Source organism: Marinobacter sp. E2 (genome assembly GCF_055755345.1).
In genome coordinates this window covers 3,664,251-3,720,900 of the sequence record NZ_CM146911.1, presented here as the reverse complement: position 1 = coordinate 3,720,900, position 56,650 = coordinate 3,664,251, and the positions used below count along the sequence as shown (strand labels likewise).

The following is a 56,650-nucleotide window of genomic DNA, read 5'->3' as shown; positions in this document are numbered from 1 at the left end:
CAGGCCGCCGATAGTCGGCGCCACCGCCGGCGCCAGGGCCATGATGCTGGCCAGGATCGCCAGAATCTTCGCGGCCTCGCGAGGTGTATAAATGTCCCGGATCGCCGCCCGACCCAGAACCGGCCCGGCCGAGCCGCCCAGGGCCTGCAGGAACCGGCACAGGATCAGGGTTTCAATATTGGTGGCCAGGGCACAACCAATGCTGGCCAGGGCAAACAGCACGAACCCGCCAATCATGATCGGCTTGCGACCGAAACGGTCGGCCAGGGGCCCGCAGATCAACTGGGCGATGGCAAACCCGACCATGTACAGGCTGAGCGTCAACTGCACCTGATCAACGCCGGTTCCAAAGTCGGAACCGATCTGTGGCAGTGCCGGTAAATACATGTCCGTCGCCAATGGCCCCAGGGCTACGGCGGCGGCAAGTAATACGGTTGTCCAGACACTGGTCAAAGTCAGCATGGGTTTCCTGGTGCGTTGTTATCTCAAGAGTTCAACAGGTCGGGTCGGGTAGCGCTCTCCAAAACTGTAGAGGGCCATGGATGGCCCGAAACAAGCGCACATGGATGTGCTTGTAGCGTGTTTTGGAGAGCGCTACCCGACCCGGCCGATAGGGGAGTACAGGCAGTCTAGGGCAGGGGTGCGAAGAAGATAACGGCGAGAAAGCTCATACAACCTATGAGCAAAACTAATTGATTAATGCTTCAGGGCATTAAGCCCCGCCGCCACCGCATTCACCTGATTGCGCAGCCACTTGTGGGCCGGATCGTTCTGATTGCGGCGATGCCACAGCATCAGCAGGGTAAAAGGCTTGAAATCAAAGGGCAGGGGCACCCAGGCAAAATCCCGTAGCAGGTGCTGACTCATACCCTCCGGCGCCGTAGCCAGCATATCGGAACCGCGCAGAAACTCCGGCAGCCCCGAGAAGTTCGACACCGTCACCACATTGCGACGCACCATGCCCCGGGCCTCCATGGCGGTTTCCACCGTCGGCTTCTCACCGGTGGCAAACATCAGGGCAATGTGGTCCGCCTTCAGGTATTCCGGCAGGTCTGCCGGCGGCTGCCGCTGCGCCGGATCGTAGAACACCACCATGCGGTCGGCCATCAGGCCGCGCTGCATAATGTCCGTGGCTTCTGGCGCGTGGGGGGAAATCACCAGATCGCAGACATCCTTGCGCAACAGATCCGCCCGCGGAATTCCCGACGGAATCACCTGCACGCGGATACCCGGGGCTTCCCGGCGCAGGGTGCGCACCAGCCCCGGCAGCAACAGATCCCGCTGGTAGTCATTGGCCGCAATGGTAAACGTGAATTCCGCCGTGGCCGGGCTGAACGGCGGGCCTGCGGACAGGGACTGCAGATCGTCCAGGATCTGGCGCACGTGCGGGCCGGCCTGGAGCGCGTAACGGGTGGGCACGATGCCGCGCCCGGATTTCACGAACAGCGGGTCGCCCAGGGCCTGGCGCAGGCGCTCCAGGGTATGGCTGACCGCCGACTGGGTCACGCCCAGCCTGACCGCGGCGCGCGACACGCTGCCCTCATCCAGCACCGCCAGGAAGGTGGTGAGGGCGCGAAAATCCAGGTTCAATGTATCAATCGGGTTCATGAATGGCAGTCTAACCCGCCATCCCGTAAACCGCTACGGCGACGTAGCCCACCCGTTCGCCTTCAGAAAGGCCAGCATGCTACCGGCCAGTTCCGAGAACCAGGGATTGTAGGTCAGCCGGCTGGTGAACACCGGCCGCTCGGTGTCGTGCCATGCGCTGAACCAGAGCTCTTCCTCTGGCAGCTGCCGGCAGTCCTCCAGGGACAGGTTGTTGGGTTCCAGGCAGCGCTGCAGCGGTGCGCCCAGACCGTAAAGCTCGTTGTTTGGCGAAATCAGCAGCGACTGGTGGGAAAACTCAAGAATGTTGGCCTCGGGCAGATAGCTGTTCAGGAACTGGATGCGATCGTCCGCCATCGCTTCCGGCCAGGGATTCCGCGTATCCCGGAAAATCATCATGGTGTTGGCCGGGTGGGTGAAACGCTCCCGGAACCGGCTGACCAGATATTCCAGGTTGATCACCGAATCTGCCTCCGTGGCCGCCAGGAACAGCGGCATCTCCAGCGAATCAGGCTCCGAAATGCGCTTCTGGACCGCCGACATGATGATGTCGAGCTGACTGCCTGCATTGAAGGAAAACGACTCGTACTTGACCGGATTCAGCTCCGGCTCCTTCTCCACAAAGTCGCCGAACGCATCGGCAATGGGCGCCAGCCAGAGGTAATCCCGCAGGCCATTGAGCTGCCAGGCCGGGGCCACGGCGATCAGCCCCGCCGGCCGGGGCCCGTTGTCGGCCAGGGCGTAATCAGTTGCCAGTGCACCGCCCAGGGAAAACCCGCCAATGAAGGCTCGATCCACCGCCTGTGACAGGGCAGTGAAGTGATCCCGCACCTGCGCCCGCCAGACCTCGGCGCTGGCAGTCACCATATCGCCGGGCCGCGTGCCGTGACCCTGCAGCAAGAGCGTGCGGACCTCCACGCAATGCGCGGCCAGATACTCGGCCAGATCCCGGAACACAAACGGTGAATCGCTCAGGCCATGCACCAGCAGCAGCCCGGTGCGCTCGCCGGATGGGCAACCAGCCGCCGGCGCCCTCCGGAACGGCAGGTTCCATTCCACCTGCCGGTCGCGCTCAAAGCCGTTCACCGCCACAAGATTGGTGGCAACGAGAGCCCGCACCGATGCCACGTACCGATCAAAGTCCTCCACCGGCCCGGCAGAGAGCATCGATGGCCCGGGACGGTAAAGGTTTCCACCGGTTGCGCACGCTGTGGTGGCAGCCAGGGCAAGAGTGACAGTGAGGGTTCGGAAAATCGTCATGATTGGCCGGTCCACGGGGCTCCTCTGAATGATCATGCGGTTTTGGTTGCTCCGATTGAGCGATCGTTCAATATCGGCTAGTGTCTCTCAGATACGACAGCATAACCGCGACCGGATGAGGAGCCCGCACAATGACCATGACCCTGGCATTCGACGTATATGGCACCCTGGTGGATCCCATGGGCATGTCCCGCCTGCTGGCGCAGGACGCCGGCGACCGGGCCGAAGCGGTGGCTGCACTCTGGCGGGAAAAACAGCTGGAATTCTCGTTCCGGAAGGGCCTGATGAAAGTCTACGAAGACTTCGGCGCCTGCACCCGCCAGGCCCTGCGCTACGCAATGGCGACCCACAAGCTAGCGCTGTCTGACGACCGAGAGAATGCCCTGATGGGCGCCTACCTGTCGCTGCCCGCGTTCGACGATGCCTCGCCGGCGCTGAAAGGCCTGAAAGGAGACTACCCGCTGTTCGCGTTCTCCAACGGCAGCTATCCGGCCCTGGAGAATGTGCTCGGCCACAACCAGTTGCTGGACCAATTCGATGGTCTGGTCTCGGTAGATGACATCAAAAGCTTCAAACCCGATCCGGCCGTCTACACCCACGCCCGCAGGGCCACCGGGGCCTGGGACAAGCCACTGTGCCTGGTTTCGAGTAATGCCTGGGATGTGATTGGCGCAAGGGCAGCGGGGTTGCTGGCGGTCTGGGTGAAACGGGATCCGGACAAGGTGTTCGAGGACTGGGGAATCCAGCCCTCGGCGGTGATCAACAGTCTGTCAGAACTGAAATCGACCCTGAAAAACCTCTGAAGCCAGCGGAGGCAGGTGTTGGGGTGGGGTTTCCAAAACTGTAGAGGGCCATGGATGGCCCGAAACAAGCGCACAGGGATGTGCTTGTAGCGTGTTTTGGAAACCCCACCCCAACACCTGCCGGCATGCTCAAAGGTAAAACAGGTCAGTCCGACCGCTCGGCCAACCACTCAGCCATTGCCAGCCAGCTCTCCCGAGGCGCCTTGCTCCCCGCCAGAATCCCCATGTGCCCACCCGGCACCACCCGAAACGTCTTGTCGGTGGAACTCACATGATCCATCACCCGCTTGGCCGCGCCTTCGGTCACCAGCGTATCCTCGCGGCCGGCAATAGCCAGTAAGTTGGCACTCACATTGTCGAGCCTGGCAATGTCCTCGCCAATCTGGATCTCGCCCTTCGAGAGCTGATTATCGATCCATACCCGCACCATCGTGTCCTGAATCACCCCGCCGGGGTACGCCACCATACGGTCGAGGAACGCCGAGGTGGTGGCATGGTTGGTAACAAACTCGCGATCACCGAGCCGGATAATCAACTCCCAGTAGCTCATCACACTGGCGATCGGATTGGTGAGCTTGAAGCCAATGGTGTTGGCCCAGCCTGGTGTGTGGAACCAGTGCGGCTTCACATTGTGCAGGCGGAACCCGCTGCGCTTACGGATGAACCCCGCTACATCCGCCAGTCGCTGGTTCAGCAGCCCGAGGATGCCGGAAGCATGACTGTCGATGGGCGAGCCCAGCACAATGGCATTGCGCACGTGCTGATCGTTGCTCAGGGCCGAATAGAACAGGGTGAACATGCCGCCCATGCTCCAGCCATGCAGCGACAGCTCCTGCTCACCACTGTGCTCGCGCACCCGGTTCAGGTAGGCCGGCAGCAACTCCGCCACATAAGTGTGCAGGTTGTAGTGACTGTGCTCCCGGGTGGGAATGCCCCAGTCGATCAGATACACCTCAAAGCCCTTGGCCCGTAAAAAGCGCACCAGACTGCGCTGGGGAAACAGGTCGTAGATCAGCATGTTCACCGCCAGCGGCGGCACAATCACAATCGGCGTCTTGTGGGCCTTGCGCTCCACGGGGATGGTCTCGCCGTCCAGCTCGATAAAATCCTCGGCCAGGGGCGGGTAGTAGCGCAGACTTACCAGACCATCGGTGAACAGGGTTTCAAACGGCGTTTGCCCGGCCTGAACCAGGCTGGCCGCCCGGAACACCCGGTCGAAGGCGTTACCGGCGTAGAGTGTTGCCTGCCGGGACAGTCCTGCGGCGCGTTCAGCAGCAGATTTGACGAGATTGGGCATTGGGGTGTCCATGAAGAATCGAAAACTCAGGGTAGGGATTATCCATAGTCGGGCACCGGGTACCATGGCAAAACTGTCCAGATTGATGGGCAAACCGGTCACTTCCGGCCACTGCCCAATCTGGACTTGGGTTGGTATGATTGCACCCGATTTGGAAACAACAACCAGAAGAACAGGATTGCCATGCTCAGCTTTCTGCCTGCCCCCGTGATCGGTGTCATCAACTCAATCCTGCTGGGAATCAATACCCTGGTCTGGTGCGTCCTGCTGTACATCCCGGCCATCCTGAAGCTGATCATCCCGATCCACGGCTTCCGCGTGCTCTGCACCAAGGTGATTATCGCCATTGCCGAAGCCTGGGTGGCCTGCAACACCGGCTGGATGAAACTGACCCACGGCACCAAGTGGGAGGTGCAGGGGGCCGACAAGCTCAAACGTGAGAGCTGGTACCTGGTGCTGGCCAACCACCAGAGTTGGGTCGATATCTTTGCCATGCAGCGGGTGTTCAACCGACGGGCGCCGTTCCTGAAATTCTTCCTGAAGCAGCAGCTGATCTGGGTGCCGGTGATTGGCCTGGCCTGGTGGGGCCTGGATTTCCCGTTTATGAAGCGTTACACCCGGGAATACCTGATCAAGCACCCGGAAAAGCGCGGAGAAGACCTGCGCTCGACCCGCCGGGCCTGTGAGAAATTCCGCTACACGCCGGTCAGCGTGATGAACTTTGTGGAAGGCACCCGCTTCAGCCAGGCCAAACACGACAAACAGAAATCGCCCTACCGGCACCTGCTGACACCCAAGGCCGGCGGCGCCGCCTTTGTGCTGGATGCCATGGGTGATTCCATCCAGACCCTGGTGGACGTGACGATTGCCTACCCGGATGGCGCACCGACGTTCTGGGAATTTCTCTGTGGACGGGTGGGGGAAGTGAAGATGGAAATTCACACCCACGACATTCCCGACGAACTCAAAGGCCGGGACTATTCAACCGACGCGGAACACCGGCGGAACGTGAAGAACTGGCTGGCGGAGCAGTGGCAGGCCAAGGACGAGCGTCTGGAGCGGATGCTGGCCCGCTGAAACGGATTCAGCGGTCGGCATCGTCCTCCACCTCATCCGGGTGCTCACGCTTGTAGCGCTCCCACTCTTCCCAGTCGTGGGGAGTTCCGGCGTGGGGCCGGCGCAGGTGCCTGGCGTGCTCCATGGCGTTATGGCGCAGGCTGTGGTCCCGCTCTTCCTCGTCCTTGTCGAAGCCGTACTTCCTCAGAAATTCATCAGGACTGATGGGCATGGCGCACCTCCCTCAGCGGACAATGTGCTCAATCACGTCTCAAGGTTTACGATGCGCCTGCCCGGGTGGTTTTTCAACCGTTGTCCGAGCCTTCCGATACGCCGGTTTCCGGGGCTTCCACCAGTTTGAAATTGATCTGTCGACGCTCCTCGTCCACGCCGGTAAAGGTCACGGTTACCGGTTGCTCCAGCTGGAAAATCCGGCCGTTCTTGTTGTGGATAAGGCGCAGGGTGACCGGATCGAAGCTGTACTTGCCTTCCAGATCCTTGCAACTGACGAAGCCTTCCAGGCCGTTGGCGTCCAGGCGCACAAAGAAGCCGGCCGGCACGGTACGGCTGATTACTCCGGCCATGGGCGTCTCGCCCAGGGTTTTCGCGTAGTCGCTCTTGAGCCAGGCCTCCAGACTGTTGGCCGCCTGCCGGGCCCGCAGCTGGGCGTTCTGAAGCAGCTCCAACTGGCCGGCATTCAGTGGCTTCATGGGGGTATCCCACAGGGCGGCCTTGATCAGGCGGTGCACGTAAAAGTCCGTGAACTTGCGCAGCGGTGAGGTAAAGGTGGTGTAGGCACTCAGTCCCATGCCCTGATGGGGTGCGGGCTCAAAGCCCAGCTCCGCCCGGGCCAGCTGCCGGGACAGGATGGCTTTCACCGGCACTTCGGCTTCCAGGGATTCGGTCTCCTTCATCAGGGTCCGGAAACCCTCGGCCTGATGGGCATCCACGCCGGCCAGGTGTGGCGCGTGTGCTTCCAGCAGCGCCCGGATGTTGTCGGCGCGGTCGTCCCGCAGACCCGGGTGCTGGATAAACAGGCCCGAGGCCTGGCCCGTCAGGAAATCGGCGGCACAGCGGTTGGCCGCCACCATGCACTCCTCCACCAGGCGATGAGCCTCGTTCTGAACCGACGGCTCGATCAGGCGAATGCGCTTGTTCTCATCCAGGCGCAGCCGGAATTCCGGCCGGTCGGCGCTGAGCAGGGCGTGTTCGGCCCGCCATTTGCGCAGCGCCGTGGCGGCCTGGTGCAACTGGTCCAGGCTATTGGCCACCGGCTCCGGCAGGGCCTTGATCTCGTCATCTTCACGGCCTTCGATCAAATTGGAAACCAGCTCGTAGCTCAGCTTGCCCTTGGACTGGATCACCGCCTGATGAAAGCGGTAGTCGCCCAGGCTGCCGTCGTTGTTGACCTGGAGGTCACATACCAGTGCCAGGCGCCGTACCTCCGGCATCAGCGAACACAGCCGGGTGCTGAGGCTGTCCGGAAGCATTGGGAGGGGCTCGCCGGGAAAGTAAATGGCGGTGGCGCGGTTAAACGCCTCCTGTTCGGCGGGGCTGTCCGGTTCGATCACCGCGGTCGGATCGGCGATAGCAATGGACAGGGTCCAGCCGGTGGCGTTGGGTTCGGCCAGCAGGGCGTCGTCCATGTCCTGGGTGCCGGGGCTGTCGATGGTGACATAGGGGCGGTCGGTACGGTCTTCGCGGCCGGCTTCGCGGCTGGTCAGATCGCTTTCGGTCAGGGCGTCCGCCTGTTTCCGGACCGGCTCGGGCCAGGTGTCGGCCAGATCGAAGGTGGCCAGGGTAAAGGCGCGCTCGATGCCCGGTTCGCCGGCCTTGCCGATCACCCGCAGCACCCGGGCCTGGCCTTTGCCGTCCTTGATCGGATGCCGGTGAATCTGGCAATAGATGTAGTCGTCCTGCTGGGCATTCATCCGTTCCTTGGGCGGAATGAAGATCCAGCGGTTGATGCCCGGGGTTTCGGGCACCACGAAGTGGCCCTTGCCCTTGACCAGGTAGCGGCCAACGAAGGTGTTCAGCCGGGTCTCCAGCAGCTCATCCACCACGCCCTGGGTTTTGCCTTTCTCCACCTCATGCTCGGTGACATTGACCCGGTCCCCGGGCAACACCTTCTGCATTTCCTCTGGCGGCAGGAACACGTCGCGCCCCTCGTCCAGAGCCACAAATCCGAAGCGCCCGTTGGTGGCTTTGACGGTGCCGGGAAAAACCACCTTGTTTTCCTTGATATCGGATTTCAGCTGGCGCAACTGGCTAAGGGCGTCGGCATTGAGCATGGAGTAAACCTGGCTGGGAAAAATGAATGATGGGGCGGAGTATAACGGTTATGGCGCCATGCGTCAGATACCCGGTGTCAGCCTTCAGATTTCAGCCCAGAAACGCTGCAGGTTGGCCAGGGATTTGGTCAGCAGGTCGAATTCCGCGGTCTTGCCTTCCCGCTCGAACAGCTGCCTGCGGGCGGTATCGATGTCGAACAGCACCTCCCGCTGGGCCGGATCGCGGATGGTGCTCTGGATCCAGCCGATGGCCACGCGGCGCTGGCCTCGAGTGACCGGTTGCACCCGGTGCAGCGTAGAGGAGGGATAAATTACCGCCGCCCCGGCAGGCAACTTGTAGGACTGCTCACCGGCCGTGGTATCAGTCACCAGTTCGCCGCCGTCGTAGCTGTCGGGGTCGTCCAGGAACAGGGTAAAGGAGATGTCGGTGCGCAGCCGGCCGTCGCCACGTCCCATGACCGGATCATCCACATGGTTGCCGTAGGTCATGCCATCTCGATAGCGGCTGAACAGCAGAGGTGTCATTTTCGCCGGTCGCACCGCCATCTGGAACAGCGGGTGGCTCGTGAGTGCTTTTTCCACCTCCGTCCGGAGCGCCCTGGCGGTGTCACTGGCCATGGCCATTTGCTCGTTGTTCTTCACCAGCCGGGCGTGCCAGCCCGCGGTTTTGCGACCGTCCTCAAAGTGGCCGTCGTCCAGCGCTGCCCGGACGCGGGTCAGTTGTTCGTGGTTCAGGATGTCGCTGATGCAGAGAATCATCGGGTCTCCAGTTCTTAATGGGAATAATTTGCAATCACTATATAGTTTAGAGCATCATGCACGACCATGTCAGAACCATCAATAATACCGTCATGGAAAGAGCGTGGCGGGCTTTTTCAGGAGAGAAGGATGAACAACCAGAAGCTGAAACTCTGGACCGGCATCGGCATGGCGACCCTGCTGGCCAGCTCCGGCGCGATGGCAGACCAGCACGGTGGAGAGCACCACGACGAAATGATGACCTCCGGTGCCCACGGCGGCGAGGGCGGTGAAGGTGGTGAGCACCACGGTGGAGAAGGTGGTGAAAAGTCCACTCACGGCGGTGAGGGTGGCGAGAACCACGGCGGCGAAGGTGGTGAAAAGTCGGCCCACGGTGGTGAGGGTGGCGAACACCATGGCGGTGAAGGCGGTGAAAAGTCTGCCCACGGTGGTGAAGGTGGCGAAAACCATGGCGGCGAAGGTGGCGAAAAGTCTGCCCACGGCGGTGAAGGTGGCGAACACCACGGCGGCGAAGGCGGTGAAGCCCATGGTGGTGAAGCCGGTGCCGCGTTCAGCTACTTCGCGGCTGGTGGCGAAGGCGGTGAAGGTGGCGAAGGCGGAGAAGGCGGAGAAGGCGGAGAAGGCGGAGAAGGTGGCGAAGGCGGTGAGGCCGGAAGCGCCATATCTTCCGTCAAGTCCGACGGCGCCTACGTGGCCATGCTGCACATGATGCAGGGCCATCTCATGGCGGCCCGGGAACTGATCAAGGCCGGCAATGTGGCCGAGGGCCGTCCGCATCTGACCCACCCCTGGGCAGAAGTGTATCCGATGGCCGATGCCGGCCTGGAAAGCCGGGGCCAGAACACCCTTGGCAAGCACCTGAAAGCGCTGGCAGAGAACGCCGGCAAGGTGGAGAAATGGGGTGACACCAGCAAAACCTTCCAGGCAGCCTGGGTAGACATCGAAAAAGCCATCAAGTCGGTGGATGGCCAGAGTGCTGGCAGCGTCTCCAAGGTTGTGCTGTCGCTGACCAAGCAAGCGGTTCTGGAATACGACGAAGCGCTGGAAGACGGGCGCTTTGTAGCGGAGCATGAGTACCAGGATGGCCGTGGCTTTGTGCTGACTGCCCAGGATTACCTGAAGAACAACCAGGGGATGCTGAAAAAGCAGAACAAGGAAGCCTGGCGCGATGCTGAAAAGGCCCTGAGTGAGTTGCAGAAGGCCTGGCCGACAGCGCTGCCGCCGAAGCAGCCTGCCATGTCGGTTGCCAACCTGTATTCGGCCCAGGCTCGCCTGGAGCTGGCACTGGCACCGTACCTCTACTGAGGTGGTGAACGGCCGGGGCCTATGGCCCCGGCATTCCTGCCCCTACCCTCAGCTTTCGGCGCCAGCCCTGGCATCCCCGGAAGCATCAATACAGACCTGATTGCGACCGTTGGCCTTGGCCCGGTAAAGTGCGCGGTCGGCGTTTCTCAGAATGTCGTCCATGGTGTCATCGGGTGAGCAGAAATAACCGCCGATGCTCACGGTCACCGCGGTTCCGGTTTTCCGGCTTTCCTGTTCCACAGACGCGTGAATGCGACGGGCAATACGAGTCAGCGTGTCTTGATCACAGGGCGACAGCACCACCACGAACTCATCGCCGCCCCAGCGTCCCGGATGATCGTAGGGCCGCACGCCCGCCTTCAGCCAGAGTGCCACCCGGCAGAGGATCTGGTCACCCGCCTGGTGTCCCAGCTCATCGTTCACGCTCTTGAAGTGGTCAATATCCAGCCAGATGATACCGAAGCCCGTGCCCTGGCGCTGGGCCCTCTGGATTTCCTCATCCAGGATCTCGTCGAGGCCCCGGCGGTTCTTCAGGCCGGTCAGCGGGTCGATGCGGGCGAGGCGATTCAGCTCCTCGGTGCGTTGGGCCACCTTGGCTTCCAGCTCCCGGGTGGACTGGCCCAGTGTTTGTGTCATTTTTTCAAAATGATCCGCCAGCCAGCCGATTTCATTGTCAGGTTTGTCCAGCCGTGGCAGGTCAAAGCTGCCTTCGCGAACCTTTTCCACGGCTCGCTCAAGGCCCATGATCGGCTTGAGAATGCGGGATTGGATAATCAGGTGAAACACCACCAGGGTGACCAGCAGGGCGGCCAGAAAAACCGCCACCAATGGCCATAGATAGCTCTGGGGCAGCAGGGTGTTGAGATCCAGCAGGGTAATCTCGAACCAGCCGATGGCCGGCAGGAAGGCCACCCCGGCCAGGTGCTTGCGCCCGTCCACGGTGACAAACCCGCTTTCTACGTGCCCCGCTTCGGTACTGCGTTTCTTGAGCAGCTGGAGCATGCCCAGGATCTGTTGCTTGTCCTGAGGGTCATCAAACAGCAGGTCGACGGTGTTTTTCTGGCCTTCAGGCTTGATGATGCTGGCAAAATCGATGTAATTGCGGTCGCGGTAGAGCTGGATGGCGCCGTTGTAATCGACAAACAGGGTGGTGATGCCTTCCTGACCAATGTCGACGATGTCCTGCAGGAAGCTGTCGAGGTTCAGGCCGGTGCCCACCATGCCGACAATGGTGCCTTCCTGGTTCCGCATGAGGACGTCGATCCAGAGCTTGGTTACGCCTAGCTCGGTGTCGGGGTTCACGTTCAGGTGGAAATCCCGGCCTTCCTCAATCAGCTGGAAGAACCAGGCGTCGTCGGGTTTTTCCGGATCCAGGACATAGCGGAACTGCTCACCCGCGTATTCATTGGCGGCATTGTTGTAGTAATAATGGCCGTTGGCCACCAGGGCGACGAAGTAGCTGTTGTCCCGGAAACTGGCGCGAAAGCTTTCCATCTGCTGGATGGCGGTGTTCTTCAGGGAGGCGTCGTCGGGATTTTGCGCCCACTCGACCAGCGCCGATGAGCGTGCCATCTGTTTGGCAAGACCGATTTCCCGCTCCAGCGATTGCAGCAGGCGGGCGCTGTCGTAGCGCACCTGGATTTCCGCTACCTGCTGGCCCCAGCGCTCAATGATGTCTTCCGACAATTCGCGGTAGGCCAGCCAGGAAGCCACCGATGCCACGATGATCAGGCTGGCGGCCAGACCGAGAATTCGGGTTTTCAGGCTCAACGAGGGTCCCTCTCCGTTCGTTCCGTATCTGCTGGGTCGGGTTCATGATAGAACACCGATTGGCCAGAGTGTAGAAAAAACGGACAGGGAGACCGGTTGCTCCGCTCAGTTGTGCTCGGAGAAAATCCGGGTTTGCCCGGCGTCGTTGAACAGGATCACCTTGTAGTGGTCCTTGCGGTCACCCATCTCCATGCCCGGGGAGCCGGCAGGCATGCCGGGCACGCTGAGGCCGGTGGCCTGCGGTGCTTCACTGAGCAGTCGCCGGATGTCCTGTGCCGGCACATGGCCTTCAATCACGTAATCACCCACGAAAGCCGTGTGGCAGCTGCCCAGACCGGGCAGCAGGCCGGCATCCACCTTGATTTTGCCCATGTCGTTGGTGTTGGTGGCCTTCACGTCAAAGCCATTGTCTTCCAGATGCTTGACCCAGTCGGTGCAGCAGCCGCAGGTGGGAGACTTGTACACGTGAATGCTCTGGGCGGTACCGGCGGCCAGGGCAGAGGTACTGAATCCGAGAGCTGCCATCAGGCCCAGGGCCAGAGTGTGTTTTTTCATCGCTGTTACCTCAGTGGTGGTGTTGATCGTTGTTGGTGCCAGTTGAGCCGGAGCCGGACAGCCAGAACCACCAGACGATGGCGGCCATCAGAGCCAGTCCTCCGACGTTGACCAGTAGAGATTCCATCAGTTCCGCTCCTCTTTCAGGGTGGCTGTCTGCCCGGGGGCATCCAGGGTTGGCCGTTGGCTGGTCCGGAACAGACGCAGCCGGTTGGCATTCGACACCACCGTCACCGAGGACAGGGACATGGCGGCGCCGGCCAGAATCGGGCTCATCAGTATTCCCCAGATAGGGTAGAGCAGCCCGGCAGCCACCGGAATACCCATAGTGTTGTATATGAACGCACCAAACAGGTTCTGGTGAATGTTCTTTACGGTAGCGCGGGAAATCTCGATGGCGTCCGGCACCCCGTGCAGTGACCCACGCATCAGCGTGATGCCGGCGCTCTCGATGGCCACATCCGTGCCGGTGCCGATGGCAAAACCCACATCGGCGGCGGCCAGGGCCGGGGCGTCGTTGATGCCATCGCCCACCATGGCCACGGTGTAGCCTTTGCCGCGCATTTCGCTCACCACTTCCGCCTTGTCTTCGGGCAGCACTTCGGCCCGGTAATCGTCGATACCCGCCTTCGCGGCAATGGCGCGGGCGGTGGCGTCCACGTCCCCCGTGACCATCATCACCCGGATCCCGGCATCGTGCAGACGGCGAATGGCGTCCTTGGAATCGGGCTTGATGGCATCGGCGACACCGATCACCCCGAGGGCGCGGGTGCCCAGCGCCAGGAACAGCGGCGTACCGGCTTCGGAGGCCACGGTGTCCGCGGAATCGGCCAGCGCCCCAAGATCAATGCCCCGGCTCTCCAGCCACCGGCGGTTGCCCAGTCGCAGGGGCTGGCCGTCAAACTGGCCTTCCACACCCTTGCCGTTGTGGGCCTCAAAGCCGCTGACCCTGTCCGGGCGAACGCCCTGTTCCCGAGCCTTCGCGAGGATGGCTTCGGCCAGCGGGTGCTCGGAATGCTGTTCCAGTCCAGCGGCCAGGGCCAGCAGTCGATGGTCGTCGCCGTCTATGCTGTAGAGGCGGGTGACGGTGGGATGGCCTTCGGTGATGGTGCCGGTCTTGTCCAGAATCACCAGATCCAGCTTGCCCGCCGTTTGCAGGGCGTCTCCCTGACGGATCAGCGCACCGTACTCGGCGGCCTTGCCAACCCCGACCATCACAGACATGGGTGTGGCCAGGCCCAGGGCGCAGGGGCAGGCAATGATCAGTACCGTGGTGGCGGCGACCATCATGTGCACAATTGCAGGCTCCGGCCCCACGTTGTACCAGACCAGTGCCGAGACAATAGCAATCAGCATGACCGTGGGCACAAACACCGCGGAAATCTTGTCGGCCAGCCGGCCGATGGCGGGCTTGGAGCCCTGGGCTTTCTTCACCAGCCGGATGATCTGCGCCAGTGCGGTTTCGCTGCCTACACGCGTAGCCTCGTACACGATGGAACCATGAGTGTTCATGGTGCCGGCAGACACCTCGTCGCCACTTGCCTTGCTAACGGGCATCGGCTCGCCGGTCAGCATGCTCTCGTCGATGCGGGTCGAGCCTTCGGCGATCACACCATCCACCGGCAGTTTCTCTCCGGGACGTACCCGGATGTGATCGCCCTTGCGAACCTCTTCCACCGGAATATCCCGCTCTTCGCCGTCGCGGATAACCCGGGCCGTTTTCGCCCGGAGGTCCAGCAACCGGCGCACCGCCTCAGAGGTCTTGCCCTTGGCCCGCAGTTCCAGGGCCTGACCCAGGTTGATCAGGCCGATGATCATCGCGGACGCCTCGAAATAGACATGCCGGGCCATTTCCGGTAGCGCGCCGGGCACACTGGCAACCACCATGGAATAAAGCCAGGCGGTCCCGGTACCCAGGGCAATCAGGGTGTCCATATTCGCGTTGTGATGCCGGAAGGCCTTCCAGGCCCCGGTGAAGTAGTGCCCACCGGTGGCCGCCATCACCACCAGAGTCAGCAGGCCCAGGCCGAGCCAGGCGCCCTGGTTGGCCCCGGTAACCATCATGGAGCCAAAGCCCATACCCCAGACCATCAGACCCACGCCGAGGGTCAGGCTGACGGCCATCTTGGCCAGCAGGACCCGGTATTGCTTGCGATCCTCGGCCTGTTTCCGGTCGTCGGCCTCGTCTTCGTCCTCAATCACGCGGGCCCCGTAGCCGGCGCTTTCAACCGCCTGAACGAGAGCCGCCGGATCGGCGTCGCCCGAGGCCGTCGCGGTATTGTCCGCCAGGTTCATATGGGCATGGTGCACGCCCTTGACCGACAGCAATGCCTTCTCGATGGTATTCACGCAGGAAGCGCAGGTGGCCCCGCTGACTGACAGATGGACCTGATCGTGTTCCGCAGCCGGCGTTTCCCCGGTGGCGCTATCGGCTTCGGGGGTGTCGTTCGCAGGCGAATGCGCCTTGTCTTTTTGCCCCCCGCCGGCACAGCAACTGGCAGGTTCAGGATTTGTTTCCAGTGGCTGTGCGGGGTAACCGGTCTCGGTCACGATCCGGGCCGCCTCGGTGGCATCAATGCCCTCCGGCAGCGCTACCGTCTGGTTGGCCAGATCCACCTCAACCAGGTCGGCATCGCCGGTCAGTGATTCCAGGGCGTTGCGAATCTTCTTCGCGCACCCCTGGCAAGAGGCCCCGGAAATACTGAGAGCGGTTTGTATAACAGGTGCATCATTCATTCGAGGTCACCTCCTCGTAGTCTTCTGACGGGCAGCAAGACTCTGCATCGTCCCAGTGTTCAATCAAGCGACAAATGGTGTGGCCGTCCGGCGTGCCATCCGGCATGTCCTGCCAGGCAGCCAGCGCTGAAGTCATCCGTTTACGCAGTTGCTGCAATTCCCGGATTTCCCGCTCAACCTCCGCCAGACGCTGCTGAAAGACGTCCCGCACCATCGGGCAGGGCGAATTGTGATCATCAGCCTGATCCAGAATCTCCCGGATCTCGGGCAGCGAAAAGCCCAGCTGCCGGGCCTTGCGAGCAAAACGTAGCCGGCGCAGATCCTCGGTGTCGTACTGCTGGTAGTTGTTGTCCGGATTCCGGGTCGGGCTGAGCAGCTTCTCCCGGGTGTAGAACCGAACGGTATCCGGATTCACGCCTGCGGCTTCTGCAATCTCTTTTACTTTCATCGTCTTTTCACCCAGCCATCCTCGATGGCTTCAGGAATCAAAGAATGGAAGTCGGCCCCGGCACGGCAAACTCCAGAACCATAGAGTAAGACTAAAACCTGTGAGCTACTCACAGGTCAAAGGTTTTTGAAAGGAAAAAGCAGGGAGGTTTACTGACCCCTGGCGCGCAGGAAGGTCCCGCAGGTCTTGCACTGGTCCGGCGCCATCAGCTTGGCCTGCCAGCCAATCTTGTGGCCACAGGCGGGACAGGCCAGCTTCAATTGCAGCAAGATGATCGGTGTAATCAGGGCTGCGATCAGCACACCCAGGGGGCCCCAGCTGTCGTCACTGGACAACCCGAGCTGGCTGCTGAACACCAGGATGACGGTCAGCGCCACGAAGGCAAAGAGGAAATAATTGCGGTTCCAACGCTCCCACTGGCGAAGCTTCTCGTTCTGTTCCGGCGTCAGATATTGGGCAGACATAGTCACTCACTCGAACCGTTTATCCGTATCTTGGGGTCGGATCGCCGCCATTACAAACTCGATCCCTCGGCCAGGCCCGCAACCAGTATGCCCGACGCCAGCGCCTGCTCCAGATCCCGCGCCGGAATGGGTCGGCTGATCAGGTAACCCTGGGCAAAGTTGCACCGGTGCCGCTTCAGGAACGCCAGCTGTTCCTCGGTTTCCACACCTTCAGCCACCACCTGGATGCCGAGATTGTGAGCAAGATTGATAACCGCCCGGGTGATCACGGCGTCGTCGTGGCGCTCGGTGACCTCGGTAATGAACGAACGGTCGATCTTCAGCACATCCACGGGGAAATCCCGCAGGTAACCCAGCGAGGAATAACCCACCCCGAAATCGTCAATGGCCAGGTGCACGCCCAGTTTTTGCAGACGCGACAGCTGGTTGCGGTTGCGCTCGATGTTCTGGATGAAAATTTCCTCGGTGAGCTCGAATTCCAGGCGCTCGGCGGGGACATTCTCCGCCTCAAGGGCTTCCCGGATGTGATCCACCAGGGCCTCATCGTCCAGTTCCCGGCCAGAGAGATTCACGGCAATGCGCAGGCCTTCCTGCTCGGTGCCTTTCCAGTCTGCCAGTTGCCGACAGGCGGCCATCACCACCCAGCGACCGATATCGGTAATCCGGCCGCTCTCCTCGGCCAGCGGGATAAATTCACCCGGGGGCAGCAGGCCCCGTCGAGGGTGCTGCCAACGAATCAGCGCCTCCACGCTCTGGATCTCGCCGGTGTCCAGGTTCAGTTGCGGCTGGTAGAACAGGACGAACTCGTCGTTGGTGAGAGCCTGGCTGAGGTCCTTGTCCAGCTCCAGTCGCATGACCTCGCGTTCCTGCATGCCCTCGGTGTAGAACTGGTAGGTGTTCCGACCCTGTTCCTTGGCCCGATACAGGGCAATGTCGGCGTTGCGCAGCAGGGTGTCCGAATCCAGGCCGCTCTGGGGATACACCGCCACCCCCATGGTCGCGGTGATGCTGTGGGCCTGGCCCTGTACCTCGAAGGGCTGGTCGAAGCACTGCTTGATCTGGCCAAGAAGGTGAATGATATCGTCGAGGTCGTCGACCTGCTGCTGGCACACCATGAATTCGTCGCCGCCCGAGTAGGCGACGAGGATCCGTTCGTTGCTCAGGCGGTTGAGTCGTTCGGAGACCTTGATCAGAAGCTCATCGCCGAACTGGTGGCCAAGGGAATCGTTCAGCGTCTGGAAGCGGTCCAGGTCGAGCATGATCAGGCCAACCTGCCGCATTTGCCGATCAGCAATGTTCAGGGTGTGCGCCAGGTCTTCCATGAAGAACCGACGATTGGCCAGGCCGGTGAGGGTGTCGGTGGATTCCAGGCGGGCCAGATCGATCTGGATGGCGGTGCGCTGGGCAATTTCCAGGTCCAGTTCCCGCCGGGTTTTCAGCAGCGACTGGTTGCGCTTGAGGATCAGCTGTACCAGCAGGGTAGTCAGGCTGGTCAGCAGGCCCATCAGCAGGAAGGTCGTGAAGGTCAGCGTTGGCCAGTTGCTGTACTGGTTCTCAACCCAGGTCTTGGCCGGCTTCAGGGTCAGAGTCCAGTTCAACGTGGGCAGGTCTACCGGCAACGAGTGCGAGAAGGTGTCGCTGACCGGCAGGTCGTTGTTCAGCTGGTAACTCAGCTCGCCGGCTTCGCGAATCTCCACCCGGAACGATTCCAGCACCCGCTCGGTGAGCAGTTGCCGGGCCAGTATCTCCATCCGGAACACGCCGGCGATAAAGCCGTTATTGTCCGCACCCGAGCCTATTGGAGCGTAGATGACCATGCCCTTGCCGCCCTGGCGAAGATCAATAATACCGGACAGATCCCAGTTGCCGGTGCTCTGGGCAAGGGCCAGCGCCCGGCGGCGCTCATCGTTGAAGGCGACGTTATAGCCGATCACGTCCTGGTTGTCGGCCACCGGTTCCAGCCACCGGATAACGTAATCCCGGTCAATCCACTCGATGGCCTGGTAAACGCCAAAATCCTCCAGGTAGTTCCGGGCATCCTGGCGCCAGGTCTCGAGGGTAATGGACGGATCGTTCTGGAAGCGCTTGGCCATGCGGCGAATGGCCTCGGCGTGCACCAGAAACTCCCGTTGCAGATGATTGGCCATGGCCCGGGTTTCGTTGGCCAGGTTGGCTTCAATCTGGGCCTTGTCCTGTTGTACCAGTCCGTAGCGCAGGCCTGTCGCCAGACCCAGGAAAACCAGAAAGATCACCACCGGAAACACCGGGCTCAGCAGGCCCGACACAACAGCTTTGGGGGGCGATGCGGGTTTATCCACAGTTTACTCCGTGGCCATGTACGGTGGTGCAGGCACGTTGCCGGCGCCAGCAGAAAAATGAACCATTTTGATCGGTTACCGCCATCAGTTGCTGGTAGGACGAAAATGCGGGAATTACTTACGTGGGTCGATTATGTCAGACCCTGAGGGGCGGTTACAGCAGAGTTGCGAAAGTGTGACGCAGTTCCTGATCCAGATCAGCAATCAGGCCCGTTTAGCGATACCCAGGCGGGGAATTTCCTGTTTTGGGCAGTGGTCCATGACCACCGTCAGGCCAGAGGCCTCGGCCCTGGCGGCCCCCTCCTGGTTGATTACGCCAATCTGCATCCATACCACCGGGATCTTGAGCTCTATGGCCTGGTCAATCACGGGGTCGGTGCGTTCGGGAGCCAGGAACAGGTCAACCATATCGACCGGTTCCGGCAGTTCCGGCAGATTCCCGTACACGGTTTCGCCCAGCAGCTGTTGGCCAGCCAGGCGAGGGTTCACCGGAATGACCCGGTAACCCTGGTTCTGGAGGTAGGCCATGACGTCATGGGAGGGCCGGTGGGTTTTCTCACTGGCACCCACCAGGGCGATGGTCTTGACGGAGCTCAGGACCTGGCGGAGCTGTTCAGGCGCGTCAGTCGGCATGGCGGAGAGTGGCTCCAGTTCAGGGACGATGCGCTTCAAGGCAAACGGAAACGGACTGCGCGAACCTTAACGCGTGGGGCTTGTCGATTTCCACCTGCGCCCATTGCACGGCCTCGTGTTCCATGACAATGGTCAGCACCTCATGTGTGAGGCGCTCGAGGAGGGCAAAGCGGTTGCCGTCCACATGCTGGATGATCTGCTTGGTGATGGTGCGGTAGTTGAGGGCGGCCGAGATCTCGTTTTCATTGATGGCCGCTGTTGCGTCATAGGTCAGGCGTATGTTGATCAGAACGTCCTGTTTGTTATTGATCTCCTCTTCCTTGATGCCAATGTAGGCTCGGAGCAGCAGATCCTTGATCCGCACTGTTGCCTGGCGATTCCCGCTAACCTCTGTCATGCCGCTTTCCTCCGGGAGCTGATTGATCAGCGGTGGCCGCCGATCAGGTTCAGAAACTCGGTACGCGTTGCCTGGGATTTACGGAACTGACCCAGCATCATCGAGGTCTTCATCCGCGAGTTCTGCTTTTCCACACCCCGCATCATCATGCACATGTGCTGGGCCTCGATGACCACCGCCACGCCCTTGGCGTTGGTAACGCTCTCGATAGCCTCGGCTATCTGACGGGTCAGGTTTTCCTGGATCTGCAGGCGACGGGCGTACATGTCAACGATACGGGCAAACTTGGACAGCCCCAGAACCCGACCCTGGGGCAGGTAGGCAATGTGGCATTTGCCAATGAACGGCAACATGTGGTGCTCGCACATGCTGTACAGCTCGATGTCCTGGACCACCACCATCTCGTCCATGGCGGACTCGAACACGGCGTTGTTGACCAGGTCGCCGAGATCCTGTTGGTAGCCCCGGGTCAGGAACTGCATGGCTTTGGCTGCCCGCATGGGCGTGTCCTGCAGACCTTCGCGATCAGGGTCTTCACCCAGCCCGCTGATAATGGCCCGGTAGTGCCCCGAAAGGTCGTCTAGGAGTTTGGTCATAATCTTGTCCGGTTAGCTGAATCTGTCGAGGGCCAAAGCTTAAGGCAATTTGCCCGGCATCGCATCTCCAGCATGTACGGGCAGGTTGCAGAAAAAGACCACTGTGGCTGTCGTGCCGGGGTTGCCGAGCGCCCGGGCTATGGCAGCCGGCACCGGTTTGTTCTACAGTTTCAGCCTGTGTCGATTCGCTGGGAACAACGCATGGAACAGGTGATACCCAATGTCAGTGGTGCGGCCGCCACAGGACGTCAGGCCGGCACCCTGGAAGGGTGGCAGCATGGAGGCAAATGGTTCAGCTACGAGGGTCATGCCATTTTCAGCCGCATGGCCGGTCAGGGTGAACCGCTGGTTCTGATGCACGGTTACCCCACGGCCAGTTGGGACTGGAACCGACTGTGGCCGATGCTGGTACCCCACCACAACGTCCTGACCCTGGACATGCTGGGCTTCGGGTTTTCCGACAAACCGGCTGGCTATCCCTACAGCATCCAGGACCAGGCCGACCTGTTTCAGGGCTGGATCGAACAGCTGGGCCTGTCGTCGGTGCACCTGCTGGCCCACGATTACGGTTGCAGCGTGGCCCAGGAGCTGATGGCCCGGGAGCAGGAAGCGAGCCTGCCATTCCGGATCCGCACCGTGTGTTTTCTCAATGGTGCGCTTTTTCCGGAGGTACACAATCCTTTGCTGATCCAGAAGCTGTTGCGCAGTCCCTTTGGAGGGCTGATCAGCCGGGGCCTGACCCGGCGCAGCTTCGAGCGCAACTTCCGGCGCCTGTTCGGGACCCATAATCCGCCGGATCGCCAGGACATGGAAGATTTCTGGTACCTGCTCACCTACAACAACGGGCGTGGCATTCTGCATCGCCTGATTCAGTTCATGGAGGAGCGCCGTTGCCACCGCAACCGCTGGGTCTCGGCAGTGCAGAAGGCGGACCAGCCACTGCGACTGATTTCAGGCACTGCCGACCCGGTCTCGGGCGCGGCCATGGCCCGCCGGTATCGGGAGCTGGTGGCAGACCCCGACGTGGTGTGCCTGCGTAATATCGGCCACTATCCCCACCTTGAAACCCCCTGGGATGTGTTCAGCGCTTACCGGGATTTTCGCCAGCGTGCTGCAGGCAACTGAGCCGGATCAGGTTATCAGCCCTGGGCGGAATCGGCTTCATCGATGGCTCCCCGCCCGATCACCGGCAGCGGTCGGGCCGCGTTGACCACCTGGTTGCGGCCCTGGGATTTGGCCTGGTACAGGGCCTGATCGGCCCGGTTAAGCCACACCGACCAGGTCTCACCCTTGCTGACTTCTGCCACACTGGCACTGGCGGTGACCTTGATGTCCTCCAGGAATGGCCGGGCGCTGATGCTGGTCAGTAGCTGGTGGGCGAGGGCGTCGGCATCTTTCTGGCGGGTTTCCGGCAGCACCAGCATGAACTCCTCGCCGCCAATCCGGAACAATTGGTCGCTTTCCCTGAGACGCTTGCGCAGTCTCAGGGCCAGCTCCCGGAGCACCCGATCGCCGGCCAGGTGGCCCCATTGGTCGTTGATGGTCTTGAAATAGTCCAGGTCCAGAAGGATCAGGCTCGAGACCCGCTCGTACCGCTCCCGCATCTGGATCTGGCCATTGAGGATATCGGCCAGTTGCGACCGGTTCAGGCAGCCGGTCAGCGGGTCGGTGGTGGCCAGACGGGTTAACTCCTGCTGGAGCTTGCCCACCAGCCAGGCGAAGATCATGGCAAACAGGCAGGTCAGGCCCAGGGAAAAGGTGATGCGCCAGAAGTCCGCCTCGGGGAAGCGAAGAAAGGACACCACCGCCATGATCACCACAAACACAATGTTGCTGCCAATCGCCTCCCGCAGGGGCAGCAGGAAAAACAGCGCCGTGGCGGCCGGGTAGGCCCAGTACAGGCCGGCATGACCATTGATGTGCGTGGAGTAGGCAGCGCTCACCACCGCGAGCAGAGGAAACAGGCGGCCCTTGAGGAAATAGGTGCCCCGGAGCTTCAGGAAGGCGATCACCAGCAGGGCGTTGACACAGAACAGCACGAGGATGGCAGAGAGCAGGTAATGGGACTGCTGCCACTGCACCATCACCAGCGGCGCGACGGCAATAAAGGCCCAGAAGTGCAGGTGGTACACCAACTGCCGCTTGAAACCGAGCACCGCCAGGGTCGGGTTGGCGGCCAGGGAATCGGGGGGTACAGAGAAATTCACAGCCTACTCCTGCTGTCTGGTTCTTGAGCGCCCGCATCCGTTGTCGGGCCGGTCCTTGATTCTGGCAGAGCCATGCTCTTACTGAAGCAGATGACGTCATTAATGGCCACCATTAGTTTTGTTCAGTTGGCCGGCGGATGTCCACTTGGTTAAACTTCGCGTGAGATTTTCAGGGAGCAGCTCCAGGGACCCATCCAATGACCGCAATCCAGACCCGTGAACCGGCACTGACCATCCGCGCAGGCAGGCGCGCGCTGCAGCGACTCAGGGACAAGCCGCTGTCGGCGGAAGATGTTCATGTTATACCCGGCGCCGCAGGGGGTCCCAAAGCACTCGGTATCAGCGGCCTCGACAAGGCCATTTTCGGCGACTGGCTGCCCCGTGTGCCCCAGGAGCGTTCCCTGATTGGCTCCTCCATCGGCAGCTGGCGGTTTGCCGCCATCGCTTCTTCGGACGATCCCCGGGCGCAGCTTGCCCGGCTTGCAGAACTGTACACCAAGCAGCGCTTCGCCAAGGGCGTCAGCCCCGCCGAGGTCAGCCGCAAAAGCGTGCTGTTCCTGGAGGAGCTGCTGGGTGGCCGGGAACAGGCGATCCTCAACCACCCCTGGTACCGGCTGAACATTGTGGTGGTGCGCAGCCTGGGAATGCTGGCGGAGGACACCCGTGGACGGCTTGGCCTTGGCCTGATGCGCGCCATCAGCGCCAACATGGTCAGCCGTCGGCACCTTGGCCGGTTTATGGAGCGGGGCATCATCCACGATGCCCGCCTCAAGGCGCCGGTTGCCAAATTGGTGGATTTTCCCAGCCACGAAGTGGCCCTGACGCCGGACAACCTGCTGTCCGCGCTGCTGGCCTCGGCGTCCATTCCTCTGGTGATGTCGGGTGTGCGCAACATTCCTGGCGCACCGGAGGGCGTCTACCGTGACGGCGGGCTTCTGGACTACCATCTGGACCTGCCCTACCAGCAGCCCGGCGTGATCCTGTATCCCCATTTCACCGATCGCGTGGTGCCCGGCTGGTTCGACAAGTCGCTGCCCTGGCGGCGGGGGGACGCTACCCGGCTACAGGATGTTCTGCTGATTGCCCCGTCAAAGGCGTACCTTGAGTCGCTACCCGACCGCAAACTGCCGGATCGTAAGGATTTTGAACGCTATGCCGGTGACGACGCCGGTCGCGAACGGGCCTGGCGACACGCGATTGCCGAGAGCGACCGGCTTGGGGATGAGTTCATGGAGCTGGTGGAACAGGGGCGGCTCGCGGACGTTGCCCGGCCACTCTGAGAGGAGCGGCTATACTGGAGGGCGCCCGTTGACGAGCCCGGAGGAATCCATGGCAGAAGAACCCGTTGTCGCCCGCACCACCCCATGCTGTGTCATGGTAGAGGCGGGCAAACACTACCTGTGGTGTGCCTGTGGCAGGAGCGCAAACCAGCCCTTCTGTGACGGCTCCCATCAGGGTACCGGCCTGACACCGGTGCGCTTTGAGGCTGAAAAAAAGGAGTGGGTCTGGTTTTGTGGCTGCAAGCAGACTGGCCATGCGCCTCTGTGTGACGGTAGCCACAAGCACCTGACCTGAGTAGCCGAGGGCAGCCGGGGAGAGCAGCCGGGGTGAGTAACCAGGGTCACGCCGGCGGCGAGTGAGCCACATGATGGAGCGTGCTGACCCGATAACCGGACAGGCCGTGAACCGTGTCTTTCAGGGCCCTGACCCGAAGCACCACCGGCACCCGGTTTTCCTGGTCATGGTGCAAGAGGGGTAGATCAACCCGCTCGATGGCGTTGTCCCGTCTTGCCGCCGCCAGTGCCTGCCGGAAGTGGGCCTGGCACTCCGGCGCCACCAACGCTTCCATGGCCTGTCCCGCGAGGTCGGTCGGTGCCCGGTCCAGAAGATCTGCGATCTGCGGCGATACAAATCCGATTCGTGCGTTCTCGTCGAGCTCCCAGATTACCGCTCCGGACAGCGCCACCAGATCCCGGCTGCGCTGTTCACTGTCATTGAGTGCCTGCCGAAGAATCGACTTTTCCACCTGCAGATTGGTGATCTGTTGATCGGCACCGGATTCCCGGTGCTCCAGATCATGGAGCTCCAGTGCCTGGTGATACAGCCGGCGATTCAGCACCAGCGCCAGACCGGCGGCCGCCAGGCTCAGGGTTCCGCCGACCAGCCAGATGGTCTTTCGGGCATTATCGGCGGGGTTTTCCAGGGCAGTGGGGGCAGGCAGAGTGGTGACCATCCATTGCTCGCCGAGGGCGTTGACTTCGGTGCGCAGGGCCCGGGTCGGATCCAGGGAGCCGTCGATTCCGATTTCCAGGAGCGGTTCTTTGGTGTGCCGCTCCAGGGTATCAATGCGCAGTCCCAGGGTCTCGGGCAATGCGCCATCGAACAGCCCCACCAGCCAGCGTGACGCGGGCTGTCCGCCCGCCTCGACGGCGCGGGCGGCCTCCGGCGTGTGGATGAGCAGATGGTTGACCAGCGCCTGGTGCTGGGCGTAAAAACGGATGTCGGCCGCGGCGGTGGCGCGTCTGGCCTCAAGGTGGGCGGCCAGTACGGTTGTCACCAGTCCGGCAGTAAGCAGGAGCAGGGGTACCCACAGCCCCGGCCAGACGACCGGTTTGCGACGTTCCGTGGCCTCTGAGCGTTCCATGGCAGCTATCCTTTGCGGCGGGGTCATTAACCCGGGATCACCAGCATTCTCTCGCTACTACTCTAGCCCAGCCGGGGCGAACAGGGAAAGGCTCAGCTCTGGCTCCGGCCGGCACTGCCATACACCAGTAGAAACACCGAGAACGCGGTCACCACCACTGACGGACCGGCGGGGGTGTCGAGATGCCAGGACAGTGTAAGCCCGCCAGACACCGCGACAAAGCCGAAGGCCACCGCCAGGGCCACCATGATCTCCGGGTTGCCGGCCAGTCGCCGTGCCGTGGCAGCAGGGATGATCAGCAGGGCTGTGATCAGCAGTACCCCGACTATCTTCATGGCCACGGCGATCACCAGTGAGAACATCAGCATCAACACCAGTCGCAGGCGCTCCACCGCCAGCCCCTCGACCCGGGCCAGCTCCTCGTGGATGGTGGCCATCAACAGCCCCCGCCAGAGCACGGCCAGCAGTGCCAGGATCAGCGCCGCGCCCCCATAGATCCAGAGCAGGTCTTCCCGGCTCATGGCCAGCAGGTCGCCAAACAGCAGACCCGTGAGGTCCACCCGGATGTCCGGCATGAAACTGAGGGTGACCAGACCTATGGCGAGGGAACTGTGGGCCATGATGCCCAGCAGGGTATCGGTCGCCAGGGTACGGATACGGGAGAACAGCACCAGGGCCATGGCCAGCACCACGCAGACAATGATCACGCCCAGGTTCAGTGGCACGCTGATCAGGAAGCTCAGGGCGATGCCCAGCAGCGCCGAATGCGCCAGGGTGTCGCCAAAATAGGCCATACGGCGCCAGACCACGAAACAGCCAAGGGGGCCGGCCACCAGGGCAACCCCGAGACCCCCGATCAGCGCGCGCCAGAAGAAATCGTCGAGCAGGGCATCAATGATGGGCATGGTCACACCCCTGATGCTCGCCTTCCTGGCTACGGGTTTCGCCATGCACCACATTGCCGTGCAGATCGTGGCGATGGTTGTGGCGGTGATGGTACACCGCGAGGGATTCCGCCACCGGCCGTCCAAAGGTCTCGATAAAGGCCGGATCGTGGGAAATGTCCTCGGGGTAGCCGCTGCAGCACACGTGCTGGTTCAGGCAGATCACCTTGTCGGTGGCGGCCATCACCAGGTGGAGGTCGTGGGAAATCATGATCACGCCGCAATTCAGCTCATCCCGCAGTTGCCGGATCAGGTTGTACAGGGAGGCCTGGCCATTGATATCAACACCCTGGGCTGGCTCATCCAGCACCAGAAGGTCCGGCTGGCGGGCCAGGGCCCGGGCCAGCAGCAGCCGTTGTTTCTCGCCTCCGGACAGGTGGTGCACCGAGGCATGCAGCAGGTGACCGACGCCGGTTTTCTCAAGGGCCGCTTCGCAGCGCGACCGGGATTGACCGCTGAGCAACATGAAACGCCGCACGCTCAATGGCAGCGTGGCCTCGAGGGTCAGATGCTGGGGCACGTAGCCAACCACCAGGTTGCGGGCCAGTGAGACCTGTCCTGCGGTCACGTTCTGGAGTCCCAGCACGGCCTTGATCAGCGTGGTCTTGCCGGCACCGTTAGGGCCGATGATGGTGATGATGTCACCCCGATGCACCGTGAGGTTGACCCGCTCCACGACCGGTCGGGTGTCGAACTGCACGCTGACATTCTGCAGGTGGACCAGCGGGTCACTCATGGCCTGGCTCCGCCTGGCAGCGGGGGCACAGGCCGGCAATCTCAAGTGTTGTGTCCTCGGCCTGAAATCCTTCACTGGTCGCGGCCCGTTGCACCTCGGTGGACACCGAGGGTGCCGTGAGTTCCAGCACGTTGCCGCAGGCACGGCAGATCAGGAACATGCCGGTATGGGACTGGCCAGCGTGAGTACAGCCAATGAACGCATTCAGTGAGGCGATACGGTGCACCAGGCCGTGCTGTTGCAGGAAATCCAGGGCCCGGTAGACCGTCGGTGGCGCCGCGTTGTGGCCATCGGAGGCCAGTTCGGCGAGTACGTCGTAGGCGCCGAGGGGCTTGTGGGACTGCCAGATGAGTTCCAGTACCCGCTCCCGGATGGGCGTCAGGCGGGCGTTCTGCCGCTGGCAGATTCGACGGGCATCGCCCAGAGCCTGGCTGACACAGGCATCGTGATTATGTGGCCGATAGGGAATGGCTCGCGCAGGCATGGCAGGCACCCTGAAAAAATTTGAAACATTATAACATTTTCAGGCTGGCCTGCCAGGGTGCCCCGATCTCCGGGCGGGCGCGAAGGGGTCAGTGACGGGTCTGGAGAACCAGGGATTCCAGAAACTCCAGGTTGGGTATCCAGGCCTGCTCGCCCTCGATCTCAACCTGCATCAGGTCGGCCGGGCCGGGCTCTCCGTCCAGTTTACGAACCTGGTCCTCGGTCAGCCGCGCCTGGCTGGGAATGCCCTGGGTAACCAGGGCCATGAACGGAATCTCCTGGTGATGCTCGCCAATGGTGTTGAGAACCACAATACGCCCGCGGTTGTCTCCGGGTACTGTGAGGGCCGCGCCATTGGCAGCGTCGTAGGAAATCACGGGCAACTGCAGGCCGCGCCAGTCCAGATAGCCCACCAGCCATTCCGGGCTGTTGGTGCCGGCGTCGGAGCTGGCGTAGTCGACCACCTCAGCGATCGAGACGTTGGGCAGCAACAGTTGGCGCCCGCTCATGGGGATCATGACGCAGGAGAGGGTTTGACTGTTGTCGTTCATGGCGTGTGTCCTCAGGCAGAGTCCCGTTTCTGCCGGCTTTTCAGCAGGCAGGATTCTTCAATGGTTTTTACCAGTTCCCGGGCCAGTTGCTCGGGGGTGCCGCAGAAGCCGCTGCAGCCAGTTGCCGCCACTGAGTCCGGCATGGAACTGTTGCCGCAGCTGGTGCTTTCCTGCACCCAGATACGGCTGCCGTAGGCTTTCAGGAGCGGCGCCGCAATGGCACCGTCGTTGCCCATGCCGGAGAACACGATGGCATGACAGCGAGGGCCGTAATGGTCGGCAACGTTCAACAGCACCTGATCGATGGACGGCCCATAGGGCCCCGGCCAGGGCTTGCTGCATTCGGTAAGGGCGCCCTGTTCGTTGAGCTGCCACTCGTGTTCGACCGGCATCAGCACCACATCGCCATTCTTGACCCGATAGCCTTCTTCGGCCTTTTGCAGCCGGTAATGGGCGTGGCGACCTAGCACCCGGGTCAACACCTCTGTGAAGTTGCCATCAATGTGCTGGGCGTAGATAAAGCCCACCGGCAGTCCGGCCGGCAGGTGGTCGAGAAACGTCTTGACCGCCGCGGGTCCCCCGAGAGAGGCACCCAGAATCCAGACCTCTTCGGCAATGGAGCCGGGTACCGCCGGCGTGATCCAGCGGGGCAGTTCCGGCGAGCGTGGGACCGCCGGAGCATTGTCCTCAAGTTGCTCGAGGCTTGCCTCGGAATCCAGTTGCTCAAGGTGCCCCAGCTGCTGTTCCAGTTTGCCGAGCAGCCGGCGTTCCCAGCGGAAATACTCGGTGCTTCCGGGCTTTGGCGCTTCGTCCAGCCCGAACAGCACCGGTGCCTCGGTATTTTCCAGCAGGTGGTCAAACAGCTGGGGATGGTCGGCTTCATCCTCCAGTGTCACCAGCCAGAGCCCGGCCTCCGGAAAGGTCGGATAGCCCAGCAGCCGGTCGGGGTTGCCTGAAAAACAGACCTCCAGGCCAAACCGGGCTGCGGCGGCCTGCAGCCGATGCCTCTGCAGGACCATGTCGGAGACGATTCCAACCTGTGGCCGGCCCGTATCGCCGGTCATCACTGTCGTCCGGTCAGCCGCTCGATGGTCTCAAGCAGCTCGGTTTCCTGGAATGGCTTGCCGAGGTACTCGTTGACCCCAATGGCCAGCGCCCGCTCCCGGTGCTTCTCGCCAGTCCGGGAAGTGATCATACAGATCGGGGTTTCCTTCAGGTTGTCGTCGTGGCGAACAAAGCTGGCCACCTCGAAACCGTCCATTCTGGGCATCTCGATGTCCAGCAGAATGATGTCCGGCTTGTGGTCCTGCAGCTGGGCCACGGCGTCCAGGCCGTCTTTGGCAGTGATGACTTCCATGCCGTTACGCTCAAGCAGCCTTGAGGTGACCTTCCGGACCGTAACCGAATCGTCCACCACCATCACCACCGTGGCCTGCTCCTCGAAGCGGGCCGACTCGCGGGCCTTCTCGAGGTTGGCCAGACGCTGGCGCTCGGACAGGATGTCGGAACGGATCATCGCCGGCAGGTCGAGAATCACCACCACGTTGCCGTCACCGAGGATGGTGGCGCCGGACACCCCACGCACCGAGCTGAACTGCGGGCCAAGGGATTTAACCACGATTTCCCGGCTGCCCATCAGGTTGTCCACCTGCAGGGCCATCGGCTGTTCCGCACCACGCACCAGAATCACCGGCAGTGGCAGCGCCTGGCCTTGAAGCTTCGGGTGGTGGTCGCTGTTCAGAAGGCTGCCCAGGTACTGCAGGCGATATTCCTGGCCGGCGTACTCATACAGCGGCGCATCGGGCTTGTAGTATTCCTCGAGCTCGTAGGTGCTGACCCGGACAATACCCTCGATGGTGTTCAGCGGGATGGCGTAGAAGTCTTCACCGGTGGACACCATCAGCGCCCGGTTTACCGACACCGTGAACGGCAGCCGAACGGTGAAGGTGGTACCGCGGCCAACGGCCGAATCAATATCGAGGCTGCCGCCTAGCTGCTTGATCTCGCTGGCAACCACGTCCATGCCCACGCCGCGGCCGGAAATCTGCGTTACCTGCTGGGCGGTGGAGAAACCGGGCTGGAGGATGAACTGGAGAATCTCCCGTTCGGTGAGGTCCTCGTCTTCCCGAAGCAGGCCCTGACGGATCGCCTTATCTCGAATCACCGAAGACGGGATGCCGGCGCCGTCGTCGATCATGCGAAGTACCACGTCGCCGCCTTCGCGGGTCAGCGACAGGGTCACTTCACCGGTTTCCGGTTTGCCCGCTTTCTTGCGGTTTTCGGGGCTCTCGATGCCATGGTCGAGGGCGTTCCGGAGCATATGCTCCAGCGGCGCAATCATGCGCTCCAGGATGTTGCGGTCCATCTCGCCTTCGGCGTTGCGAACATCGAAGTCGACTTTCTTGCCCAGTTCCCCGCTGATCTGGCGAACGATCCGGCGCAGGCGCGGCACCATGGAGGCGAACGGAATCATCCGGGTCTTCATCAGACCTTCCTGGAGTTCCGTGTTGATCCGTGACTGCTGTACCAGCAGGGTTTCGGTGTCCCGCACCCGATCGGACAGGGTTTCCCGCAGGTCCGCAAGGTCGGAGGACGATTCCGTCAGTGCCCGGGAGAGTTGCTGGATAGACGAGTAGCGGTCCATTTCGAGCGGGTCGAAGTCGTCGCCGTAATCCGGGCCGTGTTCTTTCTCGGCACTGAACAGGATCTGGGCCTCGGTTTCGATCTCCATCCGGCGCAGCTGCTCGCGCAGACGCTCGATGGTGGCGGCCATTTCATCCAGAGTATGGCCGAAGTCGCTGGTCTGCTGCTCCAGCCGGCCCCGGGTGATACTGGTTTCGCCGGCCAGGTTGACCAGCTCATCCAGCAACGGGGCAGAGACCCGGATGGTTTCCTGAGCCGCACGCTGGGCTTCGGCAGCCTGTTTGCGGGCCCGTGCCGGAGACTTGCCGGGCTTCGGCGTCGGTTCGGCGGGTTTTTCAGCACGGGCCGGGGCTGCCGGTGGTTCCGGTTTTTTCGGCTCGGGTTCGGAAGGAGCGGGTGTGCTCGGTTCCGCCGGCGCCGCAGAGGGCATGGCGGAGCCGGTCTCATAGCTTTTCCGGATCTCGGCCACGAGGGCAATGATGGCGTCGTGATCTTCGGTAATGGCCTGCCACTGGGACTCGTCCGGGGCATTACCGCCAAGGTCAATCAGGCGTGTCTCGAAAGCGTGGGCCTTATCCCCGAGCTGGGTCAGCTGGGACAGACGGGCGCCACCCTTGAGGGTGTGCAGTGCCCGCTGGGCTTCCTGGTTGAAACTGTGGTTCGCGGGCTCCTTGCGCCAGTCATCGAGCAGTTGCTCGAGCTGATCCATGATTTCGCCGGCTTCCTCCAGGAAGATCTCCAGCACTTCCGGATCAATGATGTCCTGGCCGGCCTCTGCCGACTCAGGCTCGGAACCGGCGGTTTCGTTGGCGCTGGCTTCGTGGGCCGCCTGCAGTTCTGCAACCAGCTTGCCGTCGGGTGCCGGCTTGTTGCCCTCTTCGATGCTGTCGAGCATGGCCTTGAGGCTGGCCAGCGCCCGCTCACTCAGGCTGAACAGGGCTTGCTGGTTGTTGGAACCGGAAATCAGGGGATCCAGGGCATCGGACCAGGCCTCAGCCAGATCGGCCACCGGGTCAATATCGGACAGCCGCGCACCGCCCTTGAGCGTGTGCAGTTCCTGTTGCAGCTGGGTAACCCCGGTGAGTTCTTCCGGCTCTTCCCGCCACTGGTCCAGGCATTCGGTGATGGCGTCATGGATCTCCAGGCCCTCGTCCAGGAAGATGCCGATGAGGTCCTCGTCGCTGGCCTGGGTCAGGGTGTCGCTGAGGCTGGTGGTGTCCTCCGCCTGTTCGCTTTCGGAGGTCTCCGTTTCCGGTTCCTGCTCCGGTTCGGCTACGAGCGATGCCCCTTCGGTGGGGGCGGATTCGCCCCGGAGGATGGCCTTAACCCGGGCAACCAGCTCGTCTGCCGGCGGGCAGGGTTTCTGCGTTGCCACCTGCTCCACCATCTGTGCCAGCCGGTCGTGGCAGGCAAACAGCAGGTCATTCATGGAGTCACTGGCTTCCAGCTGACCCTCGGCGACCTTCTCGAACAGATCCTCGAGTACATGGGTGAGGTCGCCGATGGCCTCGACTCCGGCCATCCGGGCGCCGCCCTTGAGGGTATGCACGTCGCGCTGGAGTTCGGCGGCCACGGCCCGGTCGGACGGGTCTTCGGTCCAGGTATGCAGCGCGCTGCCAGTGGAATTGATCAGGTCGTAGGCTTCTTCCAGGAAGATGCCCACCAGCTCCGGATCCAGGTGGGAAAGATCGGCCACGCCGTCCTCGGCGCTGGCGACGTCATCGCTACCGGTCGGTGCTGGTGCGTCAGTATCGTCTTCTTCGACGTCGGGTAGCGGCACCTGGTCGTCGTCGACGCCTTCGGCCTCCGGCTGCTCGTCTTCCGGTACCGACGTGACTGGTCGGCTGCCGGTGGCGCTGTCCATATAGGCGCGGATTTCACTGATCAGGTCCGGGGCCGGGCGGGGCGCGTCCCGGGCTTCCAGGTTTTCCACCATGCCTGCCAGCCGGTCGTGGCACCGGAACAGCAGGTCGGACAGCTCATCGTTGACGGACAACCGCTGTTCGGTCAGCCCCTCGAACAGGTTTTCCAGCTCATGGGACAGGTCGCCTACCGCGGGAATGTCGGCCAGGCGGGCACCCCCCTTGAGGGTGTGCAGGTCCCGCTGGAGCAGTCGAAGAATATCGAGGTTGCCGGTATTCTCGCTCCAGTTCTGAAGCGCCTCGGCAGTGCTGTCGATCAGGTCGCGGGCCTCTTCCAGGAAGATCTCCGCGAGCTCCTCGTCCATGTCGTCGGACTCGGACGTTTCCGGAAGCGGCGGCTGTTCCACCGATTCGGTATCCGGATCGGGCGGCGAGAGTGACTGTTCGTCCTGGTCGAAACTGAGGTCGATTTCCTCAAGGTCGCCGGTGAATTCCTGCTCGAACGCGTCCGGCACCGTGTCGGCTTCGGCCGAGGGCGTCTGGCGCAGGGCTTCCAGCGCCGCCACCATGTCCTCGCTGGATTCGGTGGCCAGTCCTGCGGCCACCTGGTCCATCATGTTGATCAGCTGTTCCTGGGCCGCCCTGACGGTGTCGAAAAAGTCTTCGTCAGCGGTGACGGTCTCGGCAGCCACGCCGTTATAGGTGTCCTTGAGCGCTGCTGAAAGCGCGGCAACGTCGCTCAGGCCGGCATCGGAGGCGCCGGCGGTCAACTGCTCAAGTTCCGAGCGCAGCCGGTCCAGCGCGGTAATTTCCTCCGGGTTGGCGGCCCACTGATCGAGGATGCGGTCAGCGTCGAGAACAATATCGAGGCCTTCGTTCAGGAACAGCTGAACCAGGCGGGAGGACGACTCCGGTGCGTGGGTCTGCTCGGTCTCGACACTGTGGCCACGGAAGGTTTCCTGGCGCAGCTGTTCGAGGCTGTCCAGGAAGGCATCCGTACCGGGGAGCGGCGACTGCGGGCTTCTACGAATCTGGGCCAGGCCCTGGGTGAGAAAGTCGCAGGCGGATTCGATCAGGGCCAGTACGTCGCGGTTTGCCCGTTTGTTCTGGGCCCGGGATTCCTTGACGAACCGTTCAAGCGGTGTGATCACTGCGGCAATCGGGGCGATGCCTGCCGTGTGGGCACTGCCCTTGAGCGTGTGAAGTGCCCGGGAGAGATCGTCGGTATAGGCAACCGAGGTCTTGTCGCCGGCGGCGGTCAGAAAGTCCTTCAGCGTCTGCAGATGGGTTTCCGTCTCACTCTCGAAAATGTCGAGCAGCAGGGGATCAACCACATCCTCGTCGGAGGCTTCCGTTCCGGTAGCGACGGAAACGGCCGGTTCCTCGACCTGGCTTTCGGCGCTGTCTGCCTCGGCGGCGGGCATGGTACTGGCATCGGGGATCTCGCCATTGGCCAGCGCGTTGGCACGGGCCTCCAGGTTGGAGGTATCCACCGAAGGCGCACGGCGCTTTTCGAAATCCTCAACCAGGGCGGGCAGGTTGGCGGTGACATCTTCCAGCAACGTCGCGATGTCGTCGTTCATGAAGATGCTGCCGTCGATCACCCGGTTCAGCATGTTCTCGACGGACCAGGCCAACTCGCCGACCACCAGGGCGCCGACCATGCGCCCGCTGCCCTTGAGGGTGTGGAATGCCCGTCGTACCTCAGACAGAGCACTGCGGTCGTCATGCTGACGCAGCAGCATGGGCAGGTATTCGCGAATGGTCTCCAGGACCTCGCCGGCCTCTTCCACGAAGATTTCCAGGATCTCGTCGTCGATCAGGTCGTCTTCGTCGGTGTTTTCGGACGTGTGGGTTTCCGCCGCGGGCTCGGGCGAAGCGTCCTCAACCTGCTCCTCTGTCGCAGGAGCGCTCGCCGCCTCCGCCGCCGCCGTCGGTTCGCCCTCGGCACGGCGGGTGGTGGCCATGGCTTCGGCGCGGCTGATCAGGGCACTCACGTCGCCAGCTGTCTGGCCGTCCTTGAACTCGCGAATCAGCGAGGGAATGCGGGCGTTGACTTCGTCCACGAGGGAGAACATGTCGTCGGTTGGACGCACCGTCTGGTCAATGACGCGATTGAGCAGGTTCTCCACCGACCAGGCCAGTTCACCAATACTGGTGGCACCCACCAGGCGGCCGCTGCCTTTGAGCGTGTGAAAGGCGCGCCGGACTTCGGTCAGGGCCTCGCGGTCGTCGTGGTTCTGGCGCAGGCGCGGGTAAAACTCGTGGATGGTCTCCAGCACCTCTTCCGCTTCCTCGACAAAAATGCCGAGGATTTCATCGTCCAGAAGTTCGGCATCGGAGCCCTTGCCGGCGTCCTCCTGCACGGCTGCAGGACTTTCCTGCGGTTCCTCTGTTGCTTCCACCAGCGGAACGTCTTCGCTGCCGGTTTCGGTCCAGGTGGGCTCGGCACCTACCGGGAAGCCAAGGCTGGCGAGACTCTCTTCAGCCACTCTGAGCACGGAGTCGTTCTCTCCGATGCCCTCAGCCAGGCGCTCCAGATAATATTCGATGCTGGTTACCGCATCGGCCAGGGTATCCAGTTGCTTCCAGTCGGGTACCTGACCACTGCTCAGCAGGACATCGGTAATGTAGCGCTCGGCGGAAGCGAGCATGCTGGCCACCCGTTCCAGGGGAATCAGGCTCAGGCCGCCGCGGATGCTGTGCAGCAGGCCGGGCACGTGCTCGATTTCCCGGGTGTCCCACTGTGAGGCAATGAAGTTCACAATGGCGGATTTGACCTGTTCCAGGGTGTTTCGGGATTCCCGCAGCAGGGCACTGCTGGCTTCGCCCAGCTCTCGCGAGCCGAGGTTCACCGGAGCATCCGTTTCCGGCTGGGCGGCGTCCGGCTGGCCATCGCTCTCCAGCCCGGCCAGGCTGGCCTCGACATAGAGCAGGGCGCCGGCGATGTCCATCAGGGTACCGTCGTCCACCGGCTCCGCCTGGTCGCTGAGCTTCTGTACCAGTTCGACCTGTTCGGTCACTACCTTGCGGGGGATGCCCAGCCCCAGCACGGCCAGGGTGTTGGCCACCTGGCGCAGGCCGGGCAGCAGGTCTTCCAGTTCGCTGTTCTGGCGCAGCTCCGAGCGTACATAAAGGTCAAGCTGGTCCTTCAGTTTCGCCAGTTCTTCGTTGAGGGCGCCGACCACGGAGTGGATAGCGTCCCGACCCGGGCCGGATACGCGGCTTCGGGCCGCATCCACGTCATCATCCGAGGGCAGGGCACGATTCAGCTGGTAAGCGTCACGGAGCGCGCTGATGTGAGGCGTGTCCAGGTCCCTCGCCCGGGCAACGTAATACAGCAGGTGTTTCAGCAGCGCTTCCGGCGCCGGTTGCTGCAGGATGTCGGCGTGCTCGTCTATGAGCCGTCGAATCTCACTGTCCAGTTCCCGCAGCAGGGATTTGACGGCCGGGTTGACCGGATTGACGCGTCCCTGAAGGGATTCCACAAAGCCGCTGGCTGCCTTCCAGACTTCACCCCGCGGAGTCTTCTGGCACAGGCGGATCAGCCGCTGGATGACTTTCTGCATGTAGTCAAAGTGCGCATCCAGATCGGCTTCCCGGATCACGCCGGCGAGGGCGAACTGGTACATCTGGCGCAGCTTGCGGATGTGGCCGAGCACGGTCGGATCCTGCAGGCGCTGGGAAACCTTGCCGCTTACCTTGATGCGGGCAGGCGCCAGATCCGGCTTGAACAGAGAGGTGTCAGAGAGCAGGGATTCACCACGGGCGGCCCGGAGATCGTTCAGCAGGGGCAACAGCACCATCGGGAAATCGTCCCGGCTGGTTCCCAGGTGCTCAAGGTACTGGGGAAGCTGCAGAATGGCCTGCATGAGCACATTCACCGCTTCGTCGGTGTTGGCCACCGTCTCGTTCAGCACCGCCTGGGTCAGCTTCTCCATTTCCTCGGTGAGCAGCGCCGCCCCGTAGAGCTCAACCATCTGCAGGGTGCCGTGCACCTGATGGAGATAATTCAGGCAGAAGCGCAGGCGCGCGGTGTCGTCGCGATTCTCGACATACGCCTCCAGTGCATGCTGACCCTGGGTCAGCGTGTCCTGTATCTCTCCCCGAACCCAGTCGAGGGCGATGCTGTCATGGTGATTGCCCATAACCACTCCGGTTATTCTTCGTCAGTCTGGCGTTTGATCCACGCCAGCACATGTTCCGAGGGGACTCTCTGTAACCCGGGAGGCTGCCAATCGGTCAGCTCTCCCTGGCCCAGCACCAGCAAACCCCCGGGCGCCAGCCGCTCTGCAAGTCGCTTGACAATTTCCCGCCGGCGCCAACGACGGAAATAGATCAGCAGGTTCTGGCAGAAGATAATGTTCATGCCGTGCATCGGTGCCTTGTCGAGATCCAGTACATTGAGTCTGGTAAAGCACACCCGGTCACGGATGCTGTTCACAATTTCAACGGTATTCCGCTCGGCCGGGCGGAAGTACCGCGTTTTCATGTCTTCGTCCATGCCCAGCAGTTTGCGGGGATTGAACTGGCCGTTCCGGGCCTTCTCGATCGCAGGCTTGCTGATGTCCGAACCGGTGACACCGAACAAGGGCTGAAGCGCCAGCTGGCTCATGCATTCGTTCAGCACCATGGCCAGCGTGTAGGGCTCCTCGCCGGTTGAGCAGCCGACACTCCAGGCCTCCAGGGGGCGTTTCTTTAACAGCTCCCTGGGCCGGGTAAGCACATAGTCTGCCACCAGCCGAAAGGCGTCCGGATCCCGGAAGAACCGCGTTTCCTGGACCGTGAGCCTGTCCACCAGGGTGGCCCACTCCCGGATGGCATCCGGTCCGGAGACGATCTGCTCGTAATAGGCCTGGTAGCTGCTGCAGCCAATTTCCCGCATCCGGATACCAAGATTGGTCTCCAGGAAGGAGCGACGTTCGGCCGACAGGGTGATGCCCGTCCGGTGCTCCAGCAGGGTTTGCCACTGGCTAAACTGCGCCTCATCCATGTCGGGGAGTCGGCGCAGTGACCAGATGCCCTCGGCAGGTGACAGGTTGTTATGCATGTGCGCCATAAACCGTCAACAGCCCTGGAGCGAAGATCAGCCCACCACCGGAACGTCGCTGTCTTCCTCTTCTTCCTGATCCGCCGCGTCCTCTTCTGGCAGGGTGAAGCCGGCAACGGAAGACCGCAGCTCGGACGCCATTTCTGCCAGGTTACCGATAGACTTCGCTGTCGCGTTGGTACCGGAGGAGGTCTGGGAGGTGATTTCCTGGATAACGTTCATGGTGTTGGAAATGTGCGCGGCAGACGACGACTGCTGGCGCGCGGCGTTGGAGATGTTCTGGATCAGTTCCGCCAGAGACATGGATACGTTCTCGATTTCCTCGAGTGCGATACCCGCGTCCTGGGCCAGACGGGCACCACGGACCACCTCGGCTGTGGTGTGTTCCATGGAGATAACCGCTTCGTTGGTATCAGACTGGATCGTTTTAACCAGCGCTTCAATCTGCTTGGTAGCTGCGGAAGAACGTTCCGCGAGGCGCTGAACCTCGTCCGCAACCACCGCGAAGCCCCGGCCCGCGTCACCGGCCATGGAGGCCTGGATAGCGGCGTTCAGGGACAGGATGTTGGTCTGGTCGGCGATGTCGTTGATCAGGGATACGATGTCACCGATTTCCTGGGAGGATTCACCCAGTCGCTTGATCCGCTTGGAGGTTTCCTGGATCTGCTCACGGATGTTGTCCATGCCGCGGATGGTGTTCTGTACCACTTCCGCGCCTTTCTTCGCGATCGCTACCGACCGCTCCGCAACCGCGGAGGATTCGGCGGCGTTGGAGGATACCTGGTCGATGGACACCGCCATCTCGTTCACCGCGGCGGAGGCGCCTGCAATTTCCTGGGCCTGGTGCTCGGAAGCGTCGGCCAGGTGCATGGCCGTAGCCTGGGTTTCCTGGGCCGCTGAAGCTACCCGTACAGCGGTACCACGAATCGCCTGTACCAGGCCACGCATCTGGTCGATCGCGTAGTTGATGGAGTCGGCGATGGCACCGGTGAAGTCCTCGGTAACCGTGGCCTCGGTGGTCAGGTCACCATCAGCGAGGTCGGCCAGTTCGTCCAGCAGTCGCAGGATCGCGTTCTGGTTCTGCTCGTTCTGCTCCTGAGTAGTGGCCAGGCGGGCCTGGGCTTCGCGATACAGGGCCAGACCGATGAACACAACGATGGCAACCATGGCAGCCAGGATGATGAAGGCGAGCGTCGGGCTGACTACGCGGGAGCCGGACTGGGTCCGGAAGTTTTCGGCCAGGTCAGACAGTTCGGAGAGCAGGATCTCGGAATTCTGGAAGATATCGCTGGCCGCGGTACGCACCTTGAAGAGGTCGGGAGAGGCTTCAAGAATCGCGTCTACGTTCTGGGAAACGAACTGGAACAGCTCATCAACGGCCTCGAGACCGTAGATGGCGTCTTCGTCGTCTACCCGTGAGATACCCATGGCCGGGTTGCCATTGAGCTGGCCGTCGAGTACCCGGCCGAAGAGGTTGGCGTCGCGGCCGAAACGGTCGGCGGCGATAACGGCGTCTTCGTCACCGGAGAGTACGTTGTTGACCGAGCGCACAATCCGTTCTGCCAGCAGCGACTGGCGCTGGGCCAGGGCAATCTGCTCGGCCGGCGCGTTGTTGTCCAGAAGGATCTGTACGATGTCGTCGTACTCAACCTGCAGCTGGGGAATGGTCTCGTTGAGGGTCCGGGCCACCTCGTGCAGGCCAAGTACGGCATCCTGCGTGGAGAGGATGCTGTCGGCGTTTTCCCGCACCGTGTTCCAGGTGGCCTGTACGCCGCTCTGCTGAGCCATTTCACTGGGGGGCAGGCCGGTTTCCGGGTTACCTTCGGTGATGTTGGTCCAGAGCTGCTGGAATTCGTCCCGGGATCGCCGCAGCTGGTTGAAGGCCTCGGCGGTGCCGCCGGCCGCTTCCGTGGCGTTCTTCGCAATGGCCTGCGAGAGTACCCGCAGTTCTGCTGTCTGGGCGATGTATTCCTGATCGTTCTGGCTGTCCCGGTTGATAATAAACAGCACCACAACGAGCAGGATGGTGAGTGCGATCAGTGCGGCGATCAGGCCGGCAACCAGTTTGTTGCCTCCCTGTCCCATACTGAGTCTTCCGGCTCTGTTCTTCATCTTCTGGCTCCCGGCCTTTTCAATAAAATGGCAAGTTTGTTTTGTCGGGCTTCAGGCGGTCAGGGTGATGTTCCTGCCATTGTCACCACCCTTACCACTGGGCAACGTCCAGGAAGCGTTCGTCGTCGAGCAGGTCGACGGCGGAGAACACTTTCCAGACTTCCTCATTGCGTTCGTAACCGCCTGAGACAAACGGTCGAACGTTTTCAGGAACGCCTTCCGGCGAATCCTTGAAACTGTCAGTTGCGAAGTACTGCATGCCCAGAACGCTGTCCACGACCAGCCCGCTGAAAATGTCGCCCTGTTCAACAACGAGCACACGCCGCTCCCTCTGGCTGCGGGAAGAACGGGGGATGTCGAAAAAGCTGGCAAGGTCGACCAGGGGCAGGAGGCGGCCGCGAACATTGGCCGCTCCGAGCAGAAACGGGCGCACCCCGGGAATGTGGGTAAAGCGGGGCACGTGGAGAATTTCAGTAACTTCGCCCATGGGAGCGACGTAACGCTGGCCGGCGAGAATGAAACCGATGCCGTTCCAGAGCTCAACGGCTTCCTGTTGCTCCGGCAGGCCGGCGGCCATGGACCGGCTGCGCTCGGCGATATCCGTCAGAACGGCAAAAGGGGCGGCCTGGGCGGACATGCGTACTCCACGGTTGGGGATCAGGCAATCAGGCTGTTGATTGTTTTGATCAGGTCGTCTTCGTTAACCGGCTTGACCAGGTAACCCTTAGCGCCCTGGCGGGTGCCCCATACCCGGTCTGTCTCCTGATCCTTGGTGGTCACGATAACCACGGGAATGGAGGCGGTTTCCGGTGCACGGGTCAGCTGACGGGTTGCCTGAAAGCCGTTCAGGCCGGGCATGACCACGTCCATCAGAACCAGGTCGGGTGTTTCTGCGCGGGCCTTGGCAACACCGTCTGCGCCGTTGTCGGCGGTGAGCACCTCGTGCTGGTGTTTCTCCAGGATCGTGGAGATCTTCTTAACCTCGGTGGGGGAGTCATCAACAATCAGAATGCGGGCCATGGTTTCCTCAATGGTTCTTTGTATCAGCAGGTTTACTGTTCCGCCTGCGGAACGTACTGGCGGATCGTGTTGAGCAGTTCATCCTTGCTGAACGGTTTGGTCAGGTACTGGTCCGAGCCTACGATCCGGCCTTTGGCCTTGTCGAACAGCCCGTCCTTGCTGGAGAGCATGATAACCGGCGTCTTCTTGAAGGAGGAGTTGTTCTTGATCAGTGCGCAGGTCTGGTAGCCGTCCAGGCGAGGCATCATGATATCAACAAAAATGATGTCCGGCTGGGAATCGGCGATCTTGGCGAGAGCGTCAAAGCCGTCGGTTGCGGTGATCACCTCGCAGCCGACCTTTTTCAACAGGGTTTCTGCGGTGCGACGGATGGTTTTACTGTCGTCGATCACCATGATCTTCAAGTTCTCGAAGTTGTCATCCATTGTCCAACTGCCTTGCGCTCAGCGACTGTCGTTATTTTGAACCGAGGGTTTTAACACAAACCTTAAGGTTCTTCTATAAACCCCGATCATTTATAGATTATCAATGAACGGATAAAAAGTATTAGTTTGTGACCAAATGTACTTCTGCCCGCACTGTCACGTTACTGACTGAGGATTTCTCCGGATGCATTTGCAGCTCGGGTACAATACCATCTGTTGTCAATGCAAAGCATAGCATCGATTGACTGGTCCGCTCTGCAGACCGGTTCGTGTTTTTAACCCTCAGGGAGTCCACCAAAGCCCATGACCGTCAGACTCGGGATCGTGATGGATCCGATTGAAGACATTCACTTCAAGAAAGACAGTTCACTGGCCATGCTGCTGGCCGCCCAGAACCGGGGCTGGGAGATTGAGTACATGGAGCTGCCGGACCTGTACCTCGACGGCGGCAAGGCCATGGCCCACACCCGGGACCTGACCGTGCACATGGATCCGGACAACTGGTTCAGCTACGGGCCTGCCCGGGATCGGGCGCTGGGGGACCTGGACGTGATCCTCATGCGCAAGGATCCGCCGGTGGACCGCGAGTTCCTGATGGCCACCTATATATTGGAAGCCGCCGAGCAGCAGGGGGCGCTGGTGGTGAATCCGGCAGCCACGCTGCGGGACTGTAACGAGAAACTGTTTGCCACCCAGTTCGAGGATCTGACCCCGCCGCTGCTGGTCAGCCGTTCCGCCACCCGGTTCCGGGAGTTTTACGCGAAGCACGGCGATGTCATCATGAAGCCGGTGGACGGCATGGGTGGGCATTCGATCTTCCGCATCCGGGAAAATGACTTCAACCTGGGGGTCATTATTGAAACCCTGACCAACTATGGCAGCCATCAGGCCATGGCCCAGAAATACATTCCCGAAATCACCGACGGCGACAAGCGCATTCTGCTGATTGACGGCGAGCCGGTGCCCTATGCCCTGGCCCGGATTCCGTCCCACGGAGAAAACCGGGGCAATCTGGCCGCCGGTGGTCGCGGCGAGGGCCGTGAGTTGACTGCCCGGGACCGGGAAATCTGTGCCCGTGTGGCGCCGGTGATCAAGGAAAAGGGACTGATCTTCGTGGGTCTGGACGTGATCGGTGATTACCTGACTGAAATCAACGTGACCAGCCCGACCTGCATCCGGGAACTTGATGCGGCCTTCGGGATCGATATTGGCGGTATGCTGATGGATGCCATCGCCCGGCGTCTCGGCCAGGCTTGATCCGGCCACACCGGCCGGACGGGTTCAACGACAGGATTCAATTCAGGAATGGCAGTTCAGGTAAGCGACTTCGACCGGCTCTCCTTTACCCTTTTCATGGCGCTGGCCGTGCACGCCATGGTGGTGCTGGGCATCACCTTTGCCCCGGAGCAGCCGCGCTCCTCGGCCCAGACCATGGAGATCACCCTGTCGCAGTTTGATGACAAAGAGGCGCCGGAGAAAGCGGACTTCCTGGCCCAGACCAGCCAGCAGGGCAGTGGTACTGAGGAAGAGGTCCAGGAGATGACCACGCCTCAGCCGGCGGAGATCAGTCAGCCAGAGGTGGCGCAGGTGCAGCCGGAGCCGCCGTCGACAACCCGGCCGCAGCCGAAGCAAGAGCGGCCCGTGGTCCAGACCGAGAGCCCCTCCAGCCAGAAGGTACAGCAACCGCAGGAGCAGACAGCACCCGAGGAAGAGCCGCTGCCGGTGCGGGAGAAAAAGAGCCTGATGGAGCGCAGCCTGGAGATCGCCAGTCTGGAGGCCCGGTTTGATGCCCAGCAGAGGGCCTACGCCCGTAAGCCGCGAGTGATGCGTGTGACCGCGGCGTCCACTCTGAAATCCACCAACGCCTGGTATGTTCAGAACTGGGTGAGCAAGGTGACCCGGGTGGGTAACATCAACTACCCGACCGAGGCGCGTCGGGCAGGTATCTATGGCACACTGCGTATGCTGGTGTCGTTGAAGAAGGACGGCACCATCAAGGAAGTGGCCATTCTGCAGTCCTCTGGCAGCACGGTGCTGGATGATGCCGCCATCCGGATTGTCAGAATGGCAGCGCCTTTTGCCCCGTTCCCCGAGGAGATGCGGCAGGAGGTGGACGAACTCGAGATCATACGAACCTGGTCTTTCCAGCGTCGGGGGCTGACATCCGGATGACAGCATCGAAACATTCTCCCCACAGCCTGCGCCATCACTTTCTGGTGGCGTCTCCCTATCTTGCCGACCCAAGATTCCACGGTGGCGTGATCTACCTGTGTGAGCATTCCGAAGAGGGTGCCCTGGGGCTGATGATCAACCATCCACTGGACATTCATCTCGGCGAAATCCTCGAGCAGCTGGATCTGCCCGGGGATGAGCTCGATATCCCCGTGTTCAGTGGCGGACCGGTCCAGCCGGAACGGGGGTTTGTGCTGCACACGCCGGGCACCAACTGGCAAAACACCGCCCGGGTGACCGACGAGGTATTGCTGACCACCTCCCGGGACGTGCTGGCCGGCATCGGTCGTGGGGAAGGACCCTCGGAATACCTGGTGGCCCTGGGCTATTCCGGCTGGAGCGAGGGGCAACTCGAGGAAGAGCTTGGTAGCAACGCCTGGCTGACTTGCCCTGCAAACACCGATATCCTGTTCCGCACCCGCTGGGAAGATCGCTACGAGGCGGTGCTGAAATTGATTGGCATTGACCTCAACCAGCTCAGTGAATCCGTCGGCCATGCCTGAGAGTACCAGCCGTCGGGTGATGGCGTTTGATTTCGGTACCCGCCGTATTGGTGTCGCTGTCGGCCAGGAGTTGCTGGCAACCGGCCAGCCGGTGGCCCTGATTCCCGCCCGTGACGGCATACCGGACTGGCACCAGATCGAGGCCCTGCTGACTGAGTGGCAGCCGGATCTGGTGGTGGTGGGGCTGCCCCTGAACATGGACGACTCCGAGAACGACATGTGCGCCCGGGCCCGCAAGTTTGGCAAGCGTCTGCACGGGCGCTATCACGTGCCGGTGGAGATGGTGGATGAGCGACTGACCAGCTTCGAGGCCAAGGGCGATGTGATGGCCGCAGGCGGCAGTCGGGACTTTGGCCGCCACGGCGTGGACGATCGGGCCGCGGTACTGATCCTGGAAACCTGGTTTGGCGAGCAGTCAAACCCGCCCGGCCACTGAAATGGCTCCGGCTTTTGAAACTGTGAGGAATAAATGACCGCATTGCTCGATATCAACCAGTTGCTGGATGAAATGGAGGCCGGGCTGCGCCAGGTGCTCGAACACCGGGGCATTGAAGCGCCGGTGCTGATCGGCATTCGCACCGGTGGGGTCTGGCTGGCCGATGTGCTCAGCAAGCGCCTGGGTATTGAGGAGCCCTTCGGAGAACTCGACATTTCCTTTTACCGGGACGATTTCAGCCGGATCGGGCTCAATCCCCGGGTCAAGCCTTCCAGCCTGCCGTTCGATACCGAAGATCGGGACATCATCCTGATCGACGATGTCATCATGAGTGGCCGCACCATCCGCGCGGCGATGAATGAGATCTTCGATTATGGCCGCCCAGCCAGTATCATACTGGCCACATTGATTGATCTTGGCGCCCGGGAACTGCCCATTCAGCCCGACGTGGCCGGCCGTGTCCTGGCCCTGGAATCCCACCAGCGCGTCAAGCTCCGGGGCCCCGACCCGCTCCGGATCGAGCTTCAGGAAGCCGGGCGGTAAAATCTCCGAATCAGACAACAGGCGACCCATGACCGCACAAGACTCCTCCCCGCACCACTTGCAGCTGACCCGGGACGGCCAGTTGCGGCATTTTCTGACCCTCGACGGGCTTGATCGCAGCCTGCTCACCGACATCCTGGACACCGCGGATTCGTTCATCGAGGTCGGCGAGCGTTCCATCAAGAAGGTACCGCTGCTGCGGGGTCGGACGGTAGTGAACCTGTTCTTCGAATCCAGCACCCGCACCCGAAGCACCTTCGAGCTGGCCGCCAAGCGCCTCTCGGCCGACGTGCTCAACCTGGACATCAGTACTTCGGCCACTTCCAAGGGCGAATCCCTCTCCGACACCCTGCTTAACCTGGAGGCCATGGCCAGCGACATGTTCGTGGTGCGTCACTCCCAGAGCGGTGCGCCCCACTTCATTGCCGAGAGCGTCACCCCCGGCGTGGCCATCATCAATGCCGGCGACGGACGCCATGCCCATCCAACCCAGGCCATGCTCGACATGCTCACCATCCGCCAGCGAAAGGGGCGTTTCGAGGGGCTGAAAGTGGCGATTGTGGGCGATGTCCTGCACTCGCGGGTGGCTCGCTCCCAGATTCGCGCGCTCAACGAGCTGGGCGCCGAAGAAGTCCGGGTGATTGCGCCCGGCACGCTGTTGCCAAAAGACGTGGAGAGCCTTGGCTGCCGGGTCGACTACGACATGAAGCGCGGCATGCGGGATCTGGACGTGGTGATCATGCTGCGTCTGCAGAAGGAGCGCATGGAGGGGGCCCTGTTGCCCAGCGAGCGTGAGTTCTACCGGCTGTACGGTCTGAACCAGGAAAAACTGGCGCTGGCCCATCCCGAGTGCATCGTTATGCATCCCGGGCCAATCAACCGGGGGGTGGAGATCGAATCCGCCGTGGCCGACGGCCCCCAGTCGGTCATCCTGAACCAGGTTACCAACGGCATCGCCATCCGGATGGCGGTGATGTCCATGGCCATGGGCGGCCAGGTGGCCGAGCGCCAGCAGAAACTGAGTGAGAGGAGCCCGTCATGACCAGTGCCAACGCACCGGGACTCAGCCTGAAGATTACCGGCGGCCGACTGTTTGATGGCCTGGGTGGCGAGCAGGACAACGCCGCGATCCTGATTCGCGATGGCCATATTGTTGCCCTGGGCGATGAGGCCATCCGGGCGCCGGCAGACGAGACCGTTCGGGCCGATGACTGGGTGATCGCGCCGGGCTTTGTCGATCTGTGTTGTAACCTGCGTGAACCGGGTAATGGCCAGAAGGGCAACATTGCCTCGGAAACACGGGCGGCGGCCCACGGCGGGTTTACCACGGTGTGTGCCTCGCCGGAAACCTCGCCGGTGAACGATTCCAGTGCGGTGACCCATCTGATCCGCGACGGCGCCGCCAGCCGCTCTCCGATCCGGGTGCTGCCGGTGGGTGCCATTACCCGAGGCCTGGAAGGGGATCTGCTCAGTGACATGGCCGGCCTGGCGGCCGCGGGTTGCGTGGCCGTTGGCAATGGCTCCCGCGGGGTGCGGAATGCCCGCATTCTGCGCCGGTGCATGGCGTATGCCCAGACCTTTGGCCTGACCGTGATGTTCAGCCCCGAGAACCAGGCGCTTGCCGCCGACGGCTATGCCCATGACGGGCTGGTTACCTCTCGCCTGGGCCTGCTCGGCATCCCGGAAGTGGCGGAAACCGCCGCCGTGATGGAAATGCTGCTGCTGGCGGAGGAAACCGGTGTTCGCCTGCACCTCAGCCAGCTGTCCTGTGGCCGTAGCGTGGAGATGCTCGCCGAGGCCCGCCGCCGTGGCATTGCCGTGACCGCTGATGTGGCCATGCACCAGCTGGTGTTTACCGAAGAGGCCCTGGCGGGTTTTGACAGCCGCTTCCACGTGCGTCCGCCGCTTCGTAGCGAAGCCGATCGCAAAGCGCTGATCGCTGGGGTTCGTGACGGCATCATTGATGCCATTGTCAGCCAGCACCAGCCCCACGACACCGCTGCCAAGCAGGCGCCCATGGCGGCGACGGAACCGGGCCTGTCCAGTATTGAAAGCGTGCTTTCACTGGGTCTGGAACTGGTAGAAATGAACGAGCTGTCGCTGGCCGATCTGATGCGTGCACTCACTACCGGCCCGGCATCGGTGATTGGTCGTTCTGCCAGGGTTGCTCCGGGCGAACCGGCCGATCTGTGCCTGTTTGATCCGGAGGCCTTCTGGGCGCCCGGGCCCCGGACCCTGGTCTCCGCCGGTCGCCACGCGCCGGTGACGGATCGGGAGTTGCCGGGCGTGGTGCAACTGACCCTGGCAGGCGGCCGCAAGGCCTGGCAACACCCCGAGACCTGAACGGCCCGCGCCGACAAAGTGCGGCAGAGGTAGCGCCACCTCTGTCGACACCATCACAGATTCTCTCCCTTTTGCCCAAAAGCCCTTGATGGCAGGCACCGGTGCCAACGTATTCTTGTGACCGTCGGCCTATGGTCGACCAAGGAACGTAAGGCCTGACCGGTACCCGGATGTACCGGTGTCCGACAATAACAACCAGGAGTCATCCCGTGAAATCAATCAAACATCCCCGGTGCTTCGCGCTGGCGGTAGCCCTGTGTGCCGGCATGCTGATGCCTCTGGCGGGCTACGCCCAGGCGCAGAATGCACCTCTTGAGCGCAGTTTCTGCGTATTCGATCCGGTGGGCGCCAACGGCCCGCTGTTCGCCATCACCAAGACCTTTCAGCCCGTTGCCCTGAACCACGGTATCAAGCTGGACCTGCGCGCCTACACTGATGAGAAGGTGGCGGCGGAGGACTTCAAGGCAGGCCAGTGCGATGCCGTGTTGCTGACCGGTACCCGGGCCCGTGAGTTCAACAAGTTCACTGGCAGCCTCGAAGCCATGGGCGCAGTGCCGGGCGAGGAAGAAATGCGGCTGTTGTACAACACCCTCAGTCAGCCCAAGGCCCGGCCCTTCCTGATCGACGGTCCTTATGAGGTGGCGGGCGTGTTCCCCGGTGGTGCCATCTATTTGCATACCCGCGACCGGAGCATCGACTCCGTGGAAAAACTGCAGGGTAAACGCATTGCCACCCTCGACTACGACCAGGCATCGGTGCGCATGGTGCGGCATGTGGGTGCTTCCGTGGTTGGCTCCAACTCGGCCAACTTCGCTGGCAAGTTCAACAATGGCAGCGTCGATCTGGCCTATGCCCCGGCCGTAGCCTATACACCGCTGGAGCTTTACAAAGGCGTTGAGCCCAACGGCGCCGTGGTCAAGTACGCCCTCGGCTACATGAACTTCCAGGTGATTATCCACCGTGACCGGTTCCCGGATTCTGCGGGACAGATGGTGCGCGACGAATCCATCAAGCGGATCGACGAGGCCTACGAGATCATCGCCCAGGCGGAAGCGGAAATACCGGATGATGTCTGGATGTACCTGCCTCAGGAGGACACGGCGGAGTACGACAAGATGCTGCGCAAGGTCCGGCTATCGTTGCTCGAAGACGGTGTCTATGACGAGCGCGCGATCAAGCTGATGAAGGCCATTCGCTGTCGGGTGGACGCCACCCGGTCCGAGTGTGCCTCGGTGGCCGGAACCTGACACTGGCTGGATGCCGGCCCGCAGGGCGGGCCGGCGTCCGGTTAGCGGATTTCGTCCTTGAGTGCCTTGCCGGCCTTGAATCCCACGGTCTTGCTGGCGGGTATCCTGATCGCTTCGCCGGTTTGAGGATTGCGGCCGTCCCGGGCTTCTCTTGTACGGATGTTGAAGGTGCCAAAGCCAATCAGGGTGACATCTTCGCCCCGCGATGCGGCTGCGGAGACCTGGTCGGTAAAGGCGGTGATGACTTCGCTGGCTTTTTCCCGGGTCAGGCCGGTGCGATCGGCGATGGCGGCGGCGAGTTCAGGTTTGCGCATCGGATACTCCTTTTTGTAATTCTGCTTTTTCAGTCTGGTGCGGCCGGAATCAATCGACTCGTGGCTGCTCCCATCTATAGTGGCTTGCGCCCCAATGTGCAAACACCGGTGCAGCGGAAGTCTGTGAAATTCGGTGTCATTTGCGGCATCTGTCGCATAAAAAGCGGGTTACCTACGCCATAATGCGGGCCTGGTTACAGTCTGTAACAAAGCGGCGCCGCGACCCCTGGCACTGCTGCCCGCACCACCGGGCGGGACAACAAGAACCAAAAGGTAAAGAAGTTATGACTCAACTCAGGAACTCCTCGCGCCCGGCAACGCCCTGGATGCGACCTGTCCGCGGCCTGCTCGCGGCGGTGGCTGCAAGTGTGTTACTCAGTGGCTGTGGCGTGGTCAATAACATGATCTACAAGACCACCGGCGATGTCATGCAGGGCTTTTCCCGTAACCACACCGTGCCGTTCCTGATGCAAAGCGACGACCTGGCCATGGGATGCGCCATGAGCGAGGCGACAGCACCTCTGCTGATGTCGTTCGGCCGGGTAACCGATGAGCCGGACCAGTTGGCAGTCATGCTTTACCTCTCCGCCGGCGGTTGTGCTGATGAGCAGGCCCGGGAGCATGAATTGGCAGCCCTGGCGGCCCTGCACGCGATGAATGGCAACGCCGCGCAGGACGCGATGATTCGTCAGAAGCGCGCCCACACCCTGGCGTCCCAGCGTTATTTCCGGGCCTGGCAGCATTTCAAGGCCCACTACGGTGATCCCGCCGCCGGCGAATGCCCCGGCTTCGATGACGATATGGATGAATTCATCTACATGGCCGGCCTGCTCTCGGGCCTGCAGGCGCTGAATGCGCAGATCCAGTCCACCTCATCTACCGGCGTGCCCGCCAACATCGGCTCCATCGCGGCCCGGGCGACCAGCTGTCTGGATAATGAGAAATGGTGGGGCGCCCCGATGGCCCTCAGGGCCACTGTCTGGGCGATGATTCCCGGTGCTCAGCCGGCGGGTGAGAACGCGTTCGAGCGACTGGCGATCGCCGGTGAGCAGGGTGAAGCAGCGGGCGTGCGCCTGGCCCATGTATTCCACGCCCTGGCGGCGATGAACAAGGGCGATGAAGCGATGGTTCGGCAGGTGATCCGTGATCACGCCGCATCCATCGAGACCACACCGGCCAACGAGGAGTGGCGCTTCGTCGATGCTCTGGCCACCGACATGATCGTTGCCGTTTCTGATCGTCTCTGGGTCGAGAATACCGGGCATCGGACACCGCTTGGCCAACTCGGCACCTTCTGGGATGACCAGCCGGAGAACGTCGAAACCATGGATCTGGACGATCTGCTGTAACCATTCCACTTCCAGGGTAAAGAGTCATGTCCAAGGGCGGTTTTCAGCGCAGCGGTCTGGAGTGGTTTTCTTCGCTGCCGGCGTGCCTGCTGTTGCTGGCGGTGGTTATTTTTTCCACCAGCAGCGACATCCACAACCAGATGCTGCGTGGCGGAGAACAGCTCTGGAGCGGCTATTACAAGCTGCGGATGGATCCGGTCCAGCCCACCTGTGATCCCGATCCGGACATAGACGCTGCAGTTGAAGCCGAACTGGCCGCCAGTGCCGAAGCCGACGATCCGATGGCGGCCCTGCTGGGTGCTGAAGAGAAGGACCCCGCCGACGTCCGGCTGGCCATCGAGCGGTCCGTGGCCGATTGTCGGGAAGCGCACCGGAGCTACGAGAACCTCAAGCAACAGCTTTCCCCCGGAGTCAAAGCCTATCGCGCGGTGGAGCTGTTCATCGCCGATCTGATCGCCTTCGGACTGGAGTCCCAGCGTTTCATTCTGGTGGTGCTGGTTATGCTGTGCGCGGTAACGGCCACCCTGACCCGACATCACATTGCCATGCGCGCGATGGAGACCCGGCTGGATTACACCGTGTCCCACACGCTGCAGACGATTGCCAACGCCATGCTGCTGGGCTCCAGCGTGATTTTCCGGCAATCCACCCTGGGCTCGGACACCGCCGTCTCTTCGGAAGAGCTCCTGCTGCACAATTTCTGGATTGTCGGCTTTGCCTGCCTGACCCTGGCCAGCCTCTACCGGCTGTTGCGGGTACCCCGGGATCTGGAGCCGGGAGGCAACCTGAACAAGGCCTTCCTCGCGGTGCCCCTGTACACGGTGATGTGCCTGATTTCCGGGACCTATTTTGCGCTGATCGGACATGCCTCGGGCATTGGCATTTATTTGGGCAAGATGATGGAACTGTCGGACATGTTCCTGAACGTCGGCCTGTATGTCTGGGTGGGCATGATGCTCAAGCAGACCCGCCTGGCAACCCTGGTGTTCAATGTGTTCCGGCCGTGGCGTATGCCCCCGGAATTGCTCGCCGTGGTGGCGGTTCTGGTGGCGGCGGTGCCGACTGCCTACACCGGCGCCTCCGGCATTTTCGTTATTGCCGCCGGTGCTGTGATCTACAGTGAACTTCGTGCCGCTGGTGCCCGGCGCCACCTTGCCCTGGCGGCGACGGCAATGTCCGGTTCCCTGGGTGTGGTGCTGCGGCCCTGTTTGCTGGTGGTGGTCATTGCCTACCTGAACCGGGAAGTGACCACCGACGAGCTATTCGGCTGGGGTATCTGGGTGTTCCTGCTGACCGCCACCATGTTCGCGCTGGTGGCCCTGAGCGTTAACCGGCAGAGTCAATTCAACCTGGCGCCCTCCTCGGAGGCCTTTCCGGCGATGCTTCAGGCGCTGAAGCCACTGATCCCCTATGTTCTGGTGATTGCCGCGGTGGTCCTGTTCTATCGTCTCGCTTTGGATGTTGGCGTGGATGAATTCTCGGCGCCGAGGCTGCTACCGGTCATCATGCTGGCCATTCTGGTGTACGAACATGTGCGCCTGAAGAACCGGAAAGGTCGTGCCTCGGGCGAGGTCAACCATCAGGGCCTTGAGCGCAGTCTGCGCGGGGCCACCAACGACACCACGGCGGAAATTGGCGCACTGCTTCTGCTGCTGGGCCTCTCGGTCAGTATCGGCGGTGTGATCGAACGGTCCCACATTATGGAAACCTTCCCCCAGTCGTTCGACAGCACCTGGTCGGCCATGCTGCTGATGGTGGTGATCCTGGTGGTCCTGGGCATGATCATGGATGCCTTCGGGGCGGTGATCCTGGTGACGGCAACGGTTGCCACCATTGCCTATGCCAGCGGTATCCACCCGGTGCACTTCTGGATGGTGACCCTGGTGGCGTTCGAGCTGGGCTACCTGAGTCCGCCGGTGGCGCTGAATCACCTGCTTACCCGACAGGTGGTGGGCGAGGCGGAAGTGCTGGCGGCTCAGCAGGAGAGCGGCAGCTTCTACCAGCGCCACGAGCGGATCATCATGCCGCTGATTGCCATGGGCATTTCGCTGATCCTGGTGGCGTTTGTGCCATTGCTCTTCTACGCCGGATAAAACCTGAGATGTCCCGTGCCGCGAATGTGCGTGCCGGGGGCTATCGGTTACCCCACATCTTCGAGACAGCCGCATCGGAACCGAGCGTTGCGACAATAATTGAAAGACCGCCAATGCCCAGAAAAACCAGCAGAGGGATCAATGCGCCGAGCTCCCCGGTATAGGCAAGGGCGGCACCAGAGCCTGTGGCGAGAATGAGGAAGAGCACGCCTACCGCTTTCAGGATGGTTCGATGGGAGGCCTTGTAGCTGGGTCCGACTTCACCGCTTTCCATGGGCGTCAGGATCGGAGAGAAGAGCTTGCGCAGACGGTTTTTCATCGGTGGTGTCCTGCTGAGTTGAGCCCCTATCTTACAAAAAAAGCGCCGTGCGTTCGCAGGGCGCTTTTTTATTGACCGCTGGCGGCTTCAGTTCAGTTTCGGACCAGCCTCGACAATCGAATCGGCCACGTCGAACTTCTTGAAGTTCTCCACGAACTGGGCGATCAGTTCCTGGGCCTTGCCGTCGTAGTAGTCCGGGCTGACCCAGGTGTTGCGCGGGTTCAGCAGCTCGGTATCGACGCCAGGCACATGCTTGGGCACGTCCAGGTTCAGCGTGGGCAGGTGCTCGGTTTCCACGTCGTCCAGATCGCCGTTCTGGATGGCGGCAATGATGGCACGCGTGGTCGGGATGCTGAAGCGCTGACCTTCACCGTACGGACCGCCAGTCCAGCCGGTGTTCACCAGGAACACCTTGCTGCCGAACTCGTCCATCCGCTTCATCAGCAGCTCGGCGTAGACGCCGGCCGGGCGCGGGAAGAACGGCGCACCAAAGCAGGTGGAGAAGGTGGACTTGAGCTTGGAGGAAGAGCCCATCTCGGTAGAGCCCACGAGTGCAGTGTAGCCACTGAGGAAGTGGTAGGCCGCACCTTCACGGCTCAGGATGGACACCGGGGGCAGCACGCCCGTCATGTCGCAGGTCAGGAACACAATGTGGGACGGCTCGCCGGCCCGGTTCTCGATCACTCGCTTTTCGACGTGCTCAAGCGGGTAGGCGCAACGGGAGTTCTCGGTCAGCGAGACATCGGTGTAGTCCGGCTCGCGTGTTTCCGGATCCATCACCACGTTCTCGACGATGGCACCGAAACGGATGGCGTCCCAGATGATGGGTTCGTTTTTCTGGCTAAGGTCGATGCACTTGGCGTAGCAGCCGCCCTCGATGTTGAACACCGTGCCCGGGCCCCAACCGTGCTCATCGTCGCCGATCAGGTAACGGTGGGGGTCGGCCGACAGGGTGGTCTTGCCGGTACCGGACAGGCCGAAGAACAGACAGGTCTCGCCGTTCTCGCCCACGTTGGCGGAGCAGTGCATGGGCAGCACGTCTTTCTCGGGCAGCAGGAAGTTCTGCACCGAGAACATGGCTTTCTTCATTTCGCCCGCGTAGTGCATGCCGGCCAGCAGCACCTTGCGCTTGGCAAAGTTGATCATCACGCAGCCGTTACTGTTAGTGCCATCGCGTTCGGGTACGCACTCGAAATTGGCGGCGTTCAGGATCTGCCATTCCTGTTTGTCGGCGGGGTTGTAACTCTCCGGGCGGATAAAGAGGTTGCGGCCGAACAGGTTCTGCCAGGCGGTCTCGGTGGTCATCTTCACCGGCAGGTAGTGCTCCGGATCCGAGCCAACGTGCACATGGGAGACAAACTGGTCTTTCTCGGCGATGTACGCCTCAACACGCTCCCACAGGGCGTCGAACTTTTCCGCATCGAACGGGCGGTTGATCGGACCCCAGTGGATATCGTCGGAGGTGCTTGGCTCCTCGACGATATAGCGGTCCATGGGAGACCGGCCCGTGCGATCACCGGTTCTTACCACCAGCGATCCGTTGGATGCCAGCTGGCCTTCGTCACGTGCCAGCGCCACCTCAACCAGTCGTGCTGTACTCAGATCATTATAAGTAGTGCTCACTTCGACCTCGCCCTCGGGATGTCTTAGCGATTGTTCAGGCCGCCCCCCAAAATTGACGGAAATCTGAACAATCGGGTCAATTCAGGCGCGCTATTATGCCAGAGACGCCGGTAAAAAACGACTGCCCGGAAAGCCTTGCTATGAGCGGCTTCCGGGCGAATCGAGACGACGTTCAGTGTAACGTATGACCGGTGAAAAGATGATCAATATCATTTCTATCGAAGCGATAGTGAGCGTGGCAGAACTGGCAGTCCATTTCGATGGAACCCTGTTCCTCGATGATGCTGTAGCACTCGTCTCGTCCAATGGCCTCCAGGGCGCCGAGGGTCCGCTCTCTTGAGCAGGTGCAGCGGAAGGCCACGGGTTCGGCATCGAACAGGCGCACGGTCTCCTCGTGGAACAGTCGGTGCAGCACCGTTTCGCTGTCCAGTTCCAGCAGTTCGGCAGCCTCTACCGTGCGGGCCAGGTGGTTAACCCGCTCCCACAGGTCCTCATCCTCATCGGTGGCCCCGGGCAGGCGCTGGAGCATCAGGCCGGCCGCGCCCTTGTCGTCGGCAAACAGGATCAGAGTGGTACCTATCTGCTCCGAGCGTTCGAAGTAGTCTTCCAGGCAGCCGCCCAGCGTATCCGATTCTCTTGGCACCACACCCTGGTAGCGTTGGCCCTGCTCCGGGGTGATGGTGATGGCCATCTGGCCCTGGCCGAGCAGGTCGGTGAAGCTGTCCTCACTCACCGCGTGCTCGTCAAACCGGGCCAGGCCGCGGATGTACCGGTCGTGGCTGCACTCGGCCATGAGCGTGCGCAGAGGGCCTTCGCCCTGGGCCTGGATCGAGATGGTGCCCTGGTACTTGAGGGTGCTGCTCATCAGGATGCTGGCCACCAGTGCCTCGCCCAGCATCGTGCGAACGGTATCGGGGTAGGGTGCCTGGCTGCCGATCACCTGATAGCTTTCACCCAGCCGGACCCAGGCTCCCCGCACCTGACTGTGCTCGAAGATAAAACGCTGGAACTGGTCGCGGGATGCCATGTGATGTCTCCTGAAAAGCTGAATATCGATGGGGAAGGGGTGGCTCCGGCTCGACCGCCTTCCGGCTTGGGTCAGAGGCCGTTCTGTTCGCGGAATCGCTGGATGTCGCGACGATCCTTCTTGGAAGGTCTTCTTGCCGGTGGAAGCTGGGCTGCCTGCATGGTTTTCCGCTGCCAGGCCAGTTCTTCGCGCTTTTTAACACTGTCTTCGGTTTCGTGGTAGAGCTTTTGCGCCTCGGGCGCGCCACGTCGTTTGTCGCTGATATCGTCGACGATCACCACTTTTTCCTGCCAGCCAAGCCGCAGGGTCACAGTCGCGCCAGTCTCCACCAGTTTGCCGGGTTTGCAGCGCTGGCTGTTGTAGTGCACCTTGCCGCCTTCGATGGCTTCCTTGGCAAGGGTGCGCGTTTTATAGAAGCGCGCGGCCCACAGCCACTTGTCGAGTCTTACGCGTTGTTCGTCAGAGGTTGGTGCCGTCATATCTCCTCACCGGATGGGTCTCTACCCGGATTATAACCCGTCATTGGCCGGTTGACAGGGAGGAGCGTTCCCGCAGTGCCGGAAGCACTTCGTCGAAGTGGTGGATGCAGGGGATGTCCGGGTGAGCTTCACGGGGCCCTTGCTTGCTGTCCGGTGCCAGCACGGCCAGGCACTGGCTGATCCCGGCCCGGAGTGCGCTCTCGAGCACCGGGAAACTGTCGTCCACCATCAATGTGGATTCCCGGCGGTAGGGGGCCAGCGTCTGCAGATCTTCCCAGAACGCCGGCTCTTCCTTGGGTTTGCCCAGCTCGTGGCTGGAGACAATGGCGTCCACTCGCGACGCCAGCCCGGTCCGTTCGAGCTTCAGGGCCAGTGGGTCAGGGTGACAATTGGTGACGATGACCGACCGCAGGCCGCTGGTTTTCAGCGCGTTCAGGAAATCGATCACGTGGGGGCGGTAGCCGATACGATCCCCCACTTCGGCTTTCAGGCTGGTGATATCCAGTGACAGCCGCTCACTCCAGTAATCCGTGCAGTACCAGTTCAGGGAGCCGCGCTCGGCCATGATCATCGGGATCAGGTGGTCTTTGGCCTGCTGTGGGTGCAGGTCATAGTGCTCGGCATAGCGCGCCGGCAGATGCTCGAGCCAGAAGTGGTTGTCGAAGTGAAGATCCAGCAGTGTTCCGTCCATATCCAGGAACACAGTGTCGAGGGACGACCAGTTAACCATACGCCAAAGCAGCCTGAGGAATTTCCTTCAGGCTGCCGCAGTTTCGCCTTTCCGGCAAGCCGTGATAGTACGGAGGCCGGATGTTTTGGTCGGGATCAGTTGTCGGCCTGTTCCACCGTTTCCGGCTTGCGGCCGGTGCGGGTGCAGCCCAGGCAGCGAACGAAGGTCGCCTTGGCGGGGCCCATTACCAGGACTTCTCCCGCCTCACCGGCGTTGCCGCCCAGCAGGGAGAAGGGCAGGGACACCAGGTAGACGGCGCTGCCAACAATGGTGGTGGCCAGCAGTGCCGGACGGACAAAGATGGCGTCGCCGGTCATGGCCAGGGCGGACGGGGTTTCATCAACGGCCTGGGCATGGCCGAGTGAAGAAAAGGCCATCAGGCAGGCAGCCAGGGTGGCTACCAGAGTGCGGGAAATCTTGCGGATCATGGTTACTGTCTCCT

Annotated in this window: 52 protein-coding genes (1 of these 52 running past the window's edge); 16 read left to right on the top strand and 36 right to left on the bottom strand. The window is 61.8% G+C overall.

The genetic code is table 11. The annotated features are described in order from the left end of the window. The 3 genes from AC0J1C_RS16955 to AC0J1C_RS16945 form a co-directional block, all read right to left on the bottom strand. Positions 1 to 462, bottom strand: partial view of a Bcr/CflA family multidrug efflux MFS transporter gene (locus AC0J1C_RS16955; protein WP_473044931.1) — the 5' end (the start) only. 771 nt of this gene lie to the left of the window's left edge; the window shows 462 of its 1,233 coding nt (coding positions 1-462); it begins with the start codon at positions 460 to 462; the stop codon falls past the left edge of the window. A gap of 234 nt (positions 463 to 696) precedes the next feature. Then, entirely contained in the window at positions 697 to 1,608 is a 912-nt protein-coding gene (locus AC0J1C_RS16950) for a LysR family transcriptional regulator (RefSeq protein ID WP_473044930.1), read from the bottom strand. A 33-nt stretch (positions 1,609 to 1,641) separates the two neighbouring features. Beyond that, entirely contained in the window at positions 1,642 to 2,865 is a 1,224-nt protein-coding gene (locus AC0J1C_RS16945) for an alpha/beta hydrolase (protein WP_473044929.1), read from the bottom strand. Positions 2,866 to 2,996: 131 nt separating this feature from the next. Between AC0J1C_RS16945 and AC0J1C_RS16940 the strand changes: the two genes are divergently transcribed. Continuing rightward, a complete protein-coding gene (locus tag AC0J1C_RS16940; RefSeq protein WP_473044927.1) occupies positions 2,997 to 3,668 on the top strand; it encodes a haloacid dehalogenase type II in 672 nt (223 codons plus the stop codon). Between the two features lie 145 nt (positions 3,669 to 3,813). Here AC0J1C_RS16940 and AC0J1C_RS16935 read toward each other — a convergent pair whose 3' ends face one another. After that, the gene (locus tag AC0J1C_RS16935; protein WP_473044926.1) at positions 3,814 to 4,965 is read right to left on the bottom strand and encodes an alpha/beta fold hydrolase; all 1,152 of its coding nucleotides are present in this window, start codon (positions 4,963 to 4,965) and stop codon (positions 3,814 to 3,816) included. A gap of 183 nt (positions 4,966 to 5,148) precedes the next feature. On the opposite strand from AC0J1C_RS16935, the gene AC0J1C_RS16930 reads away from it, so the two are divergent. Further along, entirely contained in the window at positions 5,149 to 6,042 is an 894-nt protein-coding gene (locus AC0J1C_RS16930; protein ID WP_473044925.1) for an acyltransferase, read from the top strand. Positions 6,043 to 6,049: 7 nt separating this feature from the next. Here AC0J1C_RS16930 and AC0J1C_RS16925 read toward each other — a convergent pair whose 3' ends face one another. The 3 genes from AC0J1C_RS16925 to AC0J1C_RS16915 form a co-directional block, all read right to left on the bottom strand. Then, entirely contained in the window at positions 6,050 to 6,253 is a 204-nt protein-coding gene (locus AC0J1C_RS16925) for a hypothetical protein (RefSeq protein ID WP_375192568.1), read from the bottom strand. Positions 6,254 to 6,326: 73 nt separating this feature from the next. Next, positions 6,327 to 8,312: a ribonuclease R family protein gene (locus tag AC0J1C_RS16920; RefSeq protein WP_473044923.1), complete on the bottom strand. Its 1,986-nt coding sequence runs from the start codon at positions 8,310 to 8,312 to the stop codon at positions 6,327 to 6,329. Between the two features lie 84 nt (positions 8,313 to 8,396). Then, the gene (locus AC0J1C_RS16915) at positions 8,397 to 9,071 is read right to left on the bottom strand and encodes a Fe2+-dependent dioxygenase (protein WP_473044922.1); all 675 of its coding nucleotides are present in this window, start codon (positions 9,069 to 9,071) and stop codon (positions 8,397 to 8,399) included. A gap of 129 nt (positions 9,072 to 9,200) precedes the next feature. Here AC0J1C_RS16915 and AC0J1C_RS16910 point away from each other — a divergent pair, with 129 nt between their 5' ends. Next, a complete protein-coding gene (locus AC0J1C_RS16910) occupies positions 9,201 to 10,376 on the top strand; it encodes a hypothetical protein (protein WP_473044921.1) in 1,176 nt (391 codons plus the stop codon). 48 nt (positions 10,377 to 10,424) lie between these two features. Here the strand turns inward: AC0J1C_RS16910 and AC0J1C_RS16905 are convergent, their stop codons facing one another. From AC0J1C_RS16905 to folE, 9 genes are all read right to left on the bottom strand, one after another. Beyond that, the gene (locus AC0J1C_RS16905; protein ID WP_473044920.1) at positions 10,425 to 12,146 is read right to left on the bottom strand and encodes a GGDEF domain-containing protein; all 1,722 of its coding nucleotides are present in this window, start codon (positions 12,144 to 12,146) and stop codon (positions 10,425 to 10,427) included. 105 nt (positions 12,147 to 12,251) lie between these two features. Continuing rightward, entirely contained in the window at positions 12,252 to 12,701 is a 450-nt protein-coding gene (locus AC0J1C_RS16900) for a DUF411 domain-containing protein (protein WP_473044919.1), read from the bottom strand. A gap of 126 nt (positions 12,702 to 12,827) precedes the next feature. Continuing rightward, on the bottom strand, positions 12,828 to 15,437 hold the full coding sequence (locus AC0J1C_RS16895) for a heavy metal translocating P-type ATPase (protein WP_473044918.1): 2,610 nt from the start codon (positions 15,435 to 15,437) through the stop codon (positions 12,828 to 12,830). After that, a complete protein-coding gene (locus AC0J1C_RS16890) occupies positions 15,430 to 15,885 on the bottom strand; it encodes a MerR family transcriptional regulator (RefSeq protein WP_473044917.1) in 456 nt (151 codons plus the stop codon). Before AC0J1C_RS16890 ends, AC0J1C_RS16895 begins: the two co-directional genes overlap by 8 nt. A gap of 149 nt (positions 15,886 to 16,034) precedes the next feature. Beyond that, on the bottom strand, positions 16,035 to 16,349 hold the full coding sequence (locus AC0J1C_RS16885; RefSeq protein ID WP_473044916.1) for a hypothetical protein: 315 nt from the start codon (positions 16,347 to 16,349) through the stop codon (positions 16,035 to 16,037). A 50-nt stretch (positions 16,350 to 16,399) separates the two neighbouring features. Continuing rightward, positions 16,400 to 18,667, bottom strand: coding sequence for a bifunctional diguanylate cyclase/phosphodiesterase (locus tag AC0J1C_RS16880; RefSeq protein WP_473044915.1), 2,268 nt, complete (start codon positions 18,665 to 18,667; stop codon positions 16,400 to 16,402). 204 nt (positions 18,668 to 18,871) lie between these two features. Next, entirely contained in the window at positions 18,872 to 19,300 is a 429-nt protein-coding gene (locus AC0J1C_RS16875) for a CoA-binding protein (RefSeq protein ID WP_473044914.1), read from the bottom strand. 19 nt (positions 19,301 to 19,319) lie between these two features. After that, a complete protein-coding gene (gene folX / locus AC0J1C_RS16870; RefSeq protein WP_091988902.1) occupies positions 19,320 to 19,697 on the bottom strand; it encodes a dihydroneopterin triphosphate 2'-epimerase in 378 nt (125 codons plus the stop codon). A 26-nt stretch (positions 19,698 to 19,723) separates the two neighbouring features. Beyond that, the gene (folE, locus tag AC0J1C_RS16865; RefSeq protein WP_091988899.1) at positions 19,724 to 20,293 is read right to left on the bottom strand and encodes a GTP cyclohydrolase I FolE; all 570 of its coding nucleotides are present in this window, start codon (positions 20,291 to 20,293) and stop codon (positions 19,724 to 19,726) included. Between the two features lie 201 nt (positions 20,294 to 20,494). On the opposite strand from folE, the gene AC0J1C_RS16860 reads away from it, so the two are divergent. Beyond that, entirely contained in the window at positions 20,495 to 21,418 is a 924-nt protein-coding gene (locus tag AC0J1C_RS16860; RefSeq protein ID WP_473046578.1) for an alpha/beta fold hydrolase, read from the top strand. A 14-nt stretch (positions 21,419 to 21,432) separates the two neighbouring features. On the opposite strand, the gene AC0J1C_RS16855 is transcribed toward AC0J1C_RS16860, so the two are convergent. Further along, positions 21,433 to 22,500, bottom strand: coding sequence for a GGDEF domain-containing protein (locus tag AC0J1C_RS16855; protein ID WP_473044913.1), 1,068 nt, complete (start codon positions 22,498 to 22,500; stop codon positions 21,433 to 21,435). Between the two features lie 197 nt (positions 22,501 to 22,697). Here AC0J1C_RS16855 and AC0J1C_RS16850 point away from each other — a divergent pair, with 197 nt between their 5' ends. Continuing rightward, entirely contained in the window at positions 22,698 to 23,780 is a 1,083-nt protein-coding gene (locus AC0J1C_RS16850) for a patatin-like phospholipase family protein (RefSeq protein WP_473044911.1), read from the top strand. Between the two features lie 49 nt (positions 23,781 to 23,829). After that, positions 23,830 to 24,075 carry a CDGSH iron-sulfur domain-containing protein gene (locus AC0J1C_RS16845; RefSeq protein WP_473044910.1) on the top strand — a complete coding sequence of 82 codons (246 nt, stop codon included), beginning with the start codon at positions 23,830 to 23,832 and terminating at the stop codon, positions 24,073 to 24,075. Between the two features lie 46 nt (positions 24,076 to 24,121). Here AC0J1C_RS16845 and AC0J1C_RS16840 read toward each other — a convergent pair whose 3' ends face one another. From AC0J1C_RS16840 to pilG, 12 genes are all read right to left on the bottom strand, one after another. Beyond that, positions 24,122 to 25,144 carry a PAS domain-containing protein gene (locus AC0J1C_RS16840; protein WP_473044909.1) on the bottom strand — a complete coding sequence of 341 codons (1,023 nt, stop codon included), beginning with the start codon at positions 25,142 to 25,144 and terminating at the stop codon, positions 24,122 to 24,124. Positions 25,145 to 25,236: 92 nt separating this feature from the next. Further along, positions 25,237 to 26,049 (bottom strand): metal ABC transporter permease, encoded by an 813-nt coding sequence (locus tag AC0J1C_RS16835; protein ID WP_473044908.1) that lies wholly within the window; start codon positions 26,047 to 26,049, stop codon positions 25,237 to 25,239. Further along, positions 26,036 to 26,824 (bottom strand): zinc ABC transporter ATP-binding protein ZnuC, encoded by a 789-nt coding sequence (gene znuC / locus AC0J1C_RS16830; protein ID WP_473044907.1) that lies wholly within the window; start codon positions 26,822 to 26,824, stop codon positions 26,036 to 26,038. The genes AC0J1C_RS16835 and znuC overlap by 14 nt, the downstream gene beginning before the upstream one ends. Further along, on the bottom strand, positions 26,817 to 27,308 hold the full coding sequence (locus tag AC0J1C_RS16825; RefSeq protein ID WP_473044905.1) for a Fur family transcriptional regulator: 492 nt from the start codon (positions 27,306 to 27,308) through the stop codon (positions 26,817 to 26,819). Before AC0J1C_RS16825 ends, znuC begins: the two co-directional genes overlap by 8 nt. 88 nt (positions 27,309 to 27,396) lie before the next feature. Next, on the bottom strand, positions 27,397 to 27,858 hold the full coding sequence (locus tag AC0J1C_RS16820; protein WP_473044903.1) for a chemotaxis protein CheW: 462 nt from the start codon (positions 27,856 to 27,858) through the stop codon (positions 27,397 to 27,399). Positions 27,859 to 27,869: 11 nt separating this feature from the next. After that, positions 27,870 to 28,922: a chemotaxis protein CheB gene (locus AC0J1C_RS16815; RefSeq protein ID WP_375192585.1), complete on the bottom strand. Its 1,053-nt coding sequence runs from the start codon at positions 28,920 to 28,922 to the stop codon at positions 27,870 to 27,872. After that, a complete protein-coding gene (locus AC0J1C_RS16810) occupies positions 28,922 to 36,511 on the bottom strand; it encodes a hybrid sensor histidine kinase/response regulator (RefSeq protein ID WP_473044901.1) in 7,590 nt (2,529 codons plus the stop codon). The genes AC0J1C_RS16815 and AC0J1C_RS16810 overlap by 1 nt, the downstream gene beginning before the upstream one ends. Before the next feature lie 11 nt (positions 36,512 to 36,522). Then, positions 36,523 to 37,422 carry a CheR family methyltransferase gene (locus AC0J1C_RS16805; RefSeq protein ID WP_375192587.1) on the bottom strand — a complete coding sequence of 300 codons (900 nt, stop codon included), beginning with the start codon at positions 37,420 to 37,422 and terminating at the stop codon, positions 36,523 to 36,525. A 27-nt stretch (positions 37,423 to 37,449) separates the two neighbouring features. Further along, positions 37,450 to 39,525, bottom strand: a complete 2,076-nt coding sequence (locus tag AC0J1C_RS16800) for a methyl-accepting chemotaxis protein (protein ID WP_473044899.1) — start codon at positions 39,523 to 39,525, stop codon at positions 37,450 to 37,452. Between the two features lie 91 nt (positions 39,526 to 39,616). Next, positions 39,617 to 40,162, bottom strand: coding sequence for a chemotaxis protein CheW (locus AC0J1C_RS16795; RefSeq protein ID WP_375192589.1), 546 nt, complete (start codon positions 40,160 to 40,162; stop codon positions 39,617 to 39,619). Between the two features lie 20 nt (positions 40,163 to 40,182). Further along, entirely contained in the window at positions 40,183 to 40,545 is a 363-nt protein-coding gene (pilH, locus tag AC0J1C_RS16790; RefSeq protein WP_008939836.1) for a twitching motility response regulator PilH, read from the bottom strand. Positions 40,546 to 40,577: 32 nt separating this feature from the next. Further along, positions 40,578 to 40,970: a twitching motility response regulator PilG gene (gene pilG, locus AC0J1C_RS16785; RefSeq protein WP_008175635.1), complete on the bottom strand. Its 393-nt coding sequence runs from the start codon at positions 40,968 to 40,970 to the stop codon at positions 40,578 to 40,580. A 303-nt stretch (positions 40,971 to 41,273) separates the two neighbouring features. Between pilG and gshB the strand changes: the two genes are divergently transcribed. The 8 genes from gshB to AC0J1C_RS16745 all read left to right on the top strand — a co-directional run bounded on the left by gshB (position 41,274) and on the right by AC0J1C_RS16745 (position 48,274). Then, positions 41,274 to 42,227, top strand: coding sequence for a glutathione synthase (gene gshB, locus AC0J1C_RS16780; protein WP_375192590.1), 954 nt, complete (start codon positions 41,274 to 41,276; stop codon positions 42,225 to 42,227). 48 nt (positions 42,228 to 42,275) lie between these two features. Next, a complete protein-coding gene (locus AC0J1C_RS16775) occupies positions 42,276 to 43,142 on the top strand; it encodes an energy transducer TonB (RefSeq protein ID WP_473044898.1) in 867 nt (288 codons plus the stop codon). Next, on the top strand, positions 43,139 to 43,705 hold the full coding sequence (locus AC0J1C_RS16770; protein WP_473044896.1) for a YqgE/AlgH family protein: 567 nt from the start codon (positions 43,139 to 43,141) through the stop codon (positions 43,703 to 43,705). The genes AC0J1C_RS16775 and AC0J1C_RS16770 overlap by 4 nt, the downstream gene beginning before the upstream one ends. Beyond that, a complete protein-coding gene (gene ruvX, locus AC0J1C_RS16765) occupies positions 43,698 to 44,141 on the top strand; it encodes a Holliday junction resolvase RuvX (protein WP_375192593.1) in 444 nt (147 codons plus the stop codon). Before AC0J1C_RS16770 ends, ruvX begins: the two co-directional genes overlap by 8 nt. A gap of 33 nt (positions 44,142 to 44,174) precedes the next feature. Next, a complete protein-coding gene (pyrR, locus tag AC0J1C_RS16760) occupies positions 44,175 to 44,684 on the top strand; it encodes a bifunctional pyr operon transcriptional regulator/uracil phosphoribosyltransferase PyrR (protein WP_375192594.1) in 510 nt (169 codons plus the stop codon). A 28-nt stretch (positions 44,685 to 44,712) separates the two neighbouring features. Next, positions 44,713 to 45,726: an aspartate carbamoyltransferase catalytic subunit gene (locus tag AC0J1C_RS16755; RefSeq protein ID WP_375192595.1), complete on the top strand. Its 1,014-nt coding sequence runs from the start codon at positions 44,713 to 44,715 to the stop codon at positions 45,724 to 45,726. After that, positions 45,723 to 47,027, top strand: coding sequence for a dihydroorotase (locus AC0J1C_RS16750; protein WP_473044894.1), 1,305 nt, complete (start codon positions 45,723 to 45,725; stop codon positions 47,025 to 47,027). The genes AC0J1C_RS16755 and AC0J1C_RS16750 overlap by 4 nt, the downstream gene beginning before the upstream one ends. Positions 47,028 to 47,293: 266 nt before the next feature. Continuing rightward, on the top strand, positions 47,294 to 48,274 hold the full coding sequence (locus tag AC0J1C_RS16745) for a putative solute-binding protein (protein WP_473046576.1): 981 nt from the start codon (positions 47,294 to 47,296) through the stop codon (positions 48,272 to 48,274). A gap of 41 nt (positions 48,275 to 48,315) precedes the next feature. Here the strand turns inward: AC0J1C_RS16745 and AC0J1C_RS16740 are convergent, their stop codons facing one another. Continuing rightward, positions 48,316 to 48,588 carry an HU family DNA-binding protein gene (locus AC0J1C_RS16740; RefSeq protein WP_473044893.1) on the bottom strand — a complete coding sequence of 91 codons (273 nt, stop codon included), beginning with the start codon at positions 48,586 to 48,588 and terminating at the stop codon, positions 48,316 to 48,318. 284 nt (positions 48,589 to 48,872) lie between these two features. On the opposite strand from AC0J1C_RS16740, the gene AC0J1C_RS16735 reads away from it, so the two are divergent. Both AC0J1C_RS16735 and AC0J1C_RS16730 read left to right on the top strand, forming a co-directional pair. Next, positions 48,873 to 49,937 carry a hypothetical protein gene (locus AC0J1C_RS16735; protein WP_473044892.1) on the top strand — a complete coding sequence of 355 codons (1,065 nt, stop codon included), beginning with the start codon at positions 48,873 to 48,875 and terminating at the stop codon, positions 49,935 to 49,937. A gap of 26 nt (positions 49,938 to 49,963) precedes the next feature. Next, positions 49,964 to 52,030, top strand: coding sequence for a TRAP transporter large permease subunit (locus tag AC0J1C_RS16730; RefSeq protein WP_473044891.1), 2,067 nt, complete (start codon positions 49,964 to 49,966; stop codon positions 52,028 to 52,030). Between the two features lie 40 nt (positions 52,031 to 52,070). On the opposite strand, the gene AC0J1C_RS16725 is transcribed toward AC0J1C_RS16730, so the two are convergent. The 6 genes from AC0J1C_RS16725 to AC0J1C_RS16700 form a co-directional block, all read right to left on the bottom strand. After that, positions 52,071 to 52,349 (bottom strand): hypothetical protein, encoded by a 279-nt coding sequence (locus tag AC0J1C_RS16725; protein WP_375192600.1) that lies wholly within the window; start codon positions 52,347 to 52,349, stop codon positions 52,071 to 52,073. Between the two features lie 87 nt (positions 52,350 to 52,436). Further along, positions 52,437 to 53,972, bottom strand: a complete 1,536-nt coding sequence (locus tag AC0J1C_RS16720; RefSeq protein ID WP_473044888.1) for a phosphoenolpyruvate carboxykinase — start codon at positions 53,970 to 53,972, stop codon at positions 52,437 to 52,439. A gap of 172 nt (positions 53,973 to 54,144) precedes the next feature. Continuing rightward, positions 54,145 to 54,999 (bottom strand): Hsp33 family molecular chaperone HslO, encoded by an 855-nt coding sequence (gene hslO, locus AC0J1C_RS16715; RefSeq protein WP_375192602.1) that lies wholly within the window; start codon positions 54,997 to 54,999, stop codon positions 54,145 to 54,147. Between the two features lie 71 nt (positions 55,000 to 55,070). Further along, positions 55,071 to 55,478, bottom strand: coding sequence for a ribosome-associated heat shock protein Hsp15 (gene hslR / locus AC0J1C_RS16710; protein ID WP_473044886.1), 408 nt, complete (start codon positions 55,476 to 55,478; stop codon positions 55,071 to 55,073). 40 nt (positions 55,479 to 55,518) lie between these two features. Next, the gene (yrfG, locus tag AC0J1C_RS16705; protein WP_473044884.1) at positions 55,519 to 56,208 is read right to left on the bottom strand and encodes a GMP/IMP nucleotidase; all 690 of its coding nucleotides are present in this window, start codon (positions 56,206 to 56,208) and stop codon (positions 55,519 to 55,521) included. 95 nt (positions 56,209 to 56,303) lie between these two features. After that, entirely contained in the window at positions 56,304 to 56,636 is a 333-nt protein-coding gene (locus AC0J1C_RS16700) for a hypothetical protein (protein ID WP_375192605.1), read from the bottom strand. Between the last annotated feature and the right edge of the window lie 14 nt (positions 56,637 to 56,650).

Coding starts and splice junctions, on each gene's coding strand:
- AC0J1C_RS16775 (WP_473044898.1), top strand. CDS start 42,276: ATGGCAGTTCAGGTAAGCGACTTCGACCGGCTCTCCTTTACCCTTTTC.
- AC0J1C_RS16815 (WP_375192585.1), bottom strand. CDS start 28,922: ATGACCGGCGATACGGGCCGGCCACAGGTTGGAATCGTCTCCGACATG.
- AC0J1C_RS16750 (WP_473044894.1), top strand. CDS start 45,723: ATGACCAGTGCCAACGCACCGGGACTCAGCCTGAAGATTACCGGCGGC.
- AC0J1C_RS16875 (WP_473044914.1), bottom strand. CDS start 19,300: ATGCCGACTGACGCGCCTGAACAGCTCCGCCAGGTCCTGAGCTCCGTC.
- AC0J1C_RS16895 (WP_473044918.1), bottom strand. CDS start 15,437: ATGAATGATGCACCTGTTATACAAACCGCTCTCAGTATTTCCGGGGCC.
- AC0J1C_RS16755 (WP_375192595.1), top strand. CDS start 44,713: ATGACCGCACAAGACTCCTCCCCGCACCACTTGCAGCTGACCCGGGAC.
- AC0J1C_RS16740 (WP_473044893.1), bottom strand. CDS start 48,588: ATGCGCAAACCTGAACTCGCCGCCGCCATCGCCGATCGCACCGGCCTG.
- AC0J1C_RS16890 (WP_473044917.1), bottom strand. CDS start 15,885: ATGAAAGTAAAAGAGATTGCAGAAGCCGCAGGCGTGAATCCGGATACC.
- folX (WP_091988902.1), bottom strand. CDS start 19,697: ATGACAGAGGTTAGCGGGAATCGCCAGGCAACAGTGCGGATCAAGGAT.
- hslR (WP_473044886.1), bottom strand. CDS start 55,478: ATGACGGCACCAACCTCTGACGAACAACGCGTAAGACTCGACAAGTGG.
- AC0J1C_RS16925 (WP_375192568.1), bottom strand. CDS start 6,253: ATGCCCATCAGTCCTGATGAATTTCTGAGGAAGTACGGCTTCGACAAG.
- AC0J1C_RS16930 (WP_473044925.1), top strand. CDS start 5,149: ATGCTCAGCTTTCTGCCTGCCCCCGTGATCGGTGTCATCAACTCAATC.
- AC0J1C_RS16700 (WP_375192605.1), bottom strand. CDS start 56,636: ATGATCCGCAAGATTTCCCGCACTCTGGTAGCCACCCTGGCTGCCTGC.
- AC0J1C_RS16745 (WP_473046576.1), top strand. CDS start 47,294: ATGCTGATGCCTCTGGCGGGCTACGCCCAGGCGCAGAATGCACCTCTT.
- AC0J1C_RS16900 (WP_473044919.1), bottom strand. CDS start 12,701: ATGAAAAAACACACTCTGGCCCTGGGCCTGATGGCAGCTCTCGGATTC.
- AC0J1C_RS16920 (WP_473044923.1), bottom strand. CDS start 8,312: ATGCTCAATGCCGACGCCCTTAGCCAGTTGCGCCAGCTGAAATCCGAT.
- ruvX (WP_375192593.1), top strand. CDS start 43,698: ATGCCTGAGAGTACCAGCCGTCGGGTGATGGCGTTTGATTTCGGTACC.
- folE (WP_091988899.1), bottom strand. CDS start 20,293: ATGACCAAACTCCTAGACGACCTTTCGGGGCACTACCGGGCCATTATC.
- AC0J1C_RS16910 (WP_473044921.1), top strand. CDS start 9,201: ATGAACAACCAGAAGCTGAAACTCTGGACCGGCATCGGCATGGCGACC.
- pilH (WP_008939836.1), bottom strand. CDS start 40,545: ATGGCCCGCATTCTGATTGTTGATGACTCCCCCACCGAGGTTAAGAAG.
- AC0J1C_RS16795 (WP_375192589.1), bottom strand. CDS start 40,162: ATGTCCGCCCAGGCCGCCCCTTTTGCCGTTCTGACGGATATCGCCGAG.
- AC0J1C_RS16730 (WP_473044891.1), top strand. CDS start 49,964: ATGTCCAAGGGCGGTTTTCAGCGCAGCGGTCTGGAGTGGTTTTCTTCG.
- AC0J1C_RS16940 (WP_473044927.1), top strand. CDS start 2,997: ATGACCATGACCCTGGCATTCGACGTATATGGCACCCTGGTGGATCCC.
- AC0J1C_RS16915 (WP_473044922.1), bottom strand. CDS start 9,071: ATGATTCTCTGCATCAGCGACATCCTGAACCACGAACAACTGACCCGC.
- AC0J1C_RS16735 (WP_473044892.1), top strand. CDS start 48,873: ATGACTCAACTCAGGAACTCCTCGCGCCCGGCAACGCCCTGGATGCGA.
- hslO (WP_375192602.1), bottom strand. CDS start 54,999: ATGGCATCCCGCGACCAGTTCCAGCGTTTTATCTTCGAGCACAGTCAG.
- AC0J1C_RS16840 (WP_473044909.1), bottom strand. CDS start 25,144: ATGGAACGCTCAGAGGCCACGGAACGTCGCAAACCGGTCGTCTGGCCG.
- AC0J1C_RS16835 (WP_473044908.1), bottom strand. CDS start 26,049: ATGCCCATCATTGATGCCCTGCTCGACGATTTCTTCTGGCGCGCGCTG.
- AC0J1C_RS16860 (WP_473046578.1), top strand. CDS start 20,495: ATGGAACAGGTGATACCCAATGTCAGTGGTGCGGCCGCCACAGGACGT.
- yrfG (WP_473044884.1), bottom strand. CDS start 56,208: ATGGTTAACTGGTCGTCCCTCGACACTGTGTTCCTGGATATGGACGGA.
- AC0J1C_RS16825 (WP_473044905.1), bottom strand. CDS start 27,308: ATGCCTGCGCGAGCCATTCCCTATCGGCCACATAATCACGATGCCTGT.
- AC0J1C_RS16810 (WP_473044901.1), bottom strand. CDS start 36,511: ATGGGCAATCACCATGACAGCATCGCCCTCGACTGGGTTCGGGGAGAG.
- AC0J1C_RS16770 (WP_473044896.1), top strand. CDS start 43,139: ATGACAGCATCGAAACATTCTCCCCACAGCCTGCGCCATCACTTTCTG.
- AC0J1C_RS16935 (WP_473044926.1), bottom strand. CDS start 4,965: ATGCCCAATCTCGTCAAATCTGCTGCTGAACGCGCCGCAGGACTGTCC.
- AC0J1C_RS16805 (WP_375192587.1), bottom strand. CDS start 37,422: ATGGCGCACATGCATAACAACCTGTCACCTGCCGAGGGCATCTGGTCA.
- AC0J1C_RS16885 (WP_473044916.1), bottom strand. CDS start 16,349: ATGTCTGCCCAATATCTGACGCCGGAACAGAACGAGAAGCTTCGCCAG.
- AC0J1C_RS16725 (WP_375192600.1), bottom strand. CDS start 52,349: ATGAAAAACCGTCTGCGCAAGCTCTTCTCTCCGATCCTGACGCCCATG.
- pilG (WP_008175635.1), bottom strand. CDS start 40,970: ATGGATGACAACTTCGAGAACTTGAAGATCATGGTGATCGACGACAGT.
- gshB (WP_375192590.1), top strand. CDS start 41,274: ATGACCGTCAGACTCGGGATCGTGATGGATCCGATTGAAGACATTCAC.
- AC0J1C_RS16820 (WP_473044903.1), bottom strand. CDS start 27,858: ATGAACGACAACAGTCAAACCCTCTCCTGCGTCATGATCCCCATGAGC.
- AC0J1C_RS16850 (WP_473044911.1), top strand. CDS start 22,698: ATGACCGCAATCCAGACCCGTGAACCGGCACTGACCATCCGCGCAGGC.
- AC0J1C_RS16945 (WP_473044929.1), bottom strand. CDS start 2,865: ATGACGATTTTCCGAACCCTCACTGTCACTCTTGCCCTGGCTGCCACC.
- AC0J1C_RS16800 (WP_473044899.1), bottom strand. CDS start 39,525: ATGAAGAACAGAGCCGGAAGACTCAGTATGGGACAGGGAGGCAACAAA.
- pyrR (WP_375192594.1), top strand. CDS start 44,175: ATGACCGCATTGCTCGATATCAACCAGTTGCTGGATGAAATGGAGGCC.
- AC0J1C_RS16950 (WP_473044930.1), bottom strand. CDS start 1,608: ATGAACCCGATTGATACATTGAACCTGGATTTTCGCGCCCTCACCACC.
- znuC (WP_473044907.1), bottom strand. CDS start 26,824: ATGAGTGACCCGCTGGTCCACCTGCAGAATGTCAGCGTGCAGTTCGAC.
- AC0J1C_RS16845 (WP_473044910.1), top strand. CDS start 23,830: ATGGCAGAAGAACCCGTTGTCGCCCGCACCACCCCATGCTGTGTCATG.